This window comes from Antarcticibacterium flavum, assembly GCF_006159205.1.
Lineage (GTDB): Bacteria > Bacteroidota > Bacteroidia > Flavobacteriales > Flavobacteriaceae > Gillisia > Gillisia flava.
The window spans coordinates 1153426-1211096 of sequence record NZ_CP040812.1 but is presented as its reverse complement, the minus strand read 5'-3'; the positions used below and the strand labels follow the sequence as shown (position 1 = coordinate 1211096).

The window sequence follows — 57671 nt, the reverse complement described above, 5'->3', positions numbered from 1 at the left end:
TATGAATTTGCTTTTTAAAGTTTCAGGAGATCATCTGCGAAGCCAGGAGGACCAACAAAAACAAAAACAGCAGTAGTCCCAGTAGCCATATTTTTTTATTAAAATTCGGTTTGACAACATGTACATTTGTATTCGTCGTTTGAACCTCCTGGAACTTATCTTTTTTGGCAATAACGGGTTCTATTCCTGTTTCCAGCGCCTCCTCTCCCAGCAAAGTTATTTTCACTTTGCCGTCTTCTATAGAAATAAGGTCAAGATTGATCAACTTATTAAAACCCTTTCCCAGGTCACCTTCTGCCAGTAACAACTCTGCATCCCCTTCTTTGATAAGCTTTAGCAGCTTATCTGGGTCATTTGTAGGTTTTTCTATCGTGTTCATCATGGTTGTAAAAAATATACTACAAAATTACAGTAGTTTAATTGTTTAAATTGTTTTATATATTTAATGCCTTGCATAAATTGTACTTATGAATTATACCTTACATCAACTTCAGGTTTTTCACACGGTGAGCAGGCTGGGAAGTATTACAAAGGCTGCAGAAGAGCTTCATCTCTCACAGCCGGCAATCTCTATACAGGTACGCAACCTCCAGGAGCAGTTCGAGATACCACTCATAGAGAATATTGGCAGAAAGATCTTCATTACAGAATTTGGGCAGGAAATTGCCGAAGCAGCGGGTAGGATCCTACAAGAAGTAAATGCTATAAACTCAAAAGCAGCGGCATATAAAGGAGAGCTTATTGGAACTTTAAGGATCACCTCGGTCTCCACAGGTAAATATGTGATACCCACTTTTCTTACAAATTTCATCAAGCAGCACCAGGGAATAGAGCTTGTCCTCGATGTTACAAACAGGTCCAGGGTGAGGGAAAGCCTTGAAAAAAATGAAGTGGATTTTGCTTTGGTATCTGTCATGCCAGAAAACCTGCAGGTAGATGAAATCGAATTAATGGAGAACAAACTTTATCTGGTTGGTAGTTCAAGGGAGGAGCAGGACCTTTCTAATTTTGGAAAAAAGATACTGCAGAATATCCCCTTAATATTCAGGGAAACCGGTTCCGGGACCCGTCATATAATGGAAAAATATATTAAACAAAAGAAGATCCCGGTGACAAAGAAAATGGAATTAACTTCCAATGAGGCTGTTAAACAGGCGATAATCGCCAATCTTGGCTATTCCATTATGCCCATCATAGGGATTAGGAATGAATTAAAAACCGGTATCCTTAAAATTATTCCTGTGGATGGTTTTCCCATACAGTCACGTTGGAAACTGGTTTGGCTCAAAGGAAAAAATCTCTCCCCGGTAGCCCTTTCATTTGTAAATTATTTGAGTAAGAATAAGGAACAAATAATTCGGGAGAATTTCGAAGAACTAAATTAACCTACTTTCTACCGGGTAGGTGATGCTGCTTTGGACAGGAGATGTTCACCGCAGTATCTAAGAATTGAAGAATGGGTCATTGGATTCAAATAAAAATGAGAAAAAAATATAAACCCCAATACAGCTTATTAAACTTTTGATTATAAATTAATAATTCACTGGCGTCCGGTAAACCAAATTAAATCCTACCTTAATACCATGAAAAAAGGGAGTCCTCGTTTTCGACCACAGACTCCCTTTAAAGGTTCCACTTAAAGCGGACATTATGGACAAAATTACAAGAAATTCTGGAATGCCGGTTCTCGGACAGCTGTTATCTTTTATTCCCCGGAACAATTTTAATCGTATTGTTGGCCAATTACGTACAGATCGCTATACCAAACGTTTTACATCCTGGGATCACCTGGTCTGTATGTTGTTTGCGGTTATTGAGAATGTTGGCGGATTACGTGAGTTATGCTCTGGTTTAGCAGCACATAATCAAAGTTTAAAACATTTGGGAATGAGTTCTATGCCATGCAGAAGCACCGTGAGTGATGCTAATATGCGCCGGTGTTCTGAGTTGTTTGAAAAAACCTTTATAAGCATATATAAGCAGCACTATCGTTTTTTCTCGGACAGCAGTATACCTAAAAATGAAAAATGGCTCTCTAGGCTATTTTTGGTTGATTCTACAACTGTTACCCTTTTCAAGAATATAATGAAGGCCTGTGGTAATGCTATGGCAAATGGGAGGCGTAAGGGAGGAGTTAAAATACATACTGGAATGTGGCTAAAAGAACAAGTTCCTTCTTTAATAATGATTACTAAAGCAGCGGAAAATGATAAAAATTTTATGCCCCGATTTAAAAAACTTCCTGCACAGACCATTGTAGTTTTTGATAAGGCATACTTAAATTTTGGTTTATTTATTCATTGGAGTAAAAACGATGTCAGTTTTGTAAGCCGACTGCACAAAAGATGCAAAGTAACTTGGGGGAATTATAACCTCTTAACTAAGGAGGATGAGCAATATGGCATATTGGAAGACTGTAGAGCAGAATTAGGGCATAGCCAGCAAAAACAAAAAGTAAAATGCCGCATTATAAAGTTTTATGATCACAAAGATCAACGGGAAATTGAATTTATTACCAATGATATGCAGCTGCCTGCTTGCACAATTGCAGAAATATACAAGCAGCGATGGCAAATTGAGCTTTTATTTAAAAGGCTCAAGCAAAACCTTAAGATCACCAGCTTTATTGGCGATAATAAGAATGCAATACGAATTCAAATCTGGTGTGCACTTATAGCGGATTTACTCGTCCAAATAGCTCGAAAAGGGTCGCGACGTTGTAGATTATCATATTCGGTTATCTGTGGGCTATTCAGGCTTCATTTAATGAATTATGTGAGAGTTACAGACTTACTTTTAAAATCAGCAGATCCTAACATTTATCCAAAAAATATACAGCTTGCACCCAATCTTTTTGATCTAGGGCCCCCATAAGCCGGAAATCAAAATCGAAGTGATGTAGAATCAAGGTTTATTAAGATTAAAACAAGAAATACTATTTTTACCGGACGCCAGTGATTAATAATTAATGAAAAAAAGATCCAGGTTTGGCTCAAAACTCCACAAAAATGAGGTAGAATGTGGAAAACCGTAATTAATCTCAAACAGGAACAATTACCTTTGGAATCAAGGAAAAGGAATAATAAAAATTCTGGATTAAAATCCTTTTAAGGGTGTAATTATGTTTAAAAAAGTCCTTGTAGCTGAAGATATGGATAGTGTGAACCACGCTGTAGGAAGTGTGCTTGATGAATTCAAAATTCCCCTCGTGGCACATGCCCAGTATTGTGACCAGGCTTTTCTCCTGGCCAAAAAGGCTATTCTGGACAATGAACCTTTTGATTTGCTTATTTGCGATCTATCTTTTAAAAGTGATCACAGGGTAGAGAAGATCACTTCAGGCAAGGAATTAATAGAAAAGATCAAACTCGAGGATCCCAATATAAAGGTCATTGTGAATTCAATAGAAGACCATCCTCATACCGTAAAGTCCCTGTGGGAGACCGGTTATATAAACGCCTATGTTTGCAAAGACCGGAGGGGATTGAGTGAACTCAAAGAAGCTATCCTCCAAATAAAAAGAGGCAAAAGTTATAATTCCCCAAGGATTGAAAGAAGCCTGAAACAAGAAAACCTTATTACTTTGGATCCTTTTGAGGTGACCATGTTAAAATGTGTATCCCAGGGACTTACCCAGGATGAGATACGGGAAAAATTTTTAGAACAAAACATATCACCTAACAGTAAGAGCGCCATTGAAAAAAGGCTCAAAGAACTGCGGGAAAATTTTAATGCCAGGACTACACCTCATTTAATAAGCATAGTTAAGGATCTTAAGCTTATTTAGAACACTAAAGTAAAGTGCCGGTTCCTGATTCGACCATCTGGGTAGGGCCTTTGGGGAGAATTGGGTCCGGCATTCTATTTAAGTACACAGTCCTTCCGCTTAACCCTCGTTAACAAATCACCGAAATCGTAAACTAATCTCTAGCACGAAAGGATTTTCCATTTCTATATATAAAAACCATTGGTGTCCGCTTAAAATATTCATTTTTTTCCTTAAGCCTTATTATACCCAGTCAAAGGACATATACACCTCAACCAGGGGAGGTTTTGAACCTGAAATAGTTCAGGAAAATTCAGGCTTTTTAGAAGTTGGTAAACGGACCTTTTCCAAAAATCTATATTTTATTCCAGATTCTAAATTCCGGCAGCGAAGCAGTCCAGACTCTTTTACGGGACAGTAGTGTATAAAAACTGGAAATTATGGCCCATATTTAAAATTTGCCGGTATGCCGCCAATACTTATATTTGCTTATGGCCACAGTAGATAATTTCATTGCCCAGTTCGCTTCTTTTGTCTGGGGACTCCCTCTTTTAATATTACTTATTGGCGGAGGGTTTTACCTCCTTATAAGATCCAGATTCCTCCCTTTTAGATACCTCGTACACTCGCTGCAGGTTTTAAGAGGGAAATATGATAATCCCGATGATCCCGGGGAAATAAGCCATTTTCAGGCTCTTTCTACCGCTCTTGCTGCCACGGTTGGCATGGGGAATATTGCCGGGGTTGCAGTGGCAATAGCTATAGGGGGGCCGGGAGCGATATTCTGGATGTGGATTAGCGCAATTATTGGAATGGCCACCAAATTCTTCACCTGTAGCCTTGCAGTTATGTACAGGGGCCGGGATAGTGCAGGGGAGATACAGGGTGGTCCTATGTATGTTATAATGGTGGGGCTTGGTGAGAAGTGGAAATCGCTCGCCGTTTTCTTTAGCATTGCAGGGTTGGTTGGAGCATTGCCTGTTTTCAACGTAAACCAGCTTACGCAGGCAGTAAATTTTATAATCCTCGCACCAAATGGAGTGGAAACAGGCTTTGGAACCAATCTTATAATAGGTCTTATTTTAGTCACCATTACTTCTGTAGTGATCTTTGGAGGATTGAGCCGTATAAGTAAAACCGTTTCCAAATTGGTACCTTCAATGGTAGCCTTATACTTTGTCTCTGTTTTGATCATTCTTTTCGTGAATATTGACCAGGTACCATATTATTTTTCATTGATATTTACTGATGCCTTTGCAGCCAATAATTTTACAGGAGATTCATTTTTAGGTGGGGTCCTGGGAGGCCTTATAATTCTTGGAATTCGTCGTGGGGCTTTTTCCAATGAGGCCGGTATTGGAACGGCACCTATGGCACATGGGGCAGCCAAGACCAACGAGCCTATTCGTGAGGGGCTGGTAGCCATGCTAGGACCTGCAATAGACACACTTGTGGTATGTACCCTAACGGCGCTGGCCATCCTTGTGACCGGGGTGTGGCAGTCTACAGATGTGAATGGAGTGAGTCTTACAGCTTCAGCCTTTGATGCCTCAATTCCCATTTTCGGAAATTACCTGTTAATGCTGTGTATTGCCATCTTTAGCATTTCTTCCTTATTTTCTTACTCTTATTATGGAACAAAATGTCTCTCATTCCTGGTGGGGGCAGATAAGAAACATTATTACAATTACTTCTATGTAATAAGTATTCTGGTAGGTGCGACAACTTCACTAAGTATGATGATCAATCTTATAGATGGTTTCTTTGCGCTCATGGCGATACCTACAATGATCTCCACACTTATCCTGGCGCCCAGGGTGCTGAAAGAAGCAACAGCTTACTTTGCCAGGATGAAAGCTTCCAGAAAAGTCAATTCTTAGAAATTGCTATGCTTCCTTTGGGGATGCAGGAGTAGAAAGGAATGTTATAGGTAACTAAAGATCACAAAAATTAATAAAACTCAACCTTCCTGCCTTCAGCCTGGCTTCGCAGGGCTGCTTCTATAATGCGGATCACATTTTTGGCTTCTTCCGGTTTTACCTCCAGTTCTTCCCCGGAAGTTATAGCTTTATAAATATTGCTGTAAAAAGAAGAATAATCTCCCTGTTTGCTAATAAGGAATCCCATTTCATCTATAGTATCTATACTACCCCAACTTTCTTTTGGTTCAAGACCCCAGTCCTTTGCTCCCGCGGGTTTAAAACCGGCTTTAAGTTTCTCTTCCTGGGGATCCTGCCCATATTTTATGAAACTTCCTTTTGTACCATGAATTAGAAAGGTGGGCGTTTTACCCTTAACAAGCATCCCGGCCTTTAAGGTGACCTTTAAGTTCGGATAATATAAAAGAAGCTCAAAACTATCAGCTACTGTAGCAGTCTTACGCTGTACACGAACATCGGCAAAAACATGGGTTGGCAGGCCAAAAAGTACAAGGGCCTGATCTATCAAATGGCTTCCCAGGTCATAAAGGATCCCGCTGCCGGGGTTTTCCGGATTTTCTTTCCAGCTTTCCTTGATCTCAGGACGAAACCTGTCAAAATGTGCTTCATATTCAACTACTTCCCCCAGCTTCTTATCATCCAGAAGTTTTTGTATGGTGAGGAAATCGCTGTCCCACCGGCGGTTGTGATGTACGCTTAAGATAAGCTCCTTTTCCCTCGCAAGCCTTATGAGCTCTTCTGCCTGTGCCGCAAGCGGGGTAATGGGTTTTTCAAGTACAACATGTTTCCCTGCCTGTAAGGCTTTGGTGGCATAATCTTTATGAAGATGATTGGGAGTCGTAATAACGATTAAATTAATCTCAGGGTCTTCGAGGATTTCTTCAAAACTGTTTACCACAAGAGCATCAGGAAAGTCCTTTCCTGCAGCAGAAATGTTTTCCCTGCTGGAAGTGAGGATCTTTTTGATCTCCATTCCCTCTACACTGGAGATCACGGGGGCATTATAGATCCTCCCCCCTTTACCAAAACCTGCCATTGCTACATGTACCTTTTTCATTGCTAATGCTATTTTTCGTGTTTTGGAGGTATAATATAATTCTAATGTGATAACGGTAAAAGGAAAAGCGGAAAAAAATTCATAATACTTTCTTCCCCGAATTCCCGGAAAGACTCCCGCCTTATAATTTGGTATTTTCTTAACCCATTCTTTCCCACAAATTTGATACTTTTTAATAAAACTAGGAGAATGGAGAGATTAACGATCTTCGGAAAAGAGCTCATCGATGAAAAATCGATCACCCAGATCAAAAATGCTGTGGGCCCGGAGGATATTGCAGTTCTCACTGCCGATGCCCACTATGGTTACGGGCACCCTATAGGTGGTGCTGTGGCTTATAAAAATAAGATATCCCTCTCTGGCGTTGGCTTTGATATTGCCTGTGGGAACAAAGCTGTGAAAACAAATATCAAAGCCTCAGAGATAGATGTGGCTGCAGTGATGGATGAGATCTTCAGGCGCATTTCCTTTGGTGTGGGGAGGGTGAATAAAGAACCGCTGGACCATCCTGTATTTGAGAAGATCGCAAAAGCCGATTTCTCCCCGCAGCGCAAACTGCTTGACCTCTCTGTAGAACAATTGGGAACGGTAGGAGCTGGAAATCATTTTGTAGACCTTTTTGAAGATGATGAGGGATTTTTGTGGTTAGGAGTTCACTTTGGCTCCCGGGGATTTGGCCATAAAACCACCACAGGTTTCATTGCAATGTCACAGGGAAAAGGTTTTTTTGACCATGCTAAAGAAGGAGGCATGGATTCGAAACCAATATTATTTGACGTAAATTCTGCTTTGGGACAGGAGTATATTGCAGCTATGAACCTGGCGGGGGAATATGCCTATGCCGGCAGGGATGTGGTTGTAGATAAAGTGCTGGAGATATTGCAAGCGGGGAAACCCGATTTCGAGGTTCATAACCATCATAATTTTGCCTGGAAAGAGGAACATTTTGGGGAGGACTACTGGGTGGTACGGAAGGGATGTACTCCTGCTTTCCCTGGACAAATGGGTTTCATAGGAGCCAATATGGAGGATACTTCGGTAATTGTAAAGGGAAAAGATTCGAACCTCTCCCGCAGCGGACTCTACTCAACGGTCCACGGTGCCGGCCGGGTAATGTCCAGGCGAAAGGCAGCCGGAAAGACCAAATGGCTGCGGGGGAAAGATGGTAAAAAAAGGCCCACTATAGTATCCAAAGGAGCAGTGGACTTTGAAGCTGTAAAAGCCAGGCTCAGGAACAAAGTAGAACTCCGCGGCGCCGGGGCAGACGAAGCACCGGAGGCTTATAAGAATCTGGATGAGGTTTTAAGCCACCAGGGAGAAACTATAGAGGTGCTCCATAGATTACACCCTATTGGTGTCGCAATGGCGGGAAGCGAAACTTACGACCCTTATAAGGATTGAGAAAGTTATGAGTTATGAGGTTATTAGCTCTCCAGGAGGAGTTTAATCAAGTCTAAAGGAGAACGAATTTTTTCACGCAAAGAACGCAAAGGACTGTGGCGCACTTTAACGCAAAGGGCGCAGAGAAAACACTCTTCGGTATCACATTTAAATAGTGACATCAGCTTAATTTTAAATATTTAAAGATTAGTATGACTGAAAATGAACTCTCTTTTAAAACTATAGGAGCGGCATTGCCGCTTCATAAGAAAATAGGCCCCGGTTTGTTGGAATCTGCATATGAGAATGCATTAGCATATGACCTCAGGCAAGCAGGTTTGGAGGTGAAACAGCAGGTTCCCATGCCCTTTTTTTATAAAGAGGTGAAATTGGAAGTTGGTTACCGAGTCGATCTTTTGGTTGAAAACAAATTAATAATAGAAATCAAATCTTTGGAAACTCCGGCTCCTGTACATTACGCTCAACTTTTAACCTACTTGAAATTATCCAATCATAAGCTTGGCTTGCTGATAAACTTTTATTGTAAAATCCTGAAAGACGGAATTCACCGGATTGTAAATGGATTATAGATAAAGATTTAGCGCCCAAATTGGGATAAGAGTTTTGTCTTTGCATCCTTTGCGCATTTTTTTTCTTGGCGTTCTTTGCGTGAATCCAACCTAATTAACTTAACACTAAATTCTAAAAGAAAAACACCAAACACCAAACTAAACACTAAACACCAAACACCAAACACCAAACGACAAACAGAAAATAGATAACGAGAAAAACCCGAAAACCTAATCGCTTCCGGGCTTAATATATAAATCTGAGTTTTAAACTTCTAACTTCTAACTTCTAACTTCTAACTCCTAACTCTTAACTCTTTCCATCTCAGTGTTCCTCTCTTTCTCCAGTAAAGTTTCATTGAACAACTTCAGGATCCTCTTATACTCATCTGTCCAGCTGCTTGGCTCTACAAAGCCGTGATCTTCTACCGGGTAGACAGCCATTTCCCAATTATCTTTTTTTAGTTCGATGAGTCGCTGTGCGAGTCGCACGACATCCTGGAAATGAACATTTACATCCAGCATTCCGTGTGCGATCAACAGGTGTCCCTCAAGCCCTTCAGCAAAATAAATAGGGGAGGATTGCCGGTATGCGATTGGGTCATCACTGGGGTTATTAAGAATATTCGAAGTATAGCCATGGTTATAATGTGCCCAGTCTGTAACAGATCTTAAAGCCGCGCCGCTTTTAAAAGTCTCAGCTTCTGTGAATAGAGCCATAAGCGTAATGAATCCGCCATAGCTACCACCATAGATCCCAACATTTTCTGCGTCTACTCCATGTTCAGCCACAAGATATTTTGCACCGTCAACCTGGTCACTAAGGTCCTTACCACCCATATGGCGATAGATCCCTGTTCTCCAGTCCCTGCCATAGCCCGCACTGCCGCGATAATCTATGTCCAGGACGGTATAACCAAGATCTGTAAGCAGGTTGTGGAACATATATTCTCTAAAATAGCTTGACCACCACTTATGGACATTTTGAAGATATCCTGCCCCGTGCACGAAGATCACCGCTGCGCCGTTGGCATTCTCTGGCTTATATAACCTTGCAGGTACCATCACACCATCTTCTGCCTGGAACTGTACCAGCTCAGGTTCTCTCCAGTCATAAGACTTAAATTCCTCACTTTGCCCGCTTGTAAGCTGTTTTGCTTCAGCGCCGGCCGTAGTTCTTTTTAGATATAACTCCCAGGGTTTATTGCTATACGAATAAAGAATTGCCATGTACTTCTCATCTGGCGAAAGGCTAACATCATTATTTCCTGTCATTTGGGTGAGTTTCTCCATCTTGCCACCCATGACAGGCATTTTGTAAAAATGGCGTTCTCCGGGACCAACTTCAGAAGTGGTTAAATACCAGTGTTTTTTATCCCTGGAGAGAAAAGGATCAAAAACTTCATAATTCCCGCTGGTAAGAGCTTTTTTATCGCCGCTGTTCACATCTAGAAGATAGAGATGTGAATAGCCGCTTACTTCGCTTTGGAAATAGATATGCCTATTATCGGGCAGCCATCCAAAGGTACCGCCACTAAAGGACCAGCCAATCCCGGGCCCTGCGATCCAGGCCTCATCCCGCTGGCGATCCAGGTTTTTAAGTGCTCCTGTTTGCAGGTCCAGCAGTGCGATCCAGCGATCTTTATTATCCTGCGAACGAACATTTACTACTGTCTGCTTTCCGTTATCTGAAAAATATGGTCCCGCAAGGATGAGGTCCCGGTCCTTTTTTTCCCATTCACGATCTGGATAACTGGAAGTATAATCTGGCAGATCCTGGATTCCGGGGAGGTTTCCGGTTTGTACCATATAAACGGTATCCCTTTTAATATCATAAATAGCCATTTCAACTTTGGTAGGGTCATCTCCCACTTTACTTCTTGCAGGCAGGTTCACTGTATAACCCGAAGCATCCACATAATTCGGGACATCTGTGCTTTTACTTTCAGGACGCGTGATCAATGTGAAAGTGGCGTAAGAAGCATCTGGGGATAATTGTAAATTGGAAACAGATCTTTTACCGGCATAGAAAGTAAATGGCTCTCCCTGGGTTTGCGTCCTGTAGGTCTTACTTGCCTCTTTTTTATCTTCCCTCTCGCGGACTACTTCCAGTAATCCCAGATTTTCAGTCTTTACCCAGTCATCTTTAGCACCCAGGCCTGCAGCTTCTTTCTTTTTCTCTCCAGAGGAAATATTGGTAAGCTTCTTCAGGCTCCCGGTTTGCTGGTCATAAACAAAAATGTTATCCCTAAGATTAAATGAAATTTTATTTTCATCGCCAAGGAATTTTGGATTTCCTATTCGACCGTCAAGTTCCAGGAGTTTTTTGGAATTGTGGGTTTTTAGATCATACAGCATAAGTGCATCATCCTTAACAAATACTTTTTTATCCCTTTTTTTATTATAATCCCCGGCCCTTGAGATCTCCTTTTTTTCTTCCTCGTAAGGCACTTTCAAAATTTGATCCTGTGCATTCAGGTTAATTTTATAGAGCGAATCGGCAGGATCCTTTTGCAGGTTATAATTAAAGAAGATCGTCTTACTATCCTCTGCCCAGTGAATGTTTGAAGGGAAGGTCCCCATCCATTGAGGGTCTTGCATAATTTGTTCTACAGTAAGACTGCTTTCCTGTGAAAAAATTACCTGGCAGCCCAGGAATAGGAAGAACAGGGGGGTGAATTTTTTAAAAACTGTTTGCATTATGTTTGCTGAAGTATTAGGGTTATTTTTAAAGAAGAGCAAGATAATTAAAAATTATAAGTCGTGCAGCCCGTATCAAGCCGATAATTTTATTTCCACAGGGGCCGAATTCCCTGTAGTTTTTATGAAAATTGTTGCTGAAGCATTTTTCCTTTTACCCACTCTTTCAATACTGATCTTCCTTGTGGCACCCGGCGCAATTATTATAGGCGAACCCGGAACCTCACGCATCATAAAATCCTCTTGATTATCATGCTGAAGATATGGCATTATAACAGCCGTTTGGCCGGGATTAGTTATAAGAAGTTCTTTTGGACCGGGATCTTTCCTGAAGTCTATTTCCTTTGCTGAAACCCTTAGGCCCTCTTTTTTAAACGTAGGTAATTCAAATTGTGCCGTTGCCTTAGCTGTTAACACTTCAAAGGAGGTAAGTTCGGGCCCACCGCCTCTATTGCTGCTGCCACTGCCTATGATGATAGCCTCTCCTGCATTGACAGCCTGGGTGCCATGCCTTCCCGTGCCCAGTACAGGTAAGCTACTCCATTTTCGGGAAACCGGATCAAATGCCTCCACCTCGCTATGGGAATTCTCCTGGGTATCACTTTCCCCACCTATAACTACATATATTCCATTCATTACCGCTGCAGCCGTACCTGCCCTGGGGGTAGGTATATTGGGAAGTTCTTCCCAGGTATTGGAGTTGAAATCATAAACATTTGTAGGGCCCACAGTACCTGCAAATCCACTCTCAGCACTTCCCGATCTTCTGCCACCGGCTACATATAATTTACTTTCTATTACAGCAGCCTGGAAATGGTCCCGTGACCGTGGGGAGGAGGCGAGCGTTTTCCATTGGCCAGAATATGGATCATATTCATCCAGCCAGTTTACCCAGCCAGACGAATGCCCGTTAATGATCCCATTTACCATATAGACTTTCTTGTTGTATACTACAACTCCTGCGGCTCCCCGTCGCCTGTTTGCCGGGACTTCAGGTCCAATAGCCCAGGTGTCTGTAGATACGTCATAAATAAGAACGTGCGTTAGAGGTGTCTCATTAGGCCAGGCGCCGGTAAAAGCACCCAGGATATATATAAGTCCGTCCAGGTTTACTGCCTGCATATGATGTATCTCGAAAGGAGGGATTGCTCCCTTGCTCCAGGTTTTTGTTCCAGGATCATAAATGTTAATTGGTTTTTCACCACGCCCACCAATAAGGATCAATTTTCCTCCGGCTTCAATAAGTGCATTCTCGTGCCTGGCCAGTGGCTCACCTTCAGCCTCCAGTTCTCTCCAGGATATTTCTTGGGAAAAAGTAAACGAGTGAATGACAAAAAACAGCAACAGGAAGATTGGCCTCATTTTAAACGATTTTGAATTTTCTCTAAATATAAACATTTTGGTTAGGGTTTATCTCTTAAAGCTTTAACCAGTCATTAACGGCCGTTGGTTTAATTTTTCTGTAGCTTGGAAAGGAAAAATGAAAAGATCCCGGAAAGGAAATGCAGGGAAAAATAATTATCCTGCTATTGTATACCACCTTTCAAGGGTTATAAAAATAAAAATTTTAGCTTATGAAACTTAAAGCATTATTTCTAAACTGTACTCTTAAAAAATCGCCTGAAACGTCCAATACAGCTGCATTCATTGCTGAAGCAGAGAAGATCTTCCATGAGCTTGATGTGGAAACAGAAACTATAAGAGTTGTAGACCACAATGTAAAATTTGGTACCACCTCAGACGAAGGAGAGGGTGATGCCTGGCCCGGGATTCTGGATAAAGTGAAAAAGGCAGACATGGTGATCTATGCCACTCCAATTTGGCGGGGTGATCGGGGATCTATCGCCAAAATGGTGGCTGAAAGATTTGACGGGGTAATGAGTGAGGATACCAAAGAGAACGGGCAGTTCCTTACATATAATAAAGTAGGGGGAGTTATGGTAGATGGAAATGAGGATGGAGCTAAAAAGGCCATTTCCAGCCTGGTATTCGATCTTAGTGAACACGGTTTTACCATCCCGGTAAACGGTTTCACCTATTATGTGGGAGAGGCAGGCCCGGGTCCAAGTTATATTGAAGCTGAAGGTAATAAACATGAATTCACCAATAATATGATCCTGCTTATGGTCCACAATATGGTGCATCTGGCCAAAACACTTAAGGAAAACCCATATCCCACCCATGTGAAAAAACTTGAGGAAAGAGCTGAAAAAATGAGCGAATAATGCTTCGGGAAAGCTGAAGGAAATTTTATCTTGCAGCTATGAAGAATCTAGAGAAATACATTCGTGATATACCCGATTTTCCCAAAAGAGGAGTTTTATACAAGGATATAACGCCTTTATTACAGGACCCGGTGGCTATGCGTACTGCGGTACAGATCTTTCTTGATAACCTTGGTGACATAAAAGTCGATAAGGTTGTTGGTATTGAATCCCGCGGATTTTTCTTTGCCACCCTTTTGGCAGAGAAGCTTGATGCAGGATTTGTGCCGGTAAGGAAGCCTGGGAAACTGCCATACAAAACAATTTCGGAAGCTTATAATCTTGAATATGGTACAGACATGCTGGAGATGCATGTGGATGCTATTAAAGAAGGGGAGAATGTCTTAATTCACGATGATGTGCTTGCTACAGGTGGGACTGCCTTTGCAGCATGTAACCTGGTGGAGCATTTGGGCGGGAACATAGTTCATTGCAACTTTTTGGTAGAACTTAGTTTCCTTAAGGGCAGGGAGCGGATAAAGAAATATCCTGTTGAATCTTTACTGAAATATTAATCCAAAGAATTTTTGGTCACCCAGGTCTTCCAGCCAATAAGAGCTTTTTGAGCCTTCGAGGCTTTGCGAAGGTCCAGCTGCTGCTTTGAATAACTGGGTAGCACTTTTTGATTTACTTTTGAAAGCAGTTTAAAAAAAGCCTTTTTCATATTTTTTGTTTTGGCGGTTCTTTCAAAGGTAATAAAAAAGATGAAGCCCCCCGGATCCTGGAAGGGGAGGAGTCTGTTATCAGTTGTCGGTTGTGGGTTGTGGGTTGTGGGTTGAAAGTTGTGAGTCCAAACAACAAACACCAAACATCAAACAAATTCCAAATTCCAAATCATTGTTGGCCGGTAAAAGAGTCTAGATCGCTTTGCTACTAGAATAAAGAGCCTGGACTAAATTCTGAGTGCCTAAAAAATAGTTACTTACATTTTGCTGTCTATTTTGAAATCTCCTAAACTATTTTAAATCCAAAACCAACCCCCTGATTGCAGGTAAAATAACCTCTGACTATATAGAGAAAGGTTTATGGAAGATTTCACATATTTTAATCGGACAACAATGATTCCAATGTCCAAATTCCAAATAGATTTCAGATTTCAGATTTCAGATTTCAGATTTCAGAAAACAGAAAACAGAAAACAGAAAACAGAAAACGGCAAACGGCAAACGGCAAACGGCAAACGGTAAACCGAAAACCTTTCTAACTACTAATGCCCCGGTGGATTCGAGGAGACCACCAGCTTTTTATTTATAAGACCCACGTAAACCGGAGGAATGCCGTCATTCACCTCAAATGTGGCCGAAGCGTTTTGGGTGGAGGTACGGGCGCTTATCTTTATGGAGGTAAGAAGGCCTCCTCTGTTGCGTTTTACCTTTTCAAATTTAATATTTACACCCGCATCCTTCAGCCTGCTCTTGATCCCTTCTAGTTCTTCGTCTGTTGTGGAAGGGTTTACAATTCCAAGGTCATTATTCCCTATTAGAGCCTTCTTTCCAGCATTTTTAGTAGTGACCACGATCACTCCATGTTTTGCCTTTTCCCCATACATTCTTGTTGCAGCTGCATCCTTAAGTACATTTATGGCAGAGATATTTTCCGGCTTCAGGCTTTTCATATCGAAGGAATTCTTCATTACCTCCCCGTTAATTACATAAAGGGGCTGTGGACCCTGATTGTTAACTATAACCTGTCGTTGGGGGAAAGTCCGGGTGCCATATTGGGTTGCAATAATATCCACACTATCCTTATTTACTCTAAATTCCCTCAATTTCACGAAAGAAGAATCTCTGCTATAAGTAGTATCATTTTTAATAGTTCTTGCAGAGGTTATGGATATATTCCGATCTTTTGTAAAGGTTGGTCCGGTGGAAACTATTACTTTATTATTTCTGAAGTTTTTGAGAGAACCCGTACCTGCATTTCCTGTAGAATCTTTTTTTGTATAAATGAGTATCGCACCATCCTTTGCGCCTTTACCGTAGTGCCTCACTGCGTTCTTACCTTTAAGGACCTGGATGCTGTCTATATTCTCTGTGGAGATTTTAAGGAGTGTTTCATCATCCTTTAGGACCTTTCCATTTAAAATATATATGGGATCCTTACCATCTGTATTAAGATTTTTAATGTTGATTACTTTTCCGGAAGAAGAAGGTTTGGATTCTCTTATAACTTTATGCTTTCCGGGGGAATTGTTGAGGCCTATTACCATAGGCTTTTTTCCTTTTTCAATCCTTACATATTCATTGATTAGAGCGGCATTCTCCTGGTCTATCTTTTTAAGTTCTGCCTGGAAATCCTCAATTATGATTCCGCTGGAAATGATAAGAGCCCCGCTTTTTGCTTCTGCCCCATATTTTTTCATAGCCTCTTCTGGGCTTACTGCAAATACTTCTCCCTGTACCTTAATTGCTTTATCATCCAGTTCGCTGCTGCTGTAGTTCTTTCCGTTAATAATGTAAAGTGGATCCACTTCCAGTTCCTGTAATGCATATTTGGCAGTACGGCCAGCGGGGGAGTCATTGGAAATAAATCCGGTGCCTTTTGGTCCAAAGTGGAAAACGAAAGTTTTGATCCCATCTGGATTTTCCCTGTTCATCGATCCTGTGGTGTTGGTTTCCTTATCAATGAAATTAGCATTAATGGCAGTTAAAACATCTTTTTCGTTGTAGCGTACTTCGCTAAATTCAAGAAGCACATTGTGTTTCGCTGCCAATTTTTTGTACAGGTCCAGTTGCTCCTGCTTTGTGTTTGCGGTAATGGAAAAAGAAATATCGGCATCACTCGCGCGGCCGGTAATTTGAGTATCATTTGGTTCACGCACCTGGGCCTCTGTGCGCACATTGAACAAAAAAATGAAAGCCAATAGAAGTGGGAGGATCAATACTGCTTTCCAGGAGGTGTTCTTGTTTTGTGATGCTTTGTTTAACATAAGTATTCGTTTTTTGATGAGAGATTGATAAAAATTATTGGTGAGCGCCAGGTTAAAATTTTCTACGGAAATTTTCACAAGTGCCTTTTGATATTCCTTTTTACAGGAAACAGCCTTGACTGCCTCCCTGTCTGCAATAAATTCCAGGTTTTGCTGAAGGTTTCTAAGATAGAGCCATGCAAAAGGATTAAACCATTGGTATAAAAGATTAAGGTTGGCAATAAGAACATCTATTGTATGCCATTGGGAAACGTGGACCTTTTCATGTTTTAGAATATGTTCTAATTCTTTATCGCTATGTAAATTTGGATTGTATACTATGAAATTGAGAAACGAAAAAGGAGCCAGTCTGCGGTCGATCTCCACATACTTTATTTGTCCTCTTGTAGTAATCTTTCCTTTAAATAACAACAGAGCCAGGGAGAATAGTTGAAGGAGAAGCCTGCCAAATAATAGGAATACCCCGGCTAAATATATAAGTAAGAATATCTCAGGGAGAGAAATTGCAGGTGCTGTGGTTATTTCTGTTACGGGTAATCCTTCTTCAGCAATGAAAAACGACGTTGCAGGAACTGCGTCTATATAAATGGTTTTAGTAAATACTATCGCCGGGAGGACTGCAGAGATAATTAGGCCACCAAGGAGAAATTTCCTGTTTGCTACAAAAGAAGTATCCTGTTTCAGCAATATTTGATAGGACAGAAAGAATAGGCTAAGCAGCCCGGCACTTTTCAGGAGATATATTAAAAAATCTTCCATTACTTTTTCTTTTTTTCAATAATGTCCAAAATCTCCCGTAATTCTTCGGCACTTATTTTTTCTTCCCTGGCAAAAAAGGAAACCATGCTTTTGTAGGAATTATCAAAAAACTTTTTTGTAGCCGTACTCATGAATTGTTTTCTGTATTCCTCTTTGGAGATCACAGGATAATACTGGTGGGTCTTGCCATAAGCTTTATGGGCAACATAACCTTTTTCCTCCATATTCCTTATGATCGTTGAGACCGTATTATAGTGAAGGTTCTCTTCAGGGATCTCTGCCAGCACCTCTTTGACAAAGGCTTTTTCGAGGTTCCACAGGATGTGCATGATCTCTTCTTCCTTGTTGGTAAGTTTTTCCATTTAATAAGCTATTATATAAACTATTTCAAATATAACGATAAAAATAGTTTTAAACCTAAATTTCTAGTTTTGTTCAAAAATATTTTTTTAAAGGTTCTTTCAGGAAAAATTTTCAAAATTAAATGAAGACCTGGTGAGCCTTTAACTTAGTTCCCTGTTTCTTTATAATTTAACGGAAGGGTTTCTGCCATTCGTTGGTTACCCATTACTCCGGAAAACAATACATTTTGTGCAGGAGTATGGTTACCCAGGTTATCTATATAGAAGCTACCTGAAGTTTTTAAGGAACTTTGGTCTATCTCCCGGTGCAGTATATTAATAGTTTCTTCGACGAGTTCCACTTTGGTTAAGCCTTTTTTTGTCTCAATTCGAAATGGGGAATAGGGTGGTACCTCATAACTCTTTTTAAAGATCCTGAAATTATTTTCTTCGAGATTCCCATTTGCAAGTGATCTCATGAATTGCAGGGTAGAACCTGTATATGCCTTTTCGCGATTCTTCAAAAAGCGTCGCGGAGTTACTTTTCTAATATCCATGAAAAAGCTTGTACCTTCAAAGTAAACGATATGTACAAGGCGTAAATTTGATGTGCCTGTACTAAATTCTACTTTAAAATCCTTTAGGTCATAATTTACCTCATAGCCCAGGTACCTGTTCACAATCTTAATTGGCTCTGCTGCACTGGCAACCAGAATATCTTTGGAGGGGATATAAGTAAGTTTTATTACTTTCTCATTTTTTATGCGGCATTTTGCAGCTGCGGCTGACCTGCCAAGAAATTCCCTTTTAAAAATATCAAGTTTCTTTTTACGGCTCCAGGGATCAAATTCAAGATAAACCTCTCCCAGGGATTCCTCGCTCTCTTTAAGGTAGATCTTTAAAGGCCTGGAAGATTGCTGCGAAGGCAGATTAATTATAAAAGATTCGTATCCCAGGGAGCTAATGATCAAAGGGCTGGTCGTGTCATCTTCAAGAGAAATTTTAAAATAGCCTTCTGCCGTAGTGGAAACTCCTGTGCTTGTCCCGTCAAAATAAACCGATGCTCCTTGTAATGCAAGGGAATCAATAGTACTGTATACAAATCCTTCCAAATGAGTTTGAGAATAGAGCCTGCTGGCAAGCAGGAGCAGGACAAAACAAAGGATAATTTTTTTGATATTCATCATAGATCTATAACCTAAGATGCAAACATAACGAAAAAAATAGTTGTTAAACTGTTTTTATAGTTATTAAAATAGCATTAGGCTGCTACAGCTATCTTTCTTTATCTTCGTTTAAAATTTTTTCCAGGATGAGCATTCTTTTTATTCTTATAGGATTAACCCTTCTAGTAGTAGGAGGTGAGTTTTTGGTAAGATCATCAGTAGCACTATCTTTTAAACTCAAACTTTCTAAAATGGTGATTGGGTTAACAGTTGTCTCCTTTGCTACTTCAGCTCCGGAATTACTGGTAAGCTTGCAGGCTGCTCTAAATGGTTTTTCTGATATTTCCCTGGGGAACGTCATTGGGTCTAATATTGCAAATATAGGTTTGGTGCTGGGCATCACTGCGATCATAACTCCCCTGGCTGTTGACAAGGATTTCTATAAATTCAACTGGCCGGTCATGATGCTTTTTTCCATTGCACTATATTTTCTGCTGGGTAGTGGTGATGTACTTTCCCGGGTTGAGGGGATCATACTGGTGGTCTTACTTGCGCTCTATCTTTTTTTCCTTATAAGGCGCGGCCGCCGGGCACACATTGAAGTAAAGGGAATTGACGATGCTCTTGAAAAAATATCCAATTTCAAGATCATAGTTTGGCTTGTTATTGGTGGGGTCGCCTTATGGGGAGGAGCAGAATTGCTGGTTACCGGGGCCGTTGATGTAGCGGGAATGCTGGGGGTAAGCGAACGGGTGATCTCGGTTACCGTTATAGCGATAGGTACCAGTGTACCCGAGCTTGCAGCTTCTGTTATGGCTGCCCTTAAAAAGGAAAAGGCTTTGTCGCTTGGAAACCTAATAGGTTCCAACATCTTTAATATAGCTTCTGTACTTGGGATAACTGCGATCATACAACCTATAAACCTGGTAAATGACGCCCTTCTTAATTTTGATATATTCTGGATGCTGGGTATTGCATTTATATTAATACCACTGGCATTTCTTCCAAAAAGATTCCAGTTCAGTCGTTATAAGGGAATCATCCTGTTTGTAGGCTATGTGGTATATATTGGAATGGCATTTTTAGAATAATTAAGGGGGTCTTCAATAAAATTAAGGTAATTTTAATAAAAATACCCCTCAACTTTTAGGGGGTGTTTCAAAAATTCATTTACTTTTGCTGATGTATTTTTAAAAACAACAGCACAACATGTCTACATTAAGATTTCAGGCCTTAAAAGAAACTTTAAACCGCAAGCCGGTAAAAATTGACGAAACTGAACGCCGTTCAGATCTATTTGGAAAGAACGTTTTCAATGAGACGGTAATGAGGCAATTCCTTACCAAGGAAGCTTATCAAAGTGTGATGGATGCCAATAAGAACGGTTTAAAAATAAGCCGTGTGGTGGCCGACCATATTTCAACAGGAATGAAAGAGTGGGCGATCTCCAAGGGAGCTACACATTATACCCACTGGTTCCAACCCTTAACAGGAGCAACTGCCGAGAAGCACGATGCCTTTTTTGAAACAATTGGCGACGGGTTGGCAATAGAGAAATTTGGTGGAAGCCAACTGGTGCAACAGGAGCCCGATGCATCCAGTTTTCCTCACGGGGGAATACGAAATACTTTTGAAGCAAGGGGTTATACTGCCTGGGATCCTACTTCCCCGGCTTTTATATACGGTACAACTTTATGTATTCCAACCGTTTTTGTATCCTATACTGGAGAGGCCCTGGATTATAAAACTCCGCTACTGCGTGCCTTACAATCTGTAGACAAGGCTGCTACAGATGTAGCGAAATATTTTGACAAGAATGTTACTAAGGTTACTGCTACCCTTGGATGGGAACAGGAGTATTTCCTTATAGATTCAGCCCTTGCTGCTTCAAGGCCAGACCTGCAACTTTCAGGTAGAACCCTTCTTGGACATTCCCCGGCCAAAGGTCAGCAGCTGGATGATCACTATTTTGGTTCTATTCCTTCAAGAGTTCTTGCTTATATGCGAGACCTGGAAATTGAATGTATGTACCTTGGGATCCCTGTTAAGACAAGACATAATGAGGTAGCGCCAAACCAATTTGAACTTGCGCCAATTTTTGAGGAGGCCAACCTTGCAGTAGATCATAATTCCCTTTTGATGGATGTTATGGACAAGGTGGCAGAAAGACATAATTTTAAGGTGCTCTTCCATGAAAAACCATTTGCCGGGATAAACGGAAGTGGAAAACATAATAACTGGTCCCTGGCGACTGATACCGGTGTAAATTTATTAGGTCCAGGCTCCACGCCAATGAAGAACCTGCAGTTCCTTACTTTCTTTATCAATACGATAAAGGCTGTTCATGATCACGAAGAATTGCTTAGGGCCACTATAGCGAGTGCCTCAAATGACCACCGTCTTGGTGCCAACGAAGCTCCTCCCGCAATCATTTCTGCTTTCATAGGAAGTCAGTTAACCGAAGTGCTGGACGAACTTGAAAAGGTTACTGACGGGAAGTTATCACCGCAGGAAAAGACAGAACTTAAGCTGAACGTAGTAGGTAAGATCCCTGATGTACTGCTTGATAATACCGACAGGAACAGGACTTCGCCTTTTGCGTTCACCGGTAATAAATTCGAATTCCGTGCAGTGGGCTCTCAAGCCAACTGTGCTAACCCTATGACTGTTCTTAATACCATAGTAGCTAAACAGCTTACAGATTTCAAATCCAGGGTAGATGAATTGATCAAGAGTAAAAAGATGAAGAAGGATGATGCCATCTTTAATATCCTTAGAGAATATATCAAGGACTCTAAAAAAATTAGGTTCGAAGGAGATGGTTACGGTGATGCATGGCAGGAAGAGGCGGCAAAAAGAGGTCTAAGTAATAATAAAACTACACCTACCGCCTTAAAAGCTCAGATCTCCCAAAAAACCATAGCACTGTTTGAGGAAATGGGCGTTATGAATAAAAAAGAGGTCGAGGCACGTCACGAGATAGAATTGGAGGAATATGCAATGCGTATCCAGATAGAGGGACGTATCCTTGGCGATATAGCACGCAACCACGTGATCCCAACAGGTATTAAGTATCAAAATATCCTCCTGGAGAACGTAAGAGGGCTTAAAGAGATCTTTGAAAAAGATTTTAAAAAGCATTCCAAGGAACAACTTGAACTTATTACTGAGATATCAGATCATATTGAGAATATAAACAGTGATATCAACGATATGATCGAGGAGAGGAAGAAAGCTAATAAGATCGAGGATGCAGATAAAAAAGCCCATGCTTATTGTGATAATGTGAAGCCTTATTTTGAAAAGATAAGATATCATTGTGATAAACTGGAATTGGTTGTAGATGACGAGATCTGGCCTTTGACCAAGTACAGGGAATTATTATTTACCCGATAATTACTAGAAATTAATAAAAGCCCCGCGATTGCGGGGCTTTGCTTTTTAGTTGGAATTCCTGAGGATTTCCCGTTTTTGCTCCCTAATTCTACATAAAAAGCTAAAGAAACAATGAGCCGCGGGCCTTCAAAAAAATCAAAAGCATGTATCTTTGGGGCAGCTTTAAATTTCATATTCATGAGTGAGGAAATAAGTAAGAGGTATGCTGGCAGAGGTGTCTCTGCAGGAAAAGAGGATGTTCATAACGCGATAAAGAATGTAGATAAAGGCTTGGTTCCACAAGCTTTTTGCAAGATCGTCCCAGATCATCTTACTGGTGATGAGGAGTATTGCCTTATCATGCATGCCGATGGTGCGGGAACAAAATCTTCCCTGGCCTATATGTACTGGAAGGAAACCGGAGATATTACGGTTTGGAAAGGGATTGCCCAGGATGCCCTTATAATGAATATTGATGACCTGCTTTGTGTGGGGGCTACAGATAATATCCTGCTTTCTTCAACAATTGGAAGGAATAAGAATCTAATTCCCGGCGAAGTGATCTCTGCCATCATAAACGGCACAGAAGAATTGCTGGCAGACCTTAAGGAGTTTGGGGTAGAAATACATTCCACCGGTGGGGAAACTGCCGATGTTGGTGACCTTGTGCGTACCATAATAGTGGATTCTACCGTGACTGCCAGGATGAAAAGAGCTGATGTTATTGATAACTCAAACATCAAACCCGGAAATGTCATTGTTGGTCTTTCGTCTTATGGACAGGCTACCTACGAAAAGGAGTATAACGGCGGAATGGGAAGTAATGGGCTCACATCTGCCCGTCACGATGTATTCTCTAAAATTTTAGCTGAAAAATATCCCGAAAGTTTTGATGATAATATCCCACAGGAGCTTATATATTCCGGAACAAAAAAGCTTACAGATGCTGTAGAGGACTCACCTCTGGATGCTGGGAAATTGGTATTATCACCTACCAGGACCTATGCTCCGGTAATCAAAAAGATCCTTGGCAATTATACCAATAAGGAAATACAAGGAATGGTTCATTGCAGTGGAGGAGCTCAAACCAAGATCCTTCACTTCATAGATAATTTACATATCATAAAGGACAACCTATTCGATGTTCCGCCACTCTTTAAACTTATCCAGCAGGAAAGCAAAACCGACTGGAAAGAGATGTACCAGGTTTTTAATATGGGCCACAGGATGGAATTATATGTTGATGAAAATATTGCTGAAGATATTATTGCGATCTCAAAATCTTTCAATGTAGATGCAAAAATTGTTGGGAGAGTAGAAGCGGCAGACTCGAAGAAACTTACGATTGAAAGTGAGTTTGGGCGGTTTGAGTATTAGCCCCCCGACCCCCGAAGGGGGAGGGAAAAAGAGGATTGGGCAATTGCAATTTATAGTCTAAACCACTTCGTTTAAACACTATAACTCTGTGAAACTCCTTTTTTAACCTCCAGTAACCCAGTGTTTAAATAGACCATAAGACTTAGAAAAAGGAGATTGTCCAAATTGTTGAAGTTCGAGGCAACAAACCTTCATCCAGGAATTCCTTTAGAGCCCGGATAATCTTTTTAACGGGAAGTTAAATAATTAAGCTGCTCCAATTCTGCAGGATCCTTTATAAGCCTGGTGCAGCCGTTGTTGATGAAGTACAGCTCGTCTGCAAGGTCAATGATGTGACTATATAAATGATCTGTGATAATAACAGCTTTTTGTTTTGCCTCTTGCCTAAGGATCTTCCTGAAAGTTTCAATATAAACAGGCGCCAGGTGGGTAAAGGGCTCGTCGAGCAACAGGACTTCAGCCTTGCTCTTAATTATAAGGTAAGTTTCAGCTATCCTTCTTTCCCCTCCAGAGACTTCTGTTATCCTGGAGTTATAATATTCAGAAAAAAAACTGAACTCCTCTGTAAACTCATCCCAGGAAACCTCGTAAAGCTTAAAGATAGAACTTAGTTTTAAATGAGTAGGTAAAAAGGAGTGTTGGGGTAGATATTTGACCATTCCCCTGTAAGTAAACAGCGGCTTTAAATGAGGCGTACTGTTGATCCTGATGAGTTTGTGCCGGGGATCAAGATTCCCGAAAATAATATTAAGGAGGCTGCTTTTGCCGCATCCGTTGGCTCCCATAACCGCCGTAATTTTGCCTGTTTCAGCTTTAAGATAAACGCCGTTAAGGAGCTGTTTCCCCCCAAAACCAAGTTCTATGTTGTCTATCTCAATATACATGGCCAAAGATCACATAGGTGAAGAACAAAAGTAACAGGTCCAGCAGCAGGCTCATCCCAAAAAGATAATAGGTACTAATTGAGAGGTTATGATAAAAGGTCAATTTTTCCTTTTGCCTGGTAGTGAGATATATAAATAAAAGAAGGCCAAAGAAAAGCACTTTGATGGTAGCAGCAACAACAAATGCAATTCCCAGTAACAATAAAAGTATGTTCACAATAAAGGAAGACACAAAAAATCTTCTGTAAAAAACGAATATGGAGTTTAATTTTTGTGCCATAACCCAGTCCTTCTTCTCAAATCTACATTTAAAAAATTAAATTTTTATTTTTTCCTTTATAAATTTAATCCAACGCTTATCTGGATGACCATTAGCCATATCAAAAAATAAATTTTCTTTTTTTTTAAACTTTAGTAAACCAGAAGTTCGATTTTTGCGTAAATGGGAATAATCTTCAACCCTAAAGATGTACGTTAAAAAATTACTCCCCGGCTTTGGAGGCCTTTTCCTCCTTTTAGTAAATATTCTAATTATTACCTATTATGGTCTTGAGGAAAGCAGATGGATAAGAGCTTTTAGTGTAGGTTTGTTCGTAGCCTATTTTGTTGTTTTTGCGACTGGAAGGAAGTTTAATCTTTTGCCTGCATTACTTTTTTTACTTATTGCAGATGTGCTATTGATCTATTATGAGAATCCTATATTAAGATATATTAATTTTCTCGTTGGTATCCTGGCCTATATGTTTTTAGCAGCTCATATTTTTCCTTATATAAGGAATTTAAAAGTGATGATGTTGCAAAAACTTCTTTTTACGATTGTCCTTATTATAAATATCAGCCTGTTGTTCTTTTTGCTGGAGATGGCCGGGCCAGGGATACAGGGAAGTTTGCACCAAATACTTTTTATTGCATATGGGTTAAGTATGATCTTTCTGGTTGTATTTGCATTTTCCTTTAACCACAGGTTTTCCAACAGGGCCTCCTTCTTTTTCATTGTAGCTGTACTGGCACTTATTTTTTCTGATATTTCTTCCTTTATCGCCTATTATCTTGAGGTATGGGAGTTTTATTATCCAGACAGGTTATTTTATATTGCCGGGCTGGCAGCACTAGTAAAGTTTGGCAGTATAGATAAAAAGGAGGGGATGCTTCAAAAACCCGACTACCTGTGAAATCTTTTTTGAGTTGGAGGTAAATCTTCGTAATCCGTCAAATTATCGTAAATTTGTTTCGAAAAATCTATCGAGATATTTATGATTGAGAAGCTGAACATAGTGAAGCAACGCTTTGATGAGGTCAATGATTTGATCATCCAGCCGGAGGTAATTTCAGACCAGAAACGTTATATTGAATTAAATAAGGAATATAAGGATCTTAAGGCACTTATGGAGGTGCGGGAGAATTATATGACCCTTAGCAATAATATGAAGGAGGCCCAGGAGATCATTGCAGACGGGAGTGACCCTGAGATGACAGAAATGGCCAAACTACAACTTGAAGAGGCTAAGGAAGCTATTCCTGCTTTAGAAGAGAAGATAAGGTTCATGCTGGTTCCAAAAGATCCTGAGGATGCCAAGAACGTGGTAATGGAAATTCGTGCAGGTACAGGGGGTGATGAGGCTAGTATCTTTGCAGGAGACCTTTATAAAATGTATACAAAATACATAGAGAGTAAAGGGTGGAAATCTAATATTGTAGATTATAATGAGGGCACCAGTGGCGGTTTCAAGGAAATGATCTTTGAAGTAACCGGTGAGGATGTTTATGGTACCTTAAAATTTGAAGCCGGGGTGCACCGTGTGCAGCGGGTCCCGCAAACAGAAACCCAGGGAAGGGTGCATACATCGGCTGCAACCGTTATGGTCCTGCCAGAGGCAGAGGAGTTTGATGTGGAGATCAATCCCAAGGATGTGAGAATAGATTATTTCTGTTCATCTGGGCCAGGGGGACAATCGGTTAACACCACATATTCCGCTGTGCGTTTAACACACGTTCCCACGGGACTGGTAGCACAATGCCAGGATCAAAAATCACAACATAAAAATAAGGAAAAGGCTTTTAGGGTATTACGTTCCAGGCTATACGAGCAGGAACTTGCCAAAAAGATGGAGGCAGATGCTGCCAAAAGGAATTCCATGGTTTCCAGTGGTGACCGCAGCGCGAAAATACGCACTTACAATTATGCCCAGGGACGGGTTACAGATCATCGTATTAACCTTACTCTTTATGACCTTGGAAATATTATAAATGGCGATATACAGAAGATCATTGATGAACTCCAACTGGTTGATAATACAGAAAAGCTGAAGGAGAACAGCGATGTTTTTTAACTATAACTCTTAAAGTTCCCGCAGGTTTTGCGGGAACTTTTTTTATATACTATCTTCCCATTTAAAATTTTGCAGCCGTATGACCACCAAGGACCTTATTGCCCAAATCCATAAGAAAAAATCCTTTTTATGTATAGGCCTGGATACAGATCTTGAGAAGATCCCTACCTATCTTTTAAGCGAAGAGGATCCAATTTTCAGTTTTAATAAAGCAATTATAGACGCCACCCACCAATTTGCGGTTGCATACAAACCAAATACGGCATTTTATGAAGCCTGCGGAAGAAAAGGCTGGAAATCGCTTACTAAAACCATAGATTACCTCAACAAGAACTATCCCGAGATCTTTACCATTGCCGATGCCAAACGCGGCGATATTGGAAATACCTCGAGTATGTATGCCAAAGCATTCCTGCAGGAGATGGGGTTCGATTCTGTTACTGTGGCGCCTTATATGGGGAAGGATTCTGTAGAGCCTTTCCTGCAGTTTCGTGATAAGCATGCGATTTTGCTGGCACTTACTTCAAATGAGGGCGCCTTTGATTTTCAAACATTGGAAATAGACAATACCACCCTGTATAAAAAAGTAATTGAGATCTCAAAAGACTGGAAAAACTCTGAAAGACTTATGTATGTTGTGGGGGCGACCAAGGCAGAATATCTGGCAGAAATAAGAAAGATAATCCCCGATAGTTTTCTTCTTGTTCCGGGAGTGGGAGCCCAGGGTGGAAGTCTGGTAGATGTTTGTAAATATGGAATGAACAAAAATGTGGGCCTCCTTGTAAATTCGTCCAGGGGTATTATCTATGCTTCTGAAAGTTCAAACTTCCCAGAAATAGCTGCAGCCAAAGCTGAAGTGATCCAGCGGGAGATGGCAAAACAAATGGAAAACCTGTAGAAAAATGATCATCAAAGACCAGTTGCAACGGGATGTTCACCTCGGGGATAATTTGCAACGCATAGTGTCTTTGGTTCCCAGTCAAACCGAATTGCTTTATGACCTGGGTCTCGAAAATGAAATTGGTGGTATTACCAAATTTTGTATTCATCCCAATCATCTTAGAAAAAACACGAGGATAGTAGGCGGCACAAAGCAGGTTCATTTCGATAGGATTAGGGACCTGAAGCCCGATATCATCCTTTGTAATAAAGAAGAGAACACCAAAGAAATGGTAAAGGAGCTGGAGAAGATTGCACCGGTTCACGTTTCAGATATAAAAACCTTTGAAGATTCCCTGGAATTGATTGATCAATATGGCAGGATCTTTAATCGGGAACATCTAACCTTCAGGTTTATTGAAGATCTCAAATCGGCTAAAGAAAACTTTCAGAAAACTTTAAAGGAGGGTAGGAACTTAAAGGTGGCATATTTCATCTGGAGGGATCCATGGATGCTGGCAGGTTCGGGTACCTTTATCGATACTTTGCTGAAAATAAATAAATTGGAGAATGTCATCCAGGCCAATAGGAGTCGTTATCCCACCATAGATCTTAAAGATCTGGAATCTTTGAGGCCAGATGTGGTCCTGCTTTCCTCAGAGCCTTTTCCATTTAGGGAAAAGCATAAGAAGGAAATCTCGAAACACTTTGAGGGAAAAATTCAACTGGTGGATGGGGAGTATTTTAGCTGGTATGGTTCCAGGTTATTGCCCGCCTTTGATTACTTCAGGAAATTTCAAATGAAATTATCCAGTTTGCGGTAGTTCATCCTTCTAAGTTGTTCCCGGATCTTTTGTGCCCTTTCATTAATCTTGTCGCTTTTTTCCTTGTCTACAAGGGCCAGGTTATATGCACGATTCATTAAACGCGTATACTTATGGCTCAAGCGATCTTCTTCACTTCTGAATAAAAATCCAAACATCACATAATCCTTTGATTACTACAAAAGTAGCCCCGACCATTGGTAAAAAGTCATAATCTCAGGTTAAATGAATTGTAAAGTTTGATATAGCTTCAGTAGGAAATGTTAAAAAATTAGTCTTGCAAGGCAAAAACCCTTTGTAACAACTGGGTAGACCTTGCACCCAGATTGTTTCTAATCTCCTTTTCCTCCAGGGCTATCATAGTAAAAACACCTTCCATAGCCTGTTGAGTAACATAATCGGCCAGATCTGGATTTACATTTGAAGTTAATGGCAGGGCATTGTACCTGTCAATGATATTCGTCCATACCTGGGTGGCACCAACACGATCAAGGGAGGTCTGGATCACAGGATTGAATTTAGAGTAAAGGGGAGTGGCTGTTTTATTGTTTAAATAAGTCGTTGCCGCAGTGTCATCACCGAGAAGAATATTACGCGCATCTGTAAAGGTGATCTCTTTCACGGCAGTCACAAATATTGGAGTAGCTTCTTTCACGGCATCTTCAGCAGCACGGTTCAGGACTTTTAAACCTTCATCTGCAAGGGAACTTAATCCTACATCCCTTAAGGTTTTATCTACCTTTTGCAGTTCAGGCGGCAGGTTAATTCGCACCAGTTCGTTCTTAAAGAAACCATCTTCCTGTGTAAGTTTGGTAACCTGTTTGTCTATCCCAAAATCGAGTGCCTGTCTAAGGCCAGAGGCAATTTCAGCATTGGAGATACCATAGCCGCCCTGGGGCAATTGGCCGGCGATATCCTGTAACTCTGCACAGCCGGCGAATACCGGGAATAAAATGATAAGTAGTAATTTTTTCATGAAGTCTATATTTATTTGCTTACAGGATCAAAATTAATGTACAATCCCTTCTTTTTTATATAATATTTTAGCCTTGCAATTTGCCTGTTCCCCTACTAGATTTCTATTGTTTTGCATTCACTCAATGGGCAAACAATTTCATCAAAGATAAAGGATTCCTGCAGAGGCTGAATTACCAGCTTCTTTTACCGGATGCAAAAGTAAGGCCATGGAGCAGGTGCAACTGGTAAGAAAATGTTAATGCTATACTTCCTATGCATTTTCCTCTTAACTTACCGGTGGCTAAGTTTTAATTCATGCAAATAGTAAATTCCCTGGGCAAAGCGTACTTTCAAAAGCGCATTGGTCAAATTGACCATTTTAAAGCTCACCCTGAAGAGGTACAGCAAAAAAATCTGCACTACCTCCTCAGGCAGGCAGCAAATACAGAGTATGGAAGGAGGTACCATTTTGCATCCATTAAATCCATGAATGATTACAGGGAACGTGTGCCTCTTATCTCCTATGAAGATCTATTGCCATCGATAAACAGGATGCTTAAAGGAGAAAAAAATATTCTCTGGCCTACACCCATTAAGTGCTTTGCTAAGTCCTCTGGGACAACCAGCGATTCCAGAAAGCTCGTGCCGGTGTCCAGGGAAAGCCTTATAAACACTCACTTCCAGGGTGGCCGGGATATGTTCGCTCTGTACGTACAAAACTATCCAGATACCAAATTATTTAGTGGAAAGAACCTCTCTATTGGAGGAAATCAGGAGAGTAAACAAGCCGATACAGATCGCGATATTTATATTGGGAATATCTCTGCCATTGTAATGAAATATTTACCCTTTTGGGCTCAATATAGACGTACTCCCGGTATAGATATTACAATGATGGAAAGCTGGGAGGAAAAGATAAAAGAAATGGCTGCCGTTACACCAAGGGAGAATGTTACCAGTATGGCAGGGTCTCCCATGTGGCTCATCCTGCTTTTACAGCAAATTTTCAATGGTAAGAATGTGAATTACCTGCAGGATGTTTGGCCCAATCTTGAGGTTTTCTTCCATGGCTCGGTGTCGTTTTTACCTTATAAGCCCTTGTTTGACCTTATGGATAAGGATGGCAGTATGAGGTACCTGGAAGTATATAATGCTACTGAAGGTTTTTTTGGCTTGCAGGACCGGCAGGATGATCCTTCATTATTATTAATGCTTAACTACCAGATTTTCTATGAGTTCATAGCTGAAGAGGATTTCCTGAAGGAGAACCCCGTGACAAAAACTCTCGAGGAAGTTGAGCTGCATAAAAATTACAGTATGGTGATCTCTACCAGCTCGGGACTTTGGAGATACAAAATTGGAGATACGCTGCGCTTCACAGAAAAAAGACCTTATCGATTTATTATAAGCGGGCGTACTAAAAATTGCATCAATATATTTGGGGAGGATCTTTTTGTGGAACAGGCAGAAAAAGCTATGCTTGAAGCCTGTAAGAATACCGGGGCCATCCTTGAGAATTTTAGTGCAGCACCAAGGTTTTATGATAATAAGAATAAAGGTTGCCACGAATGGGTTATTGAATTTATCAAGGAACCGGATAATTTAAGATCCTTCAGCAGATTTTTGGATAATGAGCTATGCCGGCTTAATGAAGATTACAAAAGCAAGCGCTCAGACAATTCGGCAATTACGGAGCCCGTAATTCATTCGGTTCCGGGAGGCACCTTCTATGGATGGCTTAAAAGGAACCATAAGCTGGGCGGGCAACATAAGATTCCGCGGCTATCAAATAAAAGAGACTTTATTGAGGATTTGTTGCAGGGCAATTCCAGGGATACCAGCTGTGCTCTTTAATCTACTGCCGGTTTAATGAATCATCAATCACTTTTGCCCAATCCAGCTCCTTATTAAGTTCTTTACATATAGGCAAAGCTTTTTTAAGGAAATTCGTAAATTGCGGCACCTTAAAAAAGATTTTCAACAATGGAAGTACAAGCTCCTTATAAACCCACCAATAAAGTTAGAATAGTAACCGCCGCCTCTCTTTTCGACGGGCATGATGCCGCGATAAATATTATGCGCCGTATCATCCAGTCTACCGGGGTAGAGGTGATCCACCTTGGCCACGACCGCAGTGTGGAAGAGGTAGTGAATTGTGCGATCCAGGAAGATGCCAATGCAATTGCAATGACTTCCTACCAGGGGGACATAATGAGTATTTTCGATATATGTATGATCTGCTTCAGGAAAAAGGGGCAGGCCACATCAAGATCTTTGGTGGCGGGGGAGGTGTTATACTTCCTGAAGAGATAAAGGAACTTATGGATTACGGCATTACCCGTATCTATGCGCCAGATGATGGCCGCGAAATGGGATTGCAGGGGATGATCAATGATCTTGTAAAAACATCAGACACCCCAACCCCAGCCTTAAAGAATGAGAATAAAGTTGAAGAGCTGCTAAAGAAGAAAGATGTAAATACTATAGCAAGACTTATTTCTTTGGCAGAAAACCGGCATGAGGATTTTGAAAAAGTATTTCATTACAATGATACTGAGGATTCAAAGGCTACCACACCTGTACTTGGGATCACCGGTACCGGTGGAGCAGGGAAATCTTCCCTTGTAGATGAACTCGTAAGACGGTTCCTTATTGATTTTCCTGAAAAAACCGTTGGGATAGTTTCTGTAGATCCCTCAAAAAGAAAGACCGGCGGCGCCTTGCTGGGAGACAGGATTCGTATGAACGCCATTAACAATCCCAGGGTTTACATGAGATCCCTGGCCACAAGGCAATCCAATCTCGCACTTTCAAAATATGTTGCAGAAGCGGTGCAGGTATTAAAAGCCGCAGCTTATGACCTTATTATCCTGGAAACCTCAGGGATTGGCCAAAGCGATACCGAGATCCTTGAACACTCTGATGCTTCTCTATATGTTATGACTCCTGAGTTTGGAGCTGCAACACAGCTTGAGAAAATAGATATGCTGGATTTTGCAGACGTTGTGGCGATCAATAAATTTGATAAAAGAGGTGCTCTGGATGCTATAAGAGATGTAAAGAAGCAATACCAGCGCAACCACGGGCTGTGGCACGAAGATCCTGAAACGCTTCCGGTCTATGGTACTATCGCCTCCCAATTCAACGATCCCGGGATGAATACCCTTTACAGGAAGTTGATAAATAAAGTAGATGAAAAAACGGGTTCAGCCTTGAATTCCAGTTTTGAGACCAACGAAGACCAGAGTGAGAAGATCTATATTATTCCGCCTAACAGGACCCGTTACCTTTCTGAAATTTCAGAAAACAACAGGGGATATGATCAAAAAGCCCAACAGCAGGAAGAGGTTGCCCAAAAATTGTATGGGATCTTCAAGACGCTGGAAACAGTTACAGGAACCCACCTTGGACTTAACCAGTATGGTATAGAGGAGGAAAGCCTGGAGCAGGCCACAACTTCTGAAAATGAACAGCTTACCGGCCTTCTTAAAAAAGAATTCGACCGCCTGAAAATGGACCTGGATCCTTATAACTGGGAGATAATAACAGGTTGGGACGAGAAGGTAAATAAATACAAGGAACCTGTTTATTCCTTTATGGTAAGGGATAAAGAGATCAATATTGATACTCATACCGAGTCACTTTCCCATACACAGATCCCCAAGATAGCATTGCCTAAATACAGCGCCTGGGGAGATATACTTCGCTGGAGCCTTCAGGAAAATGTTCCGGGAGAATTCCCTTACACCGCTGGATTATATCCATTTAAAAGAGCAGGGGAAGATCCTACCAGGATGTTTGCAGGAGAAGGAGGGCCGGAGCGTACTAACCGGCGTTTCCATTACGTGAGTATGGGTTTGCCTGCAAAAAGGCTTTCTACCGCCTTTGATTCAGTTACCCTTTATGGAAATGATCCAGATCACAGGCCCGATATCTACGGAAAAATTGGAAATGCCGGGGTTTCTATTTGCTGCCTTGATGATGCGAAAAAATTGTATTCCGGTTTTGACCTTGCCGATGCGCTTACCTCAGTAAGTATGACAATTAACGGGCCGGCCCCTATGCTGCTTGGTTTCTTTATGAACGCAGCCATAGATCAACAGTGCGAGAAATACATTAAAGAAAATGGCCTGGAGAAGGAAGTAGAGGAGAAGATTAAAAAGATATATTCAGAAAAAGAAGTTGACCGCCCAACCTACCAGGGAAAATTGCCTGAAGGAAATAACGGACTTGGACTTATGCTCCTTGGAGTAACTGGAGACCAGGTGCTGCCGGGAGATGTTTACCAGGAGATCAAAACAAAAACGCTGAATGTAGTAAGAGGGACTGTACAAGCCGATATTCTTAAAGAGGACCAGGCACAGAACACCTGTATCTTCTCTACGGAATTTGCTCTTAGGTTAATGGGTGACGTCCAGGAGTACTTTATCGAGAAGCAGGTGCGTAATTTCTATTCAGTTTCCATTAGCGGATATCATATAGCTGAAGCAGGTGCAAACCCAATTACCCAGCTGGCATTAACCCTGGCCAATGGATTCACCTACGTGGAATATTATTTGAGCAGGGGGATGGACATTAATAAATTTGGACCAAACCTTTCCTTCTTCTTCTCCAACGGGGTAGATCCAGAATACGCGGTGATAGGTAGGGTAGCCAGAAAAATATGGTCCAAAGCACTAAAGCATAAATATGGAGCCAATGCCCGTGCACAAATGTTGAAATATCACATCCAGACCTCGGGACGTTCATTACATGCCCAGGAAATAGATTTTAACGATATAAGAACTACTTTACAGGCTCTGTATGCGATCTATGACAACTGTAACTCCCTGCATACAAATGCATATGATGAGGCCATTACAACCCCTACTGAAGCATCTGTAAGAAGGGCAATGGCTATCCAGCTTATTATAAACAAGGAGCTTGGGCTTACCAAGAATGAAAACCCCATCCAGGGAGCTTTCATCATTGAAGAACTTACAGAACTTGTGGAGGAAGCGGTTCTTAAAGAGTTTGACAGAATTACCGAAAGGGGAGGAGTGCTTGGTGCCATGGAAACTATGTATCAACGCAGCAAGATCCAGGAGGAAAGCCTTTATTACGAAACTTTAAAACATAATGGAGATTATCCTATAATAGGGGTGAATACTTTCCTAAGTTCAACAGGATCTCCTACCGTTACTCCCGGGGAAGTAATTCGAGCTACTGAAGATGAAAAACAGTACCAGATCACTACCTTACAAAACCTGCATAAAGCCAAAGCAGATAAAGCAGAAGCGGCACTGGAGGCTATCAGGAAGGCAGCGATCAAGAATGAGAATATTTTTGCGGTGCTCATGGAGGCCACTAAGGTTTGCTCCCTGGGACAAATCACCAAAGCCATGTTTGAAGTGGGAGGGCAGTACAGAAGAAACATGTAGAAAAACCTGCTTCTACAGAATAAAAAACGGCTTTTAATCGAAAGCCGTTTTTTTTATTCTAAAATTTACCTGGGAATGATGGCTAATCATCCTCTTCATCGTCTGGGAAATCATTAAAGGGAATATCCCTGTCTGGATCTTTATCGTCATAATTCACCCCGGGAGGGTTAAATAACCCCCACCTGTCTATATAATAATCCCAGGGATCAAAGGTTTTGACCCACTCTGCAAATAGCACCCTAAATTCCTCGATCTCATTACGAAGCATCTTAAGATATTCGGTTTCTTTGAAATCTTCTTCCATAAAAAAGCTATTGCATTGCACATAGATTTGCATTGCATTTTTCCTTATGATGGTAGCATTCTCCATTTTAAGGTCATAAGGACCCTCTCCAAAAGCACCTGCGATCTTGGCAGGGATCTGGGTGGCATCTGACCGCATGAATTCTGCCACGTCTTTCAGGAATTTTTTTTCGTGCGGGACGAGATCTGCAATGCGATCCACGATCTCAAGGATCTCCATCGATTTTTGAAAAAGGGGCATCTTTTGGAGTTTGTCTCTGCTCATATATTAAGATTGAAATTTAAAAGTACACTCTTATTGGGTAAAATTAAAATTCCCCTTAGCTTTGTCAAAAATTTTATTTACAGGAATTTACCTGTTGGCCACTTTCAATGGAAAATTATTGGTTATTTACAATAGCAGTCTTTACAGGTTTTTTTGCCATCAATAGTCCGGTAGGTAATATCCCTATTTTTCTAAGTCTTACCAAGCAGGCAGACAGGATCACCAAAAAAAATATTTCCAAAAAGGCCACTTTCACCGCTTTTGTGATCGTAACGGGTTTTATTATAATTGGGAAATACGTATTTGAATTGTTTGGAATCACAATTCCCGCATTTAAGATAACTGGGGGTATTCTTATTTTCTTTGTGGGATTTGAAATGATAAGGGCGCAGGAATCCAGTATCGATAACCAGACAGAGGTTAATTTTAATGAAGGAATTTCTGTGTCTCCTCTCGCGATTCCCATTCTTGCAGGTCCCGGTACTATAGTTACGGCAATGAACTTTACCACCAATGCAGGGTATCTACAAATGGGTATCATTGTCGCTATGGTAGCATTGATCATGTGGTTAAACTACCTGGCTTTTATTTCGAGTGATTACCTTGTGAGGTTTATAGGGAAAAATAAAATAGTAGTTATTGAAAAGATCATGGGATTGATCATTGCTATTATTGGAACCAGTATGTTCATTGAAGGGGTGAAGCTGGCATTCCTGATACCGCCTGCTGCCTAATTTAATTAAGCCTGTTCCTGTATTCCAGCTGGTGGTACCATTGGGAGAATAACTGCTCAAACTGCTTTATTTCCATCTTTAATAAACGAAGAATATCCTTTTCTTTATTTGAGAGGTACTCCATTTTACGACATTTAGATAGGATCCTTTTGGAAGATCTCCTTATGCTGTTGGCCTTTTCCAGCTGCATACTTGAGCAGGAAGAATTTTGAAGGGCGGCCAGGGCCGGTGCAAGCTGCAGTGAAGCTGTTACTATCTCCCCCGCTACCCTTTTATTCTCATTGGCCGACAGTGACATTTCTATGATGTGCTCGCTATTCCCTATATTATAGGCTATAGCCCTGGAAACCTTAAATATCTCCAATGCCTTCTTATATACAGGTAAATGTGTAAATTGATGAGGTTCCATACTTGAAACAAAATTTCTCTTTTAACAGCCTTTTAAAATTACTTCTATTGCTTTAGAAGTCTCCTTAATTTTTAAAGTGTATCCATATATTTTCCTTAAGTTTGAATCCTATTGTCAACTAAAATTTAAATATGCCTGTAGATAAGCTAAACTGGCAGATACTGGAAGCCCTCCAAAAAAATGCCAGGCAATCCTTTTCAGAAATTGGGAGACAGGTAGGCCTCTCGTCCCCTGCGGTTGCAGAGAGGGTAAAGAAAATGGAAGATGCCGGGATCATTAAGGGGTATAAAGCCCAGGTGTCATACAACAAGACCGGCCACCAGCTAAAGGCGGTGATCACTTTGAGGGCATTTATGGGACGTTTGAAACCTTTTTTAGAAAAGGTAAAGGAATTTCGGGAAGTGATCAATTGTTACAGGATCACAGGGAATGAAAACATCATCATGGAAGTGGTTCTCTATGACCAGGCACATCTCGAGGAGTTCATCGACAAGCTTATTACCTATGGAGAAACAAAAACCCATATCATCCTTTCCAGTGTTGTAGACCAGGGGCCGATAAAAAAAAGGGGTTAACCTCTCCTGAATTATAGATTCAAAAATGCTTATTGGGAAAAAGTTACTGCAGGAATAACCGGTTTTTCCTGGAGGATGTCGGTTTTAAAGAAGGCCTAAATTATATGTAGTTGTGTACCACTGGCGTCCGATTGAAATATGTGAAATTTTTCTAAAGCCTTTATTTATATAGTCAGAGGACATTTCAACCTCAACCAGGGGGTGGTTAGGGAACTCAATAGTTTAGGGAAAATTCAAGCTTTTCTGAAGAGAGTAAACGACTGTTTTCCAAACACTTATATTTTTGTCCAGGTTCTATAATCTAGTAGCGAAGCTGTCTAGTCTCTTTCATCCGGCAATAATGGTTGTGTGCTTAGGATGTGTTTATTTCTTTCCGCTTACCAGGTACATAAGTGAGCCACCGGCAGCGTGGTACTGCTCCCGTTGCAGGGCACCCATAATGTGAGCATCCCGGTTGGCATACTTCTCCTGGTATTCAAAATAGAATGGCATATACTGTTCTCCTGCTGCACTAAAGAAATCGATATCCTTCTGCGTGTTTGATTTCCAGGAACTACCCTTCATCCATTGCTTCAATGTTGCCAGTTGCTCCTCATTATCATAGGGAGGATACATGGCTATAGCTTTATCTGAGAGTCTTACTTCAATATTCTTAAGATCCTCTGCGGCAAACATCCCGGGTAAAAGGTCTCCAAGAGAATTATCTCCTCGTCCCATATTACGCTTTCCTTTTTCGATGACGAGCCTGTATTTTATATGGTCCAGGGTTTCCTCTATAGACTCATTTTTAGTCATTGAAGTTTTAATAAGGCTTTGTACAATATTATTAGGTTCCACACAAAGAATTGTTCCCCCGGGCCGGGTAACTCGTTTCATTTCGGCTATGGCTTTTGCAGGTTCTGGAACATGAATGAGCAATGTCTGGCAGGTAACAAGGTCAAAACTTTCATCGGGAAAAGGAAGATTCTGGGCGTCGCCTTTTTTTAATTCAAATTTCCTGTGAGAATTATTAAAGAATTCTTTTAGCTCCTTATTCTCTTCATACCATCGTGGATCATTGTCAACTGCTGTAACCTTTGCATCCTCCTGTAGGTAAGGTGCCAGGATCCTGGTCCAATGGCCATTGCCGCAACCAACATCCAGCATAGAACCCAGCTTACTAAGGTCCAGCCTTTCTGCGGTCATTTCCAGGAACTCCTGGTTCCACCAGAAGTCCCTGTAATCACCGAAATAGTTTTCTGAATGCCCTTTATTTATTCTTTGCTCTTCCAAATCTTCTATTAGCCTGTGCTTTACCCGAAGCTGAATTTCCATTTCCCTGCCTGCCTGCATTTCGTGCCGGCCTTCTTTGCTGAGGCTTCTTCTCAGGAATCTCAAAGAATTCCATTGGATAAGAATGACCTTGAACCTCAGGGATCTTTTGATCTATTAATTTCTGAATATCCTTAAGATAAGCTTTTTCTTCAAAGTCACAAAAAGAGATGGCCTTCCCGCTTGCCCCTGCACGGCCAGTTCTTCCAATCCTGTGTACATAGGTTTCCGCTATATTCGGGATCTCATAATTTATTACCAGAGCGAGTTCGTCAATATCTATTCCCCGCGCAGCAATATCTGTAGCAACCAGTACCCTTGTAGTTTTATCCTTAAAGTTCTTCAGGGCTTTTTGCCGGGCATTCTGGGTTTTGTTGCCGTGAATGGCTTCAGCCTTAATACCAACCTTGGTAAGGTCCTTCACGACCTTGTTTGCTCCATGTTTTGTCCTCGTGAAAACTAGGATCCTGTCATCATCCCCATTTTTAAGGATATCTATGAGCAGTTTCTTTTTATTGGTTTTGTCTATAAAATAAACCTCCTGTCCAATCATTTCAGCAGTTGAAGAAACCGGGGTTACTTCCACTTTAAGGGGATTGTTTAAAATACTGTTTGCGAGGTCCACGATGGCATCTGGCATTGTAGCCGAGAAGAAAAGCGTTTGTCTTTTTGCAGGGATCTTCTTGATCACCTTTTTCACATCGTGAACAAATCCCATATCCAGCATCCTGTCTGCCTCATCAAGCGTGAATATTTCTAATTGGGACAGGGAAATGTACCCCTGGTCCATAAGATCCAGTAACCTTCCCGGTGTTGCTACCAAAATATCCACTCCATGTTTAAGCGCTTGTACTTGTGAATGTTGTGGCACCCCGCCAAAGATTACCAGATGCTTCAATGGACTAAAAGACCCATATTGTGCCAGGCTTTCCCCAATTTGAATAGCTAGTTCACGGGTAGGGGTGAGGATCAAACTCCTTACCGCCGGTTTTTGTCCATTCTTCCTTGCGCTCCTGCTCAAAAGCTGAATAGTGGGAATAGAGAATGCGGCTGTTTTTCCTGTCCCTGTCTGGGCGCAGCCAAGAATATCCCGGCCATTTAAAATTGCCGGAATTGATTGAGATTGTATTGGCGTAGGATTTTTATATCCCGCCTGTTGAACTGCCTTCTGTAAAGGCTCTGTTAATTCTAATTGTGTAAATGTCATGTATTGTGTGTAAATGCTGCCACGTAAATTTTAAAGGCAGGCTTAATTAAATGTTGCCGGAGAAGATTGCAACCGGCGGCAAAGATAGTCTTTTAAATTTAATGGCCACTATGGCTTATCCTATTGTATTTCAGTTCATTGAAAAAATGACAAGACGTAAGGCAGAATTTTAACATTCTTAAGTTTTTTGCTGCTACTTTAGTTAAAGAAGTTTCAATTGTAATTATTTTAATAAGACTTCGACATATACGATGTTATCTTTGGATAAAAATAAAAAGCTATGAAAAATCACACTATATTATTTTTAGTATTAACGGCCTTAAGTGGGCTAATAGGATTCATTGGAATTAGCTTTGCTGGTATAGAAGTGGTAAGGGTATTATTTTTGATCTTTGCAGATCTTCTTATTATTTCTATACTTTCAAGAATCTTCTTTTCCGGAACTGAGAATATGAGGCTCGAACGGGTGAAAAAATAAACTATCACTATAAATTTATCATAAAAAGACTTCTTCAACAGGAAGTCTTTTTTTTGTTTCCTGCTAAAACCCTATTTTTAAAGGATGAATCACAGGCTAATGAAGAAAACAGGGCTATTATTACTTATACTTTTTTTATTTCAAATTAGTGTTGCCCAGGAATTGACACTAAAAAAAGGAGCAGTAATAGACTCCATCGCGGTGAGTGATACTATTGCTGAATCATATTCCCTTTACCTGCCCAATGGCTATGCTCCTAATACGGCGTGGCCAGTAATCTTTGTCTTTGATCCCGAGGGCAGGGGCAGGACTGCTGCGCAATTGTTCAGGAAGGCCGGGGAAGAGCAGGGATATGTAATTGTTTCTTCAAATGATATAGACAAAAGGGAATCCCTTCTTGAAAATACCAGAGTAGCTACCAGGTTGCTAAACACGGTGCTTAATATGTTCCTTATTGATACAAATCAAATATATATGGCAGGCCTTGGAGATGGGGGTAGGGTGGCAAGTGTTATGCCTGCAGTTTATTCCAGGGTACAGGGGGTTTTGGCTGTAAGTGATACCTGGTTAAATACAGATTTTATCGAGAAAGGTGCCCGTTATTCATTTGTGGGCCTGGCAGGATATAACGATTACCGCTTAAGGTTGCTGGATCAAACTGCAGATTACTTAAGAAAACAAGGAATGCCTGCGCGTACCTATAATTATAACGGGGGGCAGGAATGGCCGGAATTTGAGATGATCTCTAATGCTCTGGGAACATTTACCCTGGAAGCTATGGATAAGGGGTTTAGGCAAAAAGACCCGGGAATGGTTGAAGAATTGTACGCTGCAGAGCTAGAAACTGCTGAACGTTTAAGGAGAACCAGGCAGGACTATAAAGCTCATGAACTATTAAGTAAAATGCTTGATAAATACGCTCGTTACGGGAAAAAGCAAGAGTTGGAGCAACGTATAAAGGATCTAAGCAGGACCAAAATTTTCCGGGATCAAAGAAGGCAGTACAATCGCGCTGCAGCCACTGAAGATGAATACAGGGAGCAATACCTGTACTTTTTTAATGAAGATGTTTTCAGGGCTAATTTTGAAAACCTTGGCTGGTGGAATCAACAAATAAAAGAGCTGGAAGAATTGCAGCAGGGTAATAATCCTGCAGAGGCAGAAATGGCACACAGGGTGCAGGGGCTTCTTCGCACCCTTGCAACTAATTCCTTTAAAGACCTTAAGGAAAGAAATGCAACCAATGATCAATTAGTTTTTACCGCAATACTTCAAACAATCTTTGATAAGGAAAATCCTGAAGGATATTTAAATATTATTTCCATTAGTGCAGGGGATGGAGATTATTATACGGCCCTTCTTTACCTGGAAGACCTCTTGAAGACAGGCTATGACGATTTGGAGGCACTTTATAATATACCGCGAACACTTGATCTTAAGCTTAGCCCGGAGTTTAACAAGATAATCGAAGAATATCTTGGAGAATCTAAATATTACAAGATTTGACCCTTTACCTGCCGTAATTCTTTCCGGGTTAAAGACCCAGCAAAAAATAACAGGGTGCAGGCTCCCAGGCCCATGATAAGCATCACATACCACGTAAATTCATATCCAAATTTGCTTATAAGCTGCATTCCCGTATTATGGCCAAAAATATGGCTTATAGAAAAAGCTATGCTGTAAAGAGCCATGTAGGAGCCTTGTTTTCCCCCTTCAGCTCGTTTGAGGGCAAAACTGTTGGAAAAAGGAAAAGCGATCATTTCTCCTAAAGTTAAAAAGAACATTGCGACTATAAGGATCCCGGCCCAGCCGGTAATATTAATAAGGAGGTAACTTAAACCCACCAGGAAACAGCCTGTGATCACATGAAACAAATGGGATTTCAGTTTTCCCTCGAGATATTTAATTAGGGGCATTTCCAATAGAAATATCATAAACCCATTAAAACCAAGCAGGAGCCCTATTTGAAATTCTGAAAGGAAATATCTTTCAGCATAATATAAAGGCATGGTAGAAAAATACTGAATGAAAATAAACCCGAAGAGTATCATTGCCAGGATAAAGATCAAATATGGCCGGTCACTTAATACAGCCTTTGGTTTAAGGAAGATTTCAGCGGCATTTTGAAGGGCTCTTTTTGGATGTAATAATTTGAGTAATAGTATACCGGCAAGAAAGCAGGTTATCCCGTCTACCCAAAATAGTCCGCTGTATCCTGCACCTGCTATAATAAGTCCGCCAACGGCAGGTCCTGCAGAAAATCCCAGGTTAATTGCGAGTCTAATTAGTGTAATGGACCGGGTACGGTTCTCTGGTTTACTATACGCATTAATGGCAACAAATACCGCAGGCCGAAAGGCATCTGCCGCTAGCATCACCAGGAAGATTCCTATACAAATTCCCCAAAATGTGGTGGGAAACTGTAACAGAACGAAGAGAACGGAAGAGATGAGGAGGCTACCGGCCATGGTTTTGTAGTGGCCAATAGCATCTGTAAGTCTTCCTCCCAGCCAGGACCCCGCTACAGAGCCCAAACCAAAGAAGGTAAGGATCCAGCCCACCTCCTCCAGGGTAAAATTACGGCTTTTAGTGAGGTATAAAGACAGGAATGGTATTACCATGGTGCCTGCCCTGTTTATGAAGGTAATAAGTGCAAGCAGCCACACTTCCCGTCTTAATCCACTAAATGAACCGATATAAGATCTATAGATATGCTTTAACATCCCTTAAAATGAAAATCAAATTAAAGCATTTAAAGTAGATCCAGCTGCCGGGAGACCATGAAAATTTTTATCCCTCGTTTAGGCCAAGGGAAGAGTAAGCGGCCAGGCCATGCTCGTGGGCATCCAGCCCTTCTATCTCCTCGATCTCTGTTACTCTTAATCCAATACTTTTTTTAAGGGCCAACATAATCCCAAAGGATGCCAGGGAGCAAAAGATTCCTATTGCAAGAATACCTGTAAGCTGTGATAAAATTTGGTTCCAGCCTGCAAGGTCGCCAAATATTCCCACAGCAAGAGTGCCCCAAATACCGCAGGTAAGGTGAACCGATATAGCTCCTACAGGATCATCAAGTTTAAGCCTGTCGAGGGCAGCCACAGAGAAAACAATAAGTATGCCTGCCACAAATCCAATAATTAGAGCATCTGTAACACCCATAACATCTGCCCCGGCGGTTATTCCAACCAGCCCACCAAGGATCCCGTTGAGGATCATTGAGAGGTCATTGTCCTTATAGCGAAGCCTGGAAACCGTATATGCCCCAAGACCACCGGCAGAGGCAGCAATACAGGTAGTTACCAGGACCAGGGAAGTAGATGCAGGGTCGGCTGAAAGGACTGAACCTCCATTAAATCCAAACCAGCCAAACCATAGCAGAAATGCTCCAACAGTAGCTAAGGGAATACTGTGGCCGGGAATGACACTTAATTGGCCGTTCTTAAATTTTCCAATCCTGGCACCAAGCAGGATCACGCTCATTAAGGCGGCCCAGCCTCCCACCGAATGCACAAGAGTGGAACCTGCAAAATCATAAAAACCCAGTTCATCCAGGAAACCGCCGCCCCATTTCCACATTCCGGTCACTGGATATATGATCCCAACATACAGGATCGAAAAAATTATGAAAGCAGAAAGTTTTATTCTTTCTGCAACCGCTCCTGAGACTATAGTAGCGGCAGTAGCAGCAAACATTGCCTGGAATAAAAAATCTGTATAAAAGGTGTACTGGCCGTTATGGTATCCTGCTGAAAGGCCATTTTCTGGTAACAAGAGTCCAAAATTGGAAAATCCAAACCAGCTCCCGGCAAATTCCTCTCCGGGATACATGAGGTTAAATCCAACCAGGGAATAGGTAAGAATACCAATAATAAGGATCATTACATTCTTAAAAAGTATATTAATGGTATTCTTAGACCGGGTAAGGCCAATCTCCAGCAAAGAGAAGCCAAGATGCATGATAAAGACCAGGGCGATGCAAATCATCATCCATAGGTTATTGACGGTGAGAAGTGTAGTTTCCATATTAATTAAGTGAAGTTTGACCGGTTTCTCCTGTTCTTATCCTGTATGCTTCTTCAATAGTAGAAACGAAGATCTTTCCATCTCCTACCTGCCCGGTGAAAGCAGTCTCAAGCAGTACCTTAATGGTGCGTTCCTCAAATTTTTGTGATACTACAATGGATAACATCCTGCGCTGTATGTCTGTAGTGCTGTAGGCGACCCCGCGGTAAACGTGACCCTGCTGTTCATTTCCAACTCCTGTCACGTCCCAGTAACTAAAGAAGGTAACCCCTATTTCCTGAAGGGCATTTTTCACCTCATCAAATTTGGACTTCCTGATGATAGCCTCTATTTTTTTCATAAACTGATCTTTAAAAAAACCAAAGTAGAAAAAATCTTCAGAAATTAACTCAGTTAAAGGGATGAAATTGTAAAAATTATATAATTGAGAATTTTAACCCCATTAATTTATGGGGTTGATATTAAAAATTGATCAATTTTAAAAACAACACCCCGTCTTGAGTAGGGGGGCTATAGTAATTTTGATAAATATAGTCCTATAACAATTGCAAGGATACCTAAGACAATACTGCCACCAGTATATACCAGGAAATGAAAATAATCACCGGTACGAAGAAAGTCCTGATTCTCAAAGGCGAAGGTAGAGAACGTGGTAAAGCCTCCACAAAAACCTGTTGCCAGAAAGAGGAATAAATTACTGGAGACATAACTTTCTTTTAAAAGGTATCCCATGAGCGCACCTAATATTAAACTTCCCAAAACATTGACAGTAAGGGTACCATAAAAAGATGCTAAAGAAAATAGTTGTAAAAGCTTATAAACACCAAATCTCAACATACTCCCAAGGCCACCACCTATAAATACCAGGAGAAGTGCCTTCATTTATTCCGGGGATTGTGTGGGGGTTTCCAGAAGCGGAATATAAATCTCTGTCACCCAGTTTGCAGGATTGGGAGTTGTCTCCTCAGTAGTTCGATATACTTCAAAGGGTTGTTTCTCCTCGTCTGCCTGCAGGTTGTTTTCCTCCAGGTAAGAATATGCCGCTTCCCAGGCTTCCTCCAGGTTGGAATATTCTCCTTTAAGAGTAGTCTTTACTACTCTTTGAACAGGCATCATCCCATTCAAAATATCGCTTTCCTGTGGAGTAATAACCATGTTAGGGGTGAAAATACCTGTTGAGTAGATGGCGCTGTTATTTTGATCATTCCAGTTGTTATAAAGGACAAAAGGCTCACCAACTTCAGGAATGTTATTAGTCTCCATATAATTCCTTAATTCAGTAACCATATTTTTCATTCTTAAAGGGATCTGGCTAATCTTTGAGGATGTAGAAGTGTACATATAAAAACCTCCTCCGTGGGTGGTTATTCCATCTACATTAATGGAGTAGACACTCATTTTTTGAATAACTGTATTTTGTAAACGGTCCAAACTTCGCTCCAACCTTGGGCGCATTGTTTGAGATATTGAATTATTACTAAAAACAAATCCAAGCTTTTCACGAAAGGTTTGATTTCCTTCCAGCCCAACAGTTACCTTTGTTCCCTCTTCAACTTCTTCAAATTTCCAGTACATGCGGGATTCAGAATCAGCAAAGGTAGGGTGATGTTCCACTACCTGGTCAATAGCGTTAAATGGGATAGCCCTTGTGGTTGTAATACTGCCATCCCCCAGTTCATTGCTCTTCCAGGCAAAGCCGGCACCTTCACCTCTGGTATCCCCGGTTATATCATCAACAATAACATCATTTGCCTCTTTTCGCCAGGGGCCCCAATCGCCCCAGTTTGACAGGTTATTTACCTCGTTGTAAACCACCGGTAAGGGAGCATTTATAATCATTGTCTCTTCTATATGATATTCACCCTTTTGGGTAGCTACATAAATGGCACCTGCAATAATTACTATCAACAATAAGAAGAACAGGTATTTCAATATTTTCATTTGGTACAGGGATTTTTACCGTTTGACAGGCTAATATAGTTAATTTACAAGATGCGAATTAGTACAAATGCAGGAAAATCTAATAAAAACGGTTCGATTAAGTAAAGCAAGAAGAAGAGGATTATTCCATTTCCTGAAAAAAGAATGTAATAATTTCATTTATGACGGAAATTTTTTTGGCTAATTGTTTAGAGAGAAATAAAGTATAAAACCTGAAGGTAATTACCGGACGGCAAGGGGCACCTATGGGGGAATTATGAGGTACAGGTGAAACCGGAAGATGCCTAAAGGGATTCTTTACTACAACGGCAAATTTAAATCTTCTTCTTACAGCGGGTTCGTAAACCTGGTTTTGTACCCGGGGCAGGTGAGATTGTAGAGATAAAGATTATTACGGTGGAAAAGCCTACACCAATTATGCTCAATTATTTGAAAGAATTGAATTACATGCCGCGCTGCAGTAAATTGAACTAACATTCAAAAAGCCCGTTCTCCCAAAGAAAACGAACTTTGCTCAGTTCTATCTTTGAAGAAATTCCTTTACAACGAACAGGAAAATGATGAAGAAAATAAAACCTATAAGAACATACAGGCTTCCTTTATAATATTTCCTGTGAAGAACAATATCTTTCCTGTAACTGTAAAAAATTACTATCACAAATGCTATAAAGAAAATTGCTGCAAAGATCAATTGACCGGTACTAAACATTTTTATATATTTTGCGGCAAAGTTAGTAACTCTCCAAATAGGAGGAGGGGTGGGAGACAAAAAAAGCTTTTTAATTTTATTTTCTTGAAATTATAAACTGATTTAGGATGAAAAATAAACTGGCGGCAGTGCAGGAGTTCCATAAAGCCTTTGGTCTTGGGGTAAATGGCAACCCCATAGCCGATCTTGGAGAGGCTAAAAATAGGTTGAGGTATGAACTAATGAAAGAAGAAAATGAGGAATACCTGGAAGCGGCTATGAATAATGACCTTACTGAGGTGGCCGATGCCCTGGGGGATATGCTATATATTCTTTGCGGAACTATTCTTGAGCACGGCATGCAATATAAGATCGAGGAGGTTTTCAATGAGATCCAGCGCAGCAATATGAGCAAGCTGGGCCTTGATGGTAAACCGGTTTTAAGAGAAGACGGCAAGGTGCTCAAAGGCCCTAATTATTTCAGCCCCCAACTTAAGAGATTATTCGATCCTGAACAGGATCTTTAAAATTTGTATCAATGAGATTTTTTTTAATGTTTTTTCTAATTATATCTTCAGTCTCCTGTAAGGAGAATGGAGGTGATCAAGGTGAAAATGAATCTCAGGGCGACAAACTTCAAACTGAAGCGAATGAGATCAAAGCCGGGGAGCTTCAGAATTACACATCAAGAGAATGGGGAGTTAGCTTTGATCATCCCGATTATTTTCAAGTTTATGAGGGGGAGCTCGCTCCCAATTCTCCTGTGGTCAACATATTTCCGGTAAATGAAGGTGTCTCGCCTCCCCTGGGAATTCACGAGGAGGCAAGACATACCTATATAGCGATAATTCCCCACGGCTATGGGGTTGATGGCCCGGCAGGGAAAATGAAATCAATTAAGGACTGGGATGGGGGCCTGCCAATCAACTTTAATATAGACAGGGAAAGCTCTACAGTTTATCTTCTGGAAAACGAGGAGCCCTGGGGTTTTCTCATCAATTTTCAGCAACCGCCTGAAAAATGGCAGGAATACGGTAGTATTTTCGTGAGGTTAGGTGTAAGGGATTTTAAGGCTGTTTGTGAAGATAAGGAACAGTCAAATGAAATACCTATGGCCAGCTGTGATCCTATGGCCGGGGATGTTGTAAAATATTACGGGGAGGTGATGCAGGAGGAGAGACAGGCTGTTTATGCTATTTTAAGATCCTTGCAATTCTTTACCGATAGCAAAAATTTGGAACCTCTGGAAGACCTAATACAGGTGGAGTTTCCCGGGTATAATGCGCAAATAACATCCCCGGTAAAGATAGGGGGACAGGCAAAGGGCTATTGGTTCTTTGAAGCTGTTGCCCCGGTTGAACTGGTAGACGAAGATCATCGATTATTAGGTGAAGGTACTGTTACTGCCCAAGGGGAGTGGATGACCGAAGATTTTGTGCCTTTTGAAGGTAGTTTAGAGTTTGAAAAACCTTCTAAAGAAAAAGGTTGTCTTATTTTCAAAAGAGCAAATGCTTCAGGTAAACCAGAGCATGATCGCGCTTTATATATTCCGGTAAAATTTTAAAAAAAAAGGCCTTCCGTATGGAAAGCCTTTGCAGTATAAAAATATCTGTACTATTCCTTAACAAGATATCTCCAGCCAAATTGATCCTTATCCAGGTTGTATTGGATCTTCATCAATTTGTTCTTGAAGAAGGAGGCATAGGTATCTGTAAGTTTTGGTAATTCATATTTTTCACCTTTATAACCAAATCCCTGTATAGGGTTTATAACAGCGGCTGTACCCGCGCCAAAGATCTCTTTGAGCGTTCCGGCCTTTGCAGCATCCACGATCTCCTGTACTGTGACACGTCTAACTTCCACCGGAATGTTATTGGCTTCTGCCAGAGCAATAATACTCTTTCTTGTAACACCATCCAGGATCCTGTCGCTGGTAGGAGCAGTAAGCAGGGTGTCATTAACCCTAAAGAAAACATTCATCGTACCTGCTTCTTCAAGGAATTCATGAGTATTGGCATCTGTCCAGATAATTTGCTGGAAACCTGCATCTTTTGCAAGGTTGGTAGGATAGAATTGCGCGGCATAATTTCCGGCCGCTTTGGCAGCTCCAACCCCACCATCTGCAGCACGGCTGTATCTTTCAGATATTTGAACCCTTACCTCTCCTGTATAGTAGGATTTAGCAGGGGAACAAATGATCATAAATTTATATTTTGTACCCGGGGATGCCAGCACCCCCGGCTCTGTTGCTATTACGAACGGGCGAATGTATAGAGAGTTCCCAAAGCCTTTTTTGATCCAGTCTTTCTCAAGTTTTAGCAGTTCCTCAAGCCCGGTGAAAAAATATTCTTCAGGAAATTCAGGAATTGCTAATCTTGCTGAAGATTTATTGATACGTTTGAAATTCTCATCTGGGCGAAAAAGCCATATTTGGTCATTATCATCACGATAAGCTTTCATTCCTTCAAACACAGCCTGGCCATAATGAAATACCTTGGCTGAAGGATCCAATTGTATAGGACCGTATGGTTTTATCTCCGGCGTTTTCCAGGCACCGTCTTCATAGTCGCATACCAACATATGGTCGGTGAAAATGTGCCCAAATTTTAGGTTTTCAAAATCAACAGAATCTATTTTTGAGGTAGGGGCTTTAGCGATGTTAATATCAACAGAAGAATCGTATTTCATTACGGTTGGTTTTAGATTGCAAATTTACCTAAATATTAATTGAAAAAAAATTGAAAATTGTTCTAAATTTGTGATGTTATTGAAAATCAACTGCTATTTTAAATATATTATGAAAAATTTATGGATTTTACCCGTTTTTATTGTTATTACTCTAATATCCTGTAAAAATACTGAGAATCAGTCAGTAACAGATGATTCTGAGACGAGCTCTTCGCAAGTGGCATATGCTGTTTATGGCGAGGAATTCAGGCGGGAAAAGGATTTAGATAGCCGGGAAATGAGCCGGGAATACAGCAAATTACAGACCGGTGATACTTTAGAGGTGCAATTTACAGGTACAGTTGAAAGCGTATGTAAAAATAAAGGCTGCTGGATGACTCTGGACTTGCCCGAGGAGGAAGAGGATGTGATGGTGAAGTTTAAGGACTACGGTTTTTTTGTGCCTAAGGATATCGAAAACAGGGAGGTGGTACTAAGTGGAAAAGCCTACATAGAAGAAGTTTCTGTAGAAGAGCAAAGGCATTATGCAGAGGATCAAGGGAAAACACAGGAAGAAATTGATGCGATCACTGAGCCTAAAAAGACACTTTCTTTTCTTGCAGATGGGGTTTTGATAAAGGAATAATTTGAAAAGGGAGATAATCACCACCGGGGATGGTTCCACTACCATTCATTTACCAGAATGGAATGAGCAGTACCACTCCAAACATGGAGCTATACAGGAAGCACAACATGTATTTATTGAAATGGGGCTCAGGAAGCTCCTTGAAAGGGATCCAGCTCAAATTTCTATTCTCGAGATTGGTTTTGGTACGGGACTCAATGCACTGGTAACCTGGAGATTTTTAAAAGAACATTCCATACAGGTAACTTATACCGGGGTTGAGGCATATCCCATAAAATCTGAAGAAGCGGTTAAATTGAATTTTGCAGAGGCGCTGAAGGAACATGGCGCCGCAGATGTTTATAACAAACTTCATACAGCATCCTGGGGGGAGGCTGCTACTATCACTCCTTTCTTCACCCTTATTAAACAGCAGAAGTTTTTCGATCAAATCTCTGATGTGGAGAAATATGATCTTGTTTATTTTGACGCCTTTGGTGCACGCGTGCAACCAGATCTATGGACGGCAGAGATATTTAAGCTTATGATTGTGGCATTAAAACCGGGAGGGATCCTGGTCACCTATGCCGCCAAAGGAAGTGTAAGAAGGGCGATGCAGGAAGTAGGCTTTTTGGTTGAGAAATTACCCGGCCCACCAGGGAAAAGGGAGATGCTGCGAGCAGTAAAACCGCAGGAATAACGCATGTTAAACCTGTAATAAAAATTAGCCCGACTTTCACATCTTGCCTATCTTGTAAAGAAAAATGCGTGTATTAATAACAGGTGCAACAGGTTTGATAGGTTCTCACTTGACAAACCTTCTTCACCAAAAGGGAATTGCCGTAAATTATCTCACAACCGGCAAGGAGAAGATACAAAAACAGGAAAATTATACCGGGTATTACTGGAACCCTGATGAAAAGGAGATCGATACTAATAGTTTTAAGGGAGTAGATGCTATTTATCACCTGGCGGGAGCGACTGTAGCCAAGAGATGGACAGAGGATTATAAAAAAGAGATCATAGAAAGCCGAACGAAAAGTGCAGCTGTACTCTATGAGGCGCTGCAGGAGAATGAGCATTCTATAAAGCAATTTATATCTGCCAGCGGGATTAATGTTTACCCCAGTTCCCTGCAGAAGCTTTATACAGAGGAAGAACCGGCAGTAGATGATTCTTTCCTGGGGGAAGTAGTGGAACGATGGGAAACAGCAGCCGATGAATTTCAGGATCTTGGAATGAAAGTTACCAAAGTTAGGATTGGACTAGTGTTAGCTGAAGAAGGTGGTGCACTTCCTAAGATGAAGATCCCGGCATCCTATAATGCAGGAGCGGCCTTTGGGAATGGAGAGCAATGGCAGTCCTGGATACATATAAGGGATGTGGCAGGAATATTTTTACATGTTTTGCAAAACAGCCTGGAAGGCGTTTATAATGCCGTAGCACCCAACCCTGTGACCAATGAGGAATTAATGGAAAAAATGGCGGCTCAATTAGGAAAGAATAAGTGGTTGCCAAACGTTCCTTCTTTTGTGCTTAAAGTCGCGCTGGGTGAAATGTCCACCGTTTTATTATCAAGCCAGCTGGTGAGCAGTGAGAAGGTGCAGAAGACCGGCTATGACTTTGAATATAAAAATCTACCCAAAGCTTTGGAAGACCTGCTGTAATAAATAAAAAAAGGAGGCCGGGCGGCCTCCTTTTTTTATTTATATAGAGTATTATTATGCTCTGTTAGCTTTCACTTTTATTGTTAAAGTGATCTCATCATTGATGAAATTATCACCTAAGCTATCAAAAACAGATTTCGAACCATAATTTACATTCCACTTGGTACGGTCAATTGTGAAGGTCTCACTTGTAAGCTCTAACCCTTCCTCTTGTTGGTTAATATTTACAGGAAACTCCACGTTCTTGGTCTCCCCACGCATAGTAAGGTTCCCCTGTAACATAGTTTGCCCATTTTCTTCTGAAATGCCTGTAACCTCGAATCTTGCATCTGGGTACTCATTTACATTGAAAAAATCTCCTTCTTTACCTTCAACAGTTCCTTTTAGGTGAGCTTCAAGGTTCTCTTTTTCCTCTCCTTCAAGATCTGTCACAGTAATGGAGTTCATGTCGATTACAAAAGTACCACTTTCAACTATGCTGTCGTTTGCATAAAAAGATCCTTCAGCAATATCTATAGTACCGGTGTGGGTACCGGTAGGTTTTTTACCTTCCCATTCGATAACAGATGAACTTGTGTCAACACGGTATTCCACAGCTTCAGCATTTGCAGTGGCTGCTTCTCTTGCTTCCTCTGTTTTCGCTTCGCGGTTATCATTTTTACAACCTACTGTCGCCATTCCAATAGCTGCGATCATAAAAACGTTTAGAAATGTTTTTTTCATTTTTTACTTTTTATTTTATTAAGCTGCAAAATTAAGGCTTCCACTATGAATCAAATCATAAAATTATGATAAAATAAAAGCGGTGACATTTTGACATTTTTCTAAGATTGGCAGCAAATTTGACTTTACAGAGAGAAACAAATTTTGTGATATAATGAATAAAGATCAGGAAAGTATTCAGGACGAAAATATAAAACATAATCAGCACGATAATGAACAGGATGGCCCTGCTGAAGAATTTATTAATGATGGGGTAGAGTCAATGGCTGAGGAAGAAAGCAAAGGGGAATCCCAGAATAACGATTCATCTAAAAAAGACGATCAAGCAGAGCAGGGGAGTGAAACGGAACAATTAAAGGCCGATCTTGATAAAGAAAAAGATAAGTTTTTAAGGTTGTTTGCTGAGTTTGAGAATTATAAAAGAAGGACCTCGAAGGAGCGGCTTGAATTGTTTAAAACGGCAAACCAGGAAGTAATGACAGCTTTACTGCCTGTGCTTGATGATTTTGACAGGGCTCTTAACGAAATAAGAAAGGCCAAAGATAAAAACCTTGTTAAGGGAGTGGAGCTCATCCATAATAAATTTAAGGAAACCCTACGAAGCAAAGGCCTGGAGGCTATGGAAGTTAAAGAGGGAGATGCTTTTGATGCCGATGTTCATGAGGCCATAACTCAAATTCCTGCACCAAATGACAAACTTAAAGGCAAGATTGTTGATGTGGTGGAGCGTGGTTATAAACTTGGTGAAAGAATTGTTCGCTATCCCAAAGTAGTGACCGGCAAATAGTCAGGTCGCAATAGGAATTTCAAAAAAACAAGATGAAAGAAGATTATTACGAAATATTAGGAATAAGTAAGAATGCATCTGTGGCAGAGATCAAGAAAGCCTACAGGAAGAAAGCTATTGAGTTCCATCCAGATAAAAATCCGGGTGACACTCATGCAGAGGAAATGTTTAAGAAGGCTGCAGAGGCTTACGAAGTATTGAGTAATGAAGATAAGCGCGCCAAATATGACCGGTTTGGCCACCAGGCCTTTGAAGGAGGCTTTGGCGGCGGTGGTGGAATGAATATGGATGACATATTCAGTCAGTTTGGTGATATCTTTGGTGGCGGCTTTGGAGGCGGTGGTTTTTCCGGGTTTGGCGGTGGCTTTGGCGGCGGCCAGCGAAGGGCTAAAGGGAGTAACCTTAGAATTAGGGTAAGCCTTACCCTGGAGGAAATTGCCAACGGTGCCGAAAAGAAAATCAAAGTTAAAAGAAAAGTCCAGGCACCGGGAACTACTTATAAGACTTGTAGTACCTGTAATGGAACAGGACAGGTTACGCGTATAACAAATACGATCCTTGGCCGCATGCAAACAGCCTCACCTTGTACTACTTGTGGAGGAGCAGGCCAGATGATAGACAAGAAACCTGCAAATGCAGATGCCCAGGGACTGGTTTCACAGGATGAAACGGTTTCGATCAAAATTCCTGCAGGTGTAGAAGATGGAATGCAACTAAAAGTTACCGGGAAAGGAAATGATGCTCCAGGTAATGGGATTCCAGGAGACTTGCTAGTAGCTATTGAAGAAAAGGAACATCCAACCCTGCAACGGGAAGGTGATAACCTTCATTATGATCTATATATAAGCTTCTCTGAGGCAGCACTTGGAGCTTCAAGGGAAATTGACACCGTTACCGGAAAGGTTCGAATAAAAGTGGAAGAAGGTGTGCAAAGTGGTAAGATCCTGCGCCTGCGAGGTAAAGGTATCCCAAATTTAAATGGATATGGAAAAGGAGATCTTTTGGTGCACGTGAATGTATGGACCCCAAGAGTTCTTAACCGGGAACAACGCGAATTTTTTGAGAAAATGGCAACCGATGAAAATTTTCAACCAAGCCCGGAGATGAGTGATAAATCATTTTTTGAAAAAGTTAAAGATATGTTTTCTTAAAAACTGGAATTTTAAGATAATTTTTATATATTTGAGTATCACTAAAATCTTTAGTGATAATTTTTCTTTTTCATAGCAATTTTTTTCCCATCCTTAAATCATTTTAAGGGTGGGTTTTTGTTTTATACCGGAGGTTGCGGGCCTTTTTTATAAAATCCTCTTAAATTAAAATCAGTCTAGGCCTATTTCAATATCTTTACTTCTTAAATTTTTCTTTATGGCAGATCTCTTAGTGGCAGATAATATTTGCAAAAATTTTGGTAATTTTACTGCACTAGATGATATTTCAATAACAATTCCCACACAAAGCATTTTTGGATTACTTGGGCCCAATGGTGCAGGTAAAACCACCTTTTTAAGGATCATTAATCAAATTACGATGCCAGACACCGGGAAGGTGTATTTTGAAGGTGAGCCTTTGCATCCTTCTCATGTAGGACATATTGGATATCTGCCAGAGGAACGTGGGTTATATAAATCCATGAAAGTAGGGGAGCAGGCCCTTTACCTGGCACGCTTAAAAGGTTTAAGCAAAGCCCAGGCGAAAGAACGCCTTGAGTTTTGGTTTACCAGGCTTGGTATCACGCACTGGTGGGATAAGAAGATACAGGAATTGTCAAAGGGTATGGCCCAAAAAGTGCAGTTTGTGATCACCGTTCTTCATAATCCAAAGCTATTGATCTTTGATGAACCATTTAGTGGTTTTGACCCTGTAAATGCTGGAATAATAAAAAAAGAGATCCTGTATTTGAGGGAGCAAGGCGCCACTATTTTATTCTCAACCCATCGCATGGAAAGTGTTGAGGAGCTTTGTGAGTATATGGCCCTCATCCACAATTCCAAGAAATTGCTTGATGGAAAAGTGGCCGATATAAAGAGGGAATATAAATCCAATACCTTTGAGGTGGGCCTAAGTGCACCTAATGAGGAATCCCTGTTAAAAGAATTAAAGAGCAGGTTCATAGTAACTCCTGCCACCTATAAAAGCATTACAGAAGATCTTAAATTAAGATTACAAATAAAGGAAGATGAATCTCCAAATGACCTGCTTCATTATTTAATTGGGAGGGCACAGGTTAACCACTTTGTGGAGGTCATTCCCTCGGTCAACGATATATTCATTAAAACTGTTACCCAGGATGCGTAACCTTAAACTTATTATTCACAGGGAATATATGGCAAGGGTAAAGAACAAGACCTTTATCATAATGACTTTTCTAAGTCCTGTGATCCTGGTAGGAATGTTCCTGCTCATTGGTTACCTGAGCATGCTTAATAATAGCGAGGTACGAACGATAGGAGTGATAGACCAGAGCGGGATCTTTAGCGGGGAATTTGAAAATAACAACGAGGTGCTTTTTCTTGACCTTTCGGCTTTAAGTCTTGAGCAGGGAAGGGACCTGGTGCGGGAAAAGGACTATTATGGCTTGTTATATATACCCAATGTTGATAATAATATGGAGCTGGCCAGGTCCATAGAGATCTTCAGCAATGAGCCTCCGGGCCTCGGGGTCCTTCAGCAAATAGAAAGAACAATTTCAGAAAAGCTTACCACGAGGGAATTGATCCAAAGAGGGGTAGATATTACCCAGATAGAATCTTCAGAAGCACAGGTGAATATCCAGATACAGAATTTTGCAGGACAGCGCACTTCAAAGATGTCTTCCTATATTAAAATGATATTTGGAGGCATTGCGGGTTACCTGCTTATGATGTTCATCATTGTATATGGAAATATGGTGATGAGAAGCGTAATTGAAGAAAAGACGAACAGGATCATAGAGATCATTGTTTCCTCTGTAAAGCCTTTGCAGCTTATGTTGGGAAAGATCCTGGGCACTTCACTTGCAGGGTTGACGCAATTCGCTATTTGGGTTGTGCTGGGAGGAATCCTCTTATTTCTCACCGCTTCCTTAACCGGGATGGATTTGATGAGTGGCCAGCCACAGGCGCAGCAGGGACTGGAAGAATTAGGCAGCAGCGAGGTACAGCAGCTTATGATTGATGTTGCCAATTTACCTTTACTAACTCTTTTATTATCTTTCCTGGTATATTTTCTGGGCGGGTATTTTCTTTATAGCGCCATTTATGCGGCTATTGGCGCAGCGGTAGACAGTGAGACAGATACACAGCAGTTTATGTTCCCCATAATTTTGCCATTAATGCTGGGGATATATGTTGGTTTCTTTTCAGTAATTGAAAATCCACATGGGGTTGTGAGTACAATTTTTTCTATGATCCCCCTTACTTCTCCTATCGTTATGCTTATGCGAATTCCTTTTGGAGTTCCATGGTGGGAGCTTGGCATCTCTATTGGGCTTCTTATCATAACTAATTTTGGGGTTTTGTGGCTGGCGGCAAAAATCTATCGTGTTGGTATCCTTATGTATGGTAAGAAACCTACTTATAAGGAATTGTATAAGTGGTTGAGATATTAATATGATGAAATAATAAGTAATAATAGTATTCCCTGCCTTTTATAAAGTCCTGTATAGAGATATTATCATAGATTTAACAGCCCCCTGCTGCTCACTTTGTTAGTTTTACAGGATATAAAATCATCCCCTTCCTATGAATTGGTTTGTAAAATTGTTTGCTTTTTTGATTTTAACAAGTCTTACCAATAATTCCCTGGCTCAAAGTACAGACCTGGCAAGGCTGGAGTATACGTACTTTCCCCAGGCAAATTCAGATAACTCCTTCAGAAGGTTTCGCACATCTGTAAACATACCTTTGAAATTGAATGACAAGGGAGCCTATCTCGTACCGGGAGTAGAGTATGAAAATATCAATTTTAAATTTGAGGATAAGACCCCATTTGCAAAAAGAGGTACCCTGGACAGGTTCCAGTCCTTTACGGCAACCCTGGGATATACCTTTAAGATAAATGAGGCCTGGAGATTTGGGGGGCTTGGAGGTGTGATGGTAGCTTCCAATTTTGAGACCTCTAAAGTTATCAAGGATGATTATCTTTATACAGGAGCAGTTTTTTTTCTCAAAGACAGAGATGAGGCCCCGGGAGAAGTGCCAACACGGCTTATTTTGGGATTGCATTATTCAACTACGTCTGGATTTCCTTTTCCCCTGCCCATCGTGAATTATTACCGGGAATTTCGTCCAAATTGGTCTTATACGCTGGGAGTTCCAAAATCGAATGTGAAATACTCCTTAACCGGCCGTAGTGAGTTGCAGGCTTTTGT

Annotated in this window: 56 protein-coding genes (1 of these 56 running past the window's edge); 32 read left to right on the top strand and 24 right to left on the bottom strand. The window is 40.9% G+C overall.

Annotated elements, in window-relative coordinates; genetic code table 11:
• Positions 1–22: 22 nt before the first annotated feature.
• A complete protein-coding gene (locus tag FHG64_RS05085) occupies positions 23–382 on the bottom strand; it encodes a hypothetical protein (protein ID WP_139065408.1) in 360 nt (119 codons plus the stop codon).
• A gap of 85 nt (positions 383–467) precedes the next feature.
• On the opposite strand from FHG64_RS05085, the gene FHG64_RS05080 reads away from it, so the two are divergent.
• The 4 genes from FHG64_RS05080 (at position 468) to FHG64_RS05065 (ending at position 5646) form a co-directional block, all read left to right on the top strand.
• Positions 468–1385 carry a LysR family transcriptional regulator gene (locus tag FHG64_RS05080; RefSeq protein WP_139065407.1) on the top strand — a complete coding sequence of 306 codons (918 nt, stop codon included), beginning with the start codon at positions 468–470 and terminating at the stop codon, positions 1383–1385.
• A gap of 265 nt (positions 1386–1650) precedes the next feature.
• Positions 1651–2874 (top strand): IS4 family transposase, encoded by a 1224-nt coding sequence (locus FHG64_RS05075; RefSeq protein ID WP_139065406.1) that lies wholly within the window; start codon positions 1651–1653, stop codon positions 2872–2874.
• 247 nt (positions 2875–3121) lie between these two features.
• The gene (locus tag FHG64_RS05070) at positions 3122–3787 is read left to right on the top strand and encodes a response regulator transcription factor (protein WP_139065405.1); all 666 of its coding nucleotides are present in this window, start codon (positions 3122–3124) and stop codon (positions 3785–3787) included.
• Between the two features lie 470 nt (positions 3788–4257).
• Positions 4258–5646 (top strand): alanine/glycine:cation symporter family protein, encoded by a 1389-nt coding sequence (locus FHG64_RS05065; protein WP_139065404.1) that lies wholly within the window; start codon positions 4258–4260, stop codon positions 5644–5646.
• Positions 5647–5716: 70 nt separating this feature from the next.
• Here the strand turns inward: FHG64_RS05065 and FHG64_RS05060 are convergent, their stop codons facing one another.
• The gene (locus FHG64_RS05060; RefSeq protein ID WP_139065403.1) at positions 5717–6763 is read right to left on the bottom strand and encodes a Gfo/Idh/MocA family oxidoreductase; all 1047 of its coding nucleotides are present in this window, start codon (positions 6761–6763) and stop codon (positions 5717–5719) included.
• A 189-nt stretch (positions 6764–6952) separates the two neighbouring features.
• Here FHG64_RS05060 and FHG64_RS05055 point away from each other — a divergent pair, with 189 nt between their 5' ends.
• Together FHG64_RS05055 and FHG64_RS05050 are read left to right on the top strand one after the other, a co-directional pair.
• On the top strand, positions 6953–8164 hold the full coding sequence (locus tag FHG64_RS05055; RefSeq protein ID WP_139065402.1) for an RtcB family protein: 1212 nt from the start codon (positions 6953–6955) through the stop codon (positions 8162–8164).
• Between the two features lie 191 nt (positions 8165–8355).
• Positions 8356–8733 (top strand): GxxExxY protein, encoded by a 378-nt coding sequence (locus FHG64_RS05050; protein ID WP_139065401.1) that lies wholly within the window; start codon positions 8356–8358, stop codon positions 8731–8733.
• Positions 8734–9015: 282 nt separating this feature from the next.
• Here FHG64_RS05050 and FHG64_RS05045 read toward each other — a convergent pair whose 3' ends face one another.
• A complete protein-coding gene (locus FHG64_RS05045; RefSeq protein WP_139065400.1) occupies positions 9016–11412 on the bottom strand; it encodes a S9 family peptidase in 2397 nt (798 codons plus the stop codon).
• A gap of 75 nt (positions 11413–11487) precedes the next feature.
• Positions 11488–12774, bottom strand: a complete 1287-nt coding sequence (locus tag FHG64_RS05040) for a Kelch repeat-containing protein (protein ID WP_168191318.1) — start codon at positions 12772–12774, stop codon at positions 11488–11490.
• A 212-nt stretch (positions 12775–12986) separates the two neighbouring features.
• On the opposite strand from FHG64_RS05040, the gene FHG64_RS05035 reads away from it, so the two are divergent.
• Entirely contained in the window at positions 12987–13637 is a 651-nt protein-coding gene (locus FHG64_RS05035; RefSeq protein ID WP_139065398.1) for a flavodoxin family protein, read from the top strand.
• Positions 13638–13675: 38 nt separating this feature from the next.
• A complete protein-coding gene (locus tag FHG64_RS05030; RefSeq protein WP_139065397.1) occupies positions 13676–14191 on the top strand; it encodes an adenine phosphoribosyltransferase in 516 nt (171 codons plus the stop codon).
• Here the strand turns inward: FHG64_RS05030 and FHG64_RS05025 are convergent.
• The 4 genes from FHG64_RS05025 to FHG64_RS05010 all read right to left on the bottom strand — a co-directional run bounded on the left by FHG64_RS05025 (position 14188) and on the right by FHG64_RS05010 (position 18892).
• Positions 14188–14340, bottom strand: a complete 153-nt coding sequence (locus tag FHG64_RS05025) for an SsrA-binding protein (protein ID WP_139065396.1) — start codon at positions 14338–14340, stop codon at positions 14188–14190. The genes FHG64_RS05030 and FHG64_RS05025 overlap by 4 nt on opposite strands.
• A gap of 543 nt (positions 14341–14883) precedes the next feature.
• Complete coding sequence (locus FHG64_RS05020; RefSeq protein WP_139065395.1) at positions 14884–17364, bottom strand: M56 family metallopeptidase; 2481 nt, start codon at positions 17362–17364, stop codon at positions 14884–14886.
• Positions 17364–17726 (bottom strand): BlaI/MecI/CopY family transcriptional regulator, encoded by a 363-nt coding sequence (locus tag FHG64_RS05015; protein ID WP_139065394.1) that lies wholly within the window; start codon positions 17724–17726, stop codon positions 17364–17366. The genes FHG64_RS05020 and FHG64_RS05015 overlap by 1 nt, the downstream gene beginning before the upstream one ends.
• A gap of 146 nt (positions 17727–17872) precedes the next feature.
• Positions 17873–18892, bottom strand: a complete 1020-nt coding sequence (locus FHG64_RS05010) for a carboxypeptidase-like regulatory domain-containing protein (RefSeq protein ID WP_139065393.1) — start codon at positions 18890–18892, stop codon at positions 17873–17875.
• A gap of 125 nt (positions 18893–19017) precedes the next feature.
• On the opposite strand from FHG64_RS05010, the gene FHG64_RS05005 reads away from it, so the two are divergent.
• From FHG64_RS05005 to FHG64_RS04995, 3 genes are all read left to right on the top strand, one after another.
• The gene (locus FHG64_RS05005) at positions 19018–19962 is read left to right on the top strand and encodes a calcium/sodium antiporter (RefSeq protein WP_139065392.1); all 945 of its coding nucleotides are present in this window, start codon (positions 19018–19020) and stop codon (positions 19960–19962) included.
• A gap of 118 nt (positions 19963–20080) precedes the next feature.
• Positions 20081–22267, top strand: coding sequence for a glutamine synthetase III family protein (locus FHG64_RS05000; RefSeq protein WP_139065391.1), 2187 nt, complete (start codon positions 20081–20083; stop codon positions 22265–22267).
• Positions 22268–22444: 177 nt separating this feature from the next.
• The gene (locus FHG64_RS04995; protein ID WP_139065390.1) at positions 22445–23623 is read left to right on the top strand and encodes an AIR synthase related protein; all 1179 of its coding nucleotides are present in this window, start codon (positions 22445–22447) and stop codon (positions 23621–23623) included.
• Positions 23624–23850: 227 nt separating this feature from the next.
• On the opposite strand, the gene FHG64_RS04990 is transcribed toward FHG64_RS04995, so the two are convergent.
• Positions 23851–24507, bottom strand: coding sequence for an ATP-binding cassette domain-containing protein (locus tag FHG64_RS04990; protein WP_139065389.1), 657 nt, complete (start codon positions 24505–24507; stop codon positions 23851–23853).
• Positions 24497–24787 (bottom strand): hypothetical protein, encoded by a 291-nt coding sequence (locus FHG64_RS04985; RefSeq protein ID WP_139065388.1) that lies wholly within the window; start codon positions 24785–24787, stop codon positions 24497–24499. Before FHG64_RS04985 ends, FHG64_RS04990 begins: the two co-directional genes overlap by 11 nt.
• Positions 24788–24974: 187 nt before the next feature.
• Between FHG64_RS04985 and FHG64_RS04980 the strand changes: the two genes are divergently transcribed.
• From FHG64_RS04980 to FHG64_RS04965, 4 genes are all read left to right on the top strand, one after another.
• Entirely contained in the window at positions 24975–25679 is a 705-nt protein-coding gene (locus FHG64_RS04980) for a hypothetical protein (protein ID WP_139065387.1), read from the top strand.
• An 81-nt stretch (positions 25680–25760) separates the two neighbouring features.
• On the top strand, positions 25761–26837 hold the full coding sequence (prfA, locus tag FHG64_RS04975) for a peptide chain release factor 1 (RefSeq protein ID WP_139065386.1): 1077 nt from the start codon (positions 25761–25763) through the stop codon (positions 26835–26837).
• 79 nt (positions 26838–26916) lie between these two features.
• Complete coding sequence (pyrF, locus tag FHG64_RS04970) at positions 26917–27735, top strand: orotidine-5'-phosphate decarboxylase (RefSeq protein WP_139065385.1); 819 nt, start codon at positions 26917–26919, stop codon at positions 27733–27735.
• 4 nt (positions 27736–27739) lie between these two features.
• Complete coding sequence (locus FHG64_RS04965; RefSeq protein ID WP_139065384.1) at positions 27740–28540, top strand: ABC transporter substrate-binding protein; 801 nt, start codon at positions 27740–27742, stop codon at positions 28538–28540.
• Here the strand turns inward: FHG64_RS04965 and FHG64_RS04960 are convergent.
• Both FHG64_RS04960 and FHG64_RS04955 read right to left on the bottom strand, forming a co-directional pair.
• Positions 28513–28698 carry a Lacal_2735 family protein gene (locus tag FHG64_RS04960; RefSeq protein ID WP_139065383.1) on the bottom strand — a complete coding sequence of 62 codons (186 nt, stop codon included), beginning with the start codon at positions 28696–28698 and terminating at the stop codon, positions 28513–28515. The genes FHG64_RS04965 and FHG64_RS04960 overlap by 28 nt on opposite strands.
• Positions 28699–28811: 113 nt before the next feature.
• On the bottom strand, positions 28812–29516 hold the full coding sequence (locus FHG64_RS04955; RefSeq protein ID WP_139065382.1) for a DUF4197 domain-containing protein: 705 nt from the start codon (positions 29514–29516) through the stop codon (positions 28812–28814).
• Positions 29517–29812: 296 nt separating this feature from the next.
• Here FHG64_RS04955 and FHG64_RS04950 point away from each other — a divergent pair, with 296 nt between their 5' ends.
• From FHG64_RS04950 to FHG64_RS04945, 3 genes are all read left to right on the top strand, one after another.
• Positions 29813–31351: a GH3 auxin-responsive promoter family protein gene (locus tag FHG64_RS04950; RefSeq protein WP_139065381.1), complete on the top strand. Its 1539-nt coding sequence runs from the start codon at positions 29813–29815 to the stop codon at positions 31349–31351.
• A 129-nt stretch (positions 31352–31480) separates the two neighbouring features.
• Positions 31481–31810, top strand: a complete 330-nt coding sequence (locus FHG64_RS19965; RefSeq protein WP_394344208.1) for a cobalamin-dependent protein — start codon at positions 31481–31483, stop codon at positions 31808–31810.
• On the top strand, positions 31726–34917 hold the full coding sequence (locus FHG64_RS04945) for a methylmalonyl-CoA mutase family protein (protein WP_394344207.1): 3192 nt from the start codon (positions 31726–31728) through the stop codon (positions 34915–34917). The genes FHG64_RS19965 and FHG64_RS04945 overlap by 85 nt, the downstream gene beginning before the upstream one ends.
• A gap of 82 nt (positions 34918–34999) precedes the next feature.
• Here FHG64_RS04945 and FHG64_RS04940 read toward each other — a convergent pair whose 3' ends face one another.
• Positions 35000–35485 carry a hypothetical protein gene (locus FHG64_RS04940; protein WP_139065380.1) on the bottom strand — a complete coding sequence of 162 codons (486 nt, stop codon included), beginning with the start codon at positions 35483–35485 and terminating at the stop codon, positions 35000–35002.
• Positions 35486–35592: 107 nt separating this feature from the next.
• Here FHG64_RS04940 and FHG64_RS04935 point away from each other — a divergent pair, with 107 nt between their 5' ends.
• Positions 35593–36219, top strand: a complete 627-nt coding sequence (locus tag FHG64_RS04935; RefSeq protein WP_139065379.1) for a MarC family protein — start codon at positions 35593–35595, stop codon at positions 36217–36219.
• Between the two features lies 1 nt (position 36220).
• Here FHG64_RS04935 and FHG64_RS04930 read toward each other — a convergent pair whose 3' ends face one another.
• Complete coding sequence (locus tag FHG64_RS04930) at positions 36221–36628, bottom strand: hypothetical protein (RefSeq protein ID WP_139065378.1); 408 nt, start codon at positions 36626–36628, stop codon at positions 36221–36223.
• A gap of 131 nt (positions 36629–36759) precedes the next feature.
• Between FHG64_RS04930 and FHG64_RS04925 the strand changes: the two genes are divergently transcribed.
• Positions 36760–37203, top strand: coding sequence for an Lrp/AsnC family transcriptional regulator (locus tag FHG64_RS04925; protein ID WP_139065377.1), 444 nt, complete (start codon positions 36760–36762; stop codon positions 37201–37203).
• A 363-nt stretch (positions 37204–37566) separates the two neighbouring features.
• Here FHG64_RS04925 and FHG64_RS04920 read toward each other — a convergent pair whose 3' ends face one another.
• Both FHG64_RS04920 and FHG64_RS04915 read right to left on the bottom strand, forming a co-directional pair.
• Positions 37567–38475: a class I SAM-dependent methyltransferase gene (locus FHG64_RS04920; protein WP_139065376.1), complete on the bottom strand. Its 909-nt coding sequence runs from the start codon at positions 38473–38475 to the stop codon at positions 37567–37569.
• Positions 38453–39721: a DEAD/DEAH box helicase gene (locus FHG64_RS04915; protein WP_139065375.1), complete on the bottom strand. Its 1269-nt coding sequence runs from the start codon at positions 39719–39721 to the stop codon at positions 38453–38455. The genes FHG64_RS04920 and FHG64_RS04915 overlap by 23 nt, the downstream gene beginning before the upstream one ends.
• 280 nt (positions 39722–40001) lie before the next feature.
• Between FHG64_RS04915 and FHG64_RS04910 the strand changes: the two genes are divergently transcribed.
• Both FHG64_RS04910 and FHG64_RS04905 read left to right on the top strand, forming a co-directional pair.
• Positions 40002–40199 (top strand): DUF1328 domain-containing protein, encoded by a 198-nt coding sequence (locus FHG64_RS04910; protein WP_139065374.1) that lies wholly within the window; start codon positions 40002–40004, stop codon positions 40197–40199.
• 99 nt (positions 40200–40298) lie between these two features.
• Positions 40299–41705, top strand: a complete 1407-nt coding sequence (locus FHG64_RS04905) for a hypothetical protein (RefSeq protein WP_139065373.1) — start codon at positions 40299–40301, stop codon at positions 41703–41705.
• Here FHG64_RS04905 and FHG64_RS04900 read toward each other — a convergent pair.
• From FHG64_RS04900 to FHG64_RS04875, 6 genes are all read right to left on the bottom strand, one after another.
• The gene (locus tag FHG64_RS04900) at positions 41693–42922 is read right to left on the bottom strand and encodes an MDR family MFS transporter (RefSeq protein WP_139065372.1); all 1230 of its coding nucleotides are present in this window, start codon (positions 42920–42922) and stop codon (positions 41693–41695) included. The genes FHG64_RS04905 and FHG64_RS04900 overlap by 13 nt on opposite strands.
• Positions 42923–42989: 67 nt before the next feature.
• Positions 42990–44222, bottom strand: coding sequence for an ammonium transporter (locus FHG64_RS04895; RefSeq protein ID WP_139065371.1), 1233 nt, complete (start codon positions 44220–44222; stop codon positions 42990–42992).
• Between the two features lies 1 nt (position 44223).
• Complete coding sequence (locus tag FHG64_RS04890) at positions 44224–44562, bottom strand: P-II family nitrogen regulator (protein ID WP_139065370.1); 339 nt, start codon at positions 44560–44562, stop codon at positions 44224–44226.
• 170 nt (positions 44563–44732) lie between these two features.
• Positions 44733–45104, bottom strand: coding sequence for a fluoride efflux transporter FluC (locus FHG64_RS04885; RefSeq protein ID WP_139065369.1), 372 nt, complete (start codon positions 45102–45104; stop codon positions 44733–44735).
• Positions 45105–46163, bottom strand: coding sequence for a GyrI-like domain-containing protein (locus tag FHG64_RS04880; protein WP_139065368.1), 1059 nt, complete (start codon positions 46161–46163; stop codon positions 45105–45107).
• Between the two features lie 520 nt (positions 46164–46683).
• Complete coding sequence (locus tag FHG64_RS04875) at positions 46684–46872, bottom strand: hypothetical protein (protein ID WP_139065367.1); 189 nt, start codon at positions 46870–46872, stop codon at positions 46684–46686.
• A gap of 107 nt (positions 46873–46979) precedes the next feature.
• On the opposite strand from FHG64_RS04875, the gene FHG64_RS04870 reads away from it, so the two are divergent.
• Both FHG64_RS04870 and FHG64_RS04865 read left to right on the top strand, forming a co-directional pair.
• Complete coding sequence (locus FHG64_RS04870) at positions 46980–47378, top strand: pyrophosphohydrolase domain-containing protein (protein ID WP_139065366.1); 399 nt, start codon at positions 46980–46982, stop codon at positions 47376–47378.
• Positions 47379–47389: 11 nt separating this feature from the next.
• Positions 47390–48415 (top strand): Gmad2 immunoglobulin-like domain-containing protein, encoded by a 1026-nt coding sequence (locus FHG64_RS04865; RefSeq protein WP_139065365.1) that lies wholly within the window; start codon positions 47390–47392, stop codon positions 48413–48415.
• 50 nt (positions 48416–48465) lie between these two features.
• Here the strand turns inward: FHG64_RS04865 and FHG64_RS04860 are convergent, their stop codons facing one another.
• Positions 48466–49539 carry a branched-chain amino acid aminotransferase gene (locus FHG64_RS04860; RefSeq protein WP_139065364.1) on the bottom strand — a complete coding sequence of 358 codons (1074 nt, stop codon included), beginning with the start codon at positions 49537–49539 and terminating at the stop codon, positions 48466–48468.
• Positions 49540–49648: 109 nt separating this feature from the next.
• Here FHG64_RS04860 and FHG64_RS04855 point away from each other — a divergent pair, with 109 nt between their 5' ends.
• The 3 genes from FHG64_RS04855 (at position 49649) to FHG64_RS04845 (ending at position 51810) form a co-directional block, all read left to right on the top strand.
• On the top strand, positions 49649–50164 hold the full coding sequence (locus FHG64_RS04855; protein WP_139065363.1) for a DUF4920 domain-containing protein: 516 nt from the start codon (positions 49649–49651) through the stop codon (positions 50162–50164).
• 1 nt (position 50165) lies between these two features.
• The gene (gene mnmD / locus FHG64_RS04850) at positions 50166–50843 is read left to right on the top strand and encodes a tRNA (5-methylaminomethyl-2-thiouridine)(34)-methyltransferase MnmD (protein WP_139065362.1); all 678 of its coding nucleotides are present in this window, start codon (positions 50166–50168) and stop codon (positions 50841–50843) included.
• 64 nt (positions 50844–50907) lie between these two features.
• Positions 50908–51810 (top strand): TIGR01777 family oxidoreductase, encoded by a 903-nt coding sequence (locus tag FHG64_RS04845; protein ID WP_139065361.1) that lies wholly within the window; start codon positions 50908–50910, stop codon positions 51808–51810.
• Positions 51811–51864: 54 nt separating this feature from the next.
• Here the strand turns inward: FHG64_RS04845 and FHG64_RS04840 are convergent, their stop codons facing one another.
• Positions 51865–52533, bottom strand: coding sequence for a YceI family protein (locus FHG64_RS04840; protein WP_139065360.1), 669 nt, complete (start codon positions 52531–52533; stop codon positions 51865–51867).
• A gap of 154 nt (positions 52534–52687) precedes the next feature.
• Here FHG64_RS04840 and FHG64_RS04835 point away from each other — a divergent pair, with 154 nt between their 5' ends.
• The 5 genes from FHG64_RS04835 to FHG64_RS04815 all read left to right on the top strand — a co-directional run.
• Complete coding sequence (locus FHG64_RS04835) at positions 52688–53320, top strand: nucleotide exchange factor GrpE (RefSeq protein WP_246054300.1); 633 nt, start codon at positions 52688–52690, stop codon at positions 53318–53320.
• 32 nt (positions 53321–53352) lie between these two features.
• Entirely contained in the window at positions 53353–54471 is a 1119-nt protein-coding gene (gene dnaJ / locus FHG64_RS04830; protein WP_139065359.1) for a molecular chaperone DnaJ, read from the top strand.
• Between the two features lie 217 nt (positions 54472–54688).
• Complete coding sequence (locus FHG64_RS04825; protein WP_139065358.1) at positions 54689–55618, top strand: ABC transporter ATP-binding protein; 930 nt, start codon at positions 54689–54691, stop codon at positions 55616–55618.
• Positions 55611–56909: an ABC transporter permease gene (locus FHG64_RS04820; RefSeq protein WP_139065357.1), complete on the top strand. Its 1299-nt coding sequence runs from the start codon at positions 55611–55613 to the stop codon at positions 56907–56909. Before FHG64_RS04825 ends, FHG64_RS04820 begins: the two co-directional genes overlap by 8 nt.
• 133 nt (positions 56910–57042) lie before the next feature.
• Positions 57043–57671 carry the 5' portion of a DUF6268 family outer membrane beta-barrel protein gene (locus tag FHG64_RS04815; RefSeq protein WP_139065356.1) on the top strand. It continues 268 nt past the right edge of the window, so 629 of the gene's 897 nt are visible here — the first part of the coding sequence; its start codon is at positions 57043–57045; its stop codon lies beyond the right edge, outside the window.

Bases quoted from the DNA above. Each gene is read 5' to 3' on its own strand.
- FHG64_RS04885 (WP_139065369.1), bottom strand. From the start codon at position 45,104: ATGAAGGCACTTCTCCTGGTATTTATAGGTGGTGGCCTTGGGAGTATG.
- prfA (WP_139065386.1), top strand. From the start codon at position 25,761: ATGATTGAGAAGCTGAACATAGTGAAGCAACGCTTTGATGAGGTCAAT.
- FHG64_RS05055 (WP_139065402.1), top strand. From the start codon at position 6,953: ATGGAGAGATTAACGATCTTCGGAAAAGAGCTCATCGATGAAAAATCG.
- FHG64_RS04950 (WP_139065381.1), top strand. From the start codon at position 29,813: ATGCAAATAGTAAATTCCCTGGGCAAAGCGTACTTTCAAAAGCGCATT.
- FHG64_RS04875 (WP_139065367.1), bottom strand. From the start codon at position 46,872: ATGTTTAGTACCGGTCAATTGATCTTTGCAGCAATTTTCTTTATAGCA.
- FHG64_RS05080 (WP_139065407.1), top strand. From the start codon at position 468: ATGAATTATACCTTACATCAACTTCAGGTTTTTCACACGGTGAGCAGG.
- FHG64_RS05005 (WP_139065392.1), top strand. From the start codon at position 19,018: ATGAGCATTCTTTTTATTCTTATAGGATTAACCCTTCTAGTAGTAGGA.
- FHG64_RS04930 (WP_139065378.1), bottom strand. From the start codon at position 36,628: ATGGAACCTCATCAATTTACACATTTACCTGTATATAAGAAGGCATTG.
- FHG64_RS04870 (WP_139065366.1), top strand. From the start codon at position 46,980: ATGAAAAATAAACTGGCGGCAGTGCAGGAGTTCCATAAAGCCTTTGGT.
- FHG64_RS04855 (WP_139065363.1), top strand. From the start codon at position 49,649: ATGAAAAATTTATGGATTTTACCCGTTTTTATTGTTATTACTCTAATA.
- FHG64_RS05060 (WP_139065403.1), bottom strand. From the start codon at position 6,763: ATGAAAAAGGTACATGTAGCAATGGCAGGTTTTGGTAAAGGGGGGAGG.
- FHG64_RS04980 (WP_139065387.1), top strand. From the start codon at position 24,975: ATGTACGTTAAAAAATTACTCCCCGGCTTTGGAGGCCTTTTCCTCCTT.
- FHG64_RS19965 (WP_394344208.1), top strand. From the start codon at position 31,481: ATGGAAGTACAAGCTCCTTATAAACCCACCAATAAAGTTAGAATAGTA.
- FHG64_RS04835 (WP_246054300.1), top strand. From the start codon at position 52,688: ATGAATAAAGATCAGGAAAGTATTCAGGACGAAAATATAAAACATAAT.
- FHG64_RS04860 (WP_139065364.1), bottom strand. From the start codon at position 49,539: ATGAAATACGATTCTTCTGTTGATATTAACATCGCTAAAGCCCCTACC.
- FHG64_RS05000 (WP_139065391.1), top strand. From the start codon at position 20,081: ATGTCTACATTAAGATTTCAGGCCTTAAAAGAAACTTTAAACCGCAAG.
- FHG64_RS04995 (WP_139065390.1), top strand. From the start codon at position 22,445: ATGAGTGAGGAAATAAGTAAGAGGTATGCTGGCAGAGGTGTCTCTGCA.
- FHG64_RS04865 (WP_139065365.1), top strand. From the start codon at position 47,390: ATGAGATTTTTTTTAATGTTTTTTCTAATTATATCTTCAGTCTCCTGT.
- FHG64_RS04845 (WP_139065361.1), top strand. From the start codon at position 50,908: ATGCGTGTATTAATAACAGGTGCAACAGGTTTGATAGGTTCTCACTTG.
- FHG64_RS04905 (WP_139065373.1), top strand. From the start codon at position 40,299: ATGAAGAAAACAGGGCTATTATTACTTATACTTTTTTTATTTCAAATT.
- pyrF (WP_139065385.1), top strand. From the start codon at position 26,917: ATGACCACCAAGGACCTTATTGCCCAAATCCATAAGAAAAAATCCTTT.
- FHG64_RS05020 (WP_139065395.1), bottom strand. From the start codon at position 17,364: ATGGAAGATTTTTTAATATATCTCCTGAAAAGTGCCGGGCTGCTTAGC.
- FHG64_RS05010 (WP_139065393.1), bottom strand. From the start codon at position 18,892: ATGATGAATATCAAAAAAATTATCCTTTGTTTTGTCCTGCTCCTGCTT.
- FHG64_RS05040 (WP_168191318.1), bottom strand. From the start codon at position 12,774: ATGAGGCCAATCTTCCTGTTGCTGTTTTTTGTCATTCACTCGTTTACT.
- FHG64_RS04925 (WP_139065377.1), top strand. From the start codon at position 36,760: ATGCCTGTAGATAAGCTAAACTGGCAGATACTGGAAGCCCTCCAAAAA.
- FHG64_RS05085 (WP_139065408.1), bottom strand. From the start codon at position 382: ATGATGAACACGATAGAAAAACCTACAAATGACCCAGATAAGCTGCTA.
- FHG64_RS04965 (WP_139065384.1), top strand. From the start codon at position 27,740: ATGATCATCAAAGACCAGTTGCAACGGGATGTTCACCTCGGGGATAAT.
- FHG64_RS04915 (WP_139065375.1), bottom strand. From the start codon at position 39,721: ATGACATTTACACAATTAGAATTAACAGAGCCTTTACAGAAGGCAGTT.
- FHG64_RS05030 (WP_139065397.1), top strand. From the start codon at position 13,676: ATGAAGAATCTAGAGAAATACATTCGTGATATACCCGATTTTCCCAAA.
- FHG64_RS05035 (WP_139065398.1), top strand. From the start codon at position 12,987: ATGAAACTTAAAGCATTATTTCTAAACTGTACTCTTAAAAAATCGCCT.
- FHG64_RS05050 (WP_139065401.1), top strand. From the start codon at position 8,356: ATGACTGAAAATGAACTCTCTTTTAAAACTATAGGAGCGGCATTGCCG.
- FHG64_RS04990 (WP_139065389.1), bottom strand. From the start codon at position 24,507: ATGTATATTGAGATAGACAACATAGAACTTGGTTTTGGGGGGAAACAG.
- FHG64_RS04900 (WP_139065372.1), bottom strand. From the start codon at position 42,922: ATGTTAAAGCATATCTATAGATCTTATATCGGTTCATTTAGTGGATTA.
- FHG64_RS04955 (WP_139065382.1), bottom strand. From the start codon at position 29,516: ATGAAAAAATTACTACTTATCATTTTATTCCCGGTATTCGCCGGCTGT.
- FHG64_RS04880 (WP_139065368.1), bottom strand. From the start codon at position 46,163: ATGAAAATATTGAAATACCTGTTCTTCTTATTGTTGATAGTAATTATT.
- FHG64_RS04890 (WP_139065370.1), bottom strand. From the start codon at position 44,562: ATGAAAAAAATAGAGGCTATCATCAGGAAGTCCAAATTTGATGAGGTG.
- FHG64_RS04935 (WP_139065379.1), top strand. From the start codon at position 35,593: ATGGAAAATTATTGGTTATTTACAATAGCAGTCTTTACAGGTTTTTTT.
- FHG64_RS04940 (WP_139065380.1), bottom strand. From the start codon at position 35,485: ATGAGCAGAGACAAACTCCAAAAGATGCCCCTTTTTCAAAAATCGATG.
- FHG64_RS04840 (WP_139065360.1), bottom strand. From the start codon at position 52,533: ATGAAAAAAACATTTCTAAACGTTTTTATGATCGCAGCTATTGGAATG.
- FHG64_RS04945 (WP_394344207.1), top strand. From the start codon at position 31,726: ATGTATGATCTGCTTCAGGAAAAAGGGGCAGGCCACATCAAGATCTTT.
- FHG64_RS05045 (WP_139065400.1), bottom strand. From the start codon at position 11,412: ATGCAAACAGTTTTTAAAAAATTCACCCCCCTGTTCTTCCTATTCCTG.
- FHG64_RS05065 (WP_139065404.1), top strand. From the start codon at position 4,258: ATGGCCACAGTAGATAATTTCATTGCCCAGTTCGCTTCTTTTGTCTGG.
- FHG64_RS05075 (WP_139065406.1), top strand. From the start codon at position 1,651: ATGGACAAAATTACAAGAAATTCTGGAATGCCGGTTCTCGGACAGCTG.
- FHG64_RS04825 (WP_139065358.1), top strand. From the start codon at position 54,689: ATGGCAGATCTCTTAGTGGCAGATAATATTTGCAAAAATTTTGGTAAT.
- FHG64_RS04820 (WP_139065357.1), top strand. From the start codon at position 55,611: ATGCGTAACCTTAAACTTATTATTCACAGGGAATATATGGCAAGGGTA.
- FHG64_RS04960 (WP_139065383.1), bottom strand. From the start codon at position 28,698: ATGTTTGGATTTTTATTCAGAAGTGAAGAAGATCGCTTGAGCCATAAG.
- FHG64_RS05070 (WP_139065405.1), top strand. From the start codon at position 3,122: ATGTTTAAAAAAGTCCTTGTAGCTGAAGATATGGATAGTGTGAACCAC.
- FHG64_RS04895 (WP_139065371.1), bottom strand. From the start codon at position 44,222: ATGGAAACTACACTTCTCACCGTCAATAACCTATGGATGATGATTTGC.
- dnaJ (WP_139065359.1), top strand. From the start codon at position 53,353: ATGAAAGAAGATTATTACGAAATATTAGGAATAAGTAAGAATGCATCT.
- FHG64_RS05025 (WP_139065396.1), bottom strand. From the start codon at position 14,340: ATGAAAAAGGCTTTTTTTAAACTGCTTTCAAAAGTAAATCAAAAAGTG.
- FHG64_RS05015 (WP_139065394.1), bottom strand. From the start codon at position 17,726: ATGGAAAAACTTACCAACAAGGAAGAAGAGATCATGCACATCCTGTGG.
- FHG64_RS04985 (WP_139065388.1), bottom strand. From the start codon at position 24,787: ATGGCACAAAAATTAAACTCCATATTCGTTTTTTACAGAAGATTTTTT.
- FHG64_RS04910 (WP_139065374.1), top strand. From the start codon at position 40,002: ATGAAAAATCACACTATATTATTTTTAGTATTAACGGCCTTAAGTGGG.